We start from the raw sequence: 45,617 nt of genomic DNA on the forward strand, positions 1-45,617 counted from the left end.
TGGCCATTGGTGGCCTCGGCCAGGCGTATGACGAGTACAACCAGCCGCTGGTGGATGACCAGGGCAATGCGATCCTGATCGGTGCCACCGCGGCGCCGGACAGCGTGGCGGTCGGTGCCGGTGCACAGGCCACCGGCACCACCAGCAACGCGTTCGGCAGTGGCGCACAGGCCACCGGCAGCAACAGCCTGGCCAGTGGCTACAAGGCACGTGCCACCGGCGATTACAGTGTGGCGCAGGGCGACAACGCCTTTGCCAGCGGTGAAGAAACCACGGCAACCGGCGCATATTCGTGGGCCACTGCGGATGGCGCCACCGCCTTCGGTTCCAGTGCGTGGGCCACCGAAGCCAACGCCACGGCGGTGGGTCAGTCGGCGTGGGCCAGCGGTACCGGGTCCACCTCGATCGGCTACAACAGCTGGGCGCGCGGCAGTAGTTCCACCGCGCTTGGCCGCGGTGCCTTCGGCTACGGCGACAACAGCGTCGCCGTCGGCTTCCAGGCGCTCGGCAACAGCATCAACAGCATCGCCATCGGCACCAACGTGGTGGCCGGCGGTGAAAGCGCGATCGGTATCGGTGCGGGCAGCAATGCCAGCGCGTCCAATACCGTGGCGCTCGGCGCCGGTTCCGTCGCCGACCGTGCCTACACGGTCTCGGTTGGCAACGATGGCCGGCAGCGCCAGATCACCCAGGTTGCCGCCGGTACCGAGGGCAGCGATGCCGTCAATCTGGATCAGCTGACCGCCGCGACGGACCAGTTCCAGGCCAGCGGTGACGGTGTTGCCGTCGCAGGTGGCGAGGAGAGCGTGGCCGCCGGTGCGAACGCGGCGACCGATGGCGACTACGCGACGGCCATCGGCTCGAGCAGCTTCGCGGCCGGCAGCGGCGCATCGGCGATCGGTAGCGGTGCCTTCGCTCTGGCCGACAACGCCAGTGCAGTGGGCTTCAATGCCGTCGCCAGCGGTGCCAATGCAACCGCAACCGGTGCCAACGCGCAGTCGACCGCCGAGTACGCGACGGCGACGGGTGCAGAGAGTCTGGCCTCCGGCGAGCAGAGCACCGCGACGGGTGCAGCCAGCGTCGCCTCCGGCGCCGGCAGCCTGGCCGGTGGTGCGCTGTCCGATGCAGCCGGTGAGGAATCGGTGGCGTTGGGTTACTTCAGCAGCGCCAGCGGTGATGGTGCGACCGCCGTCGGTGCGGAAAGCGTGGTCAGCGGGACGCTCTCGGCCGGTTACGGGTTCGCCTCCGAAGCGACCGCCAGCTACACCACCGCGATCGGCGGCTATGCCGTGGCCTCGGCCTTCAACGCGACCGCGCTGGGCAGCTTCGCCCAGGCGACCGGCTCCAACAGCGTGGCCCTCGGCGGCGATGCCGAAGCCTCCGGTGCCTACAGCACCGCGACCGGCCAAGGCAGCCTGGCCAGCGGTACCAACAGCGTGGCCGTCGGTGGTGCGCTGTTCGGGCTGCTGCCTACTGAAGCCTCGGGCAATTACTCCACGGCTGTCGGCGGCGGTGCATGGTCACCGGGCGTGAACAGCACCGCGCTCGGCAATGCGGCCACGTCCAGCGGTGCGAACAGCGTGGCGCTCGGTGCGGACTCGATCGCCGATCGCGATGACAGCGTCTCGGTCGGCAGTGCCGACGCGCAGCGCCAGATCACCAACGTCGCGGCCGGTACCGATGGCACCGATGCGGTGAACGTGAATCAGTTGAATGCAGTAGCCGATGCGGCTGCGACGACCAGCAAGTACTTCCAGGCCAGCGGCAGCGATGACAGCGACGCCGGTGCCTACGTGGAAGGCGAGAATGCGCTGGCTGCCGGTGAGGCTTCCAATGCCATCGGCAACGGCGCCAGCGCGCTGGGCAGTGGGGCCACCGCCATCGCCGACAACGCCACCGCAATTGGCTTCAACGCGTTGGCAAGCGCCGCAGGTGCCGCAGCAGTGGGCAGTGACGCGCAGGCCACCGGCGAAGACAGCGTCGCCATCGGCAACGGTGCCGGCGCCAGCGAGATCGGCGCCACTGCCACCGGTGCAGGCGCGCAGGCCGCAGGGGCCTACGCCACGGCCACCGGCAGCCAGTCCACGGCGAGCGGCCAGCAGGCGACCGCCAATGGCTTCCGCGCCAGTGCGTCCGAAGCCGGCGCCTCGGCCTTCGGCAGCTACAGCGAAGCGACCGGCCAGCTCTCTTCCGCACTGGGCTATGGCGCGGTGGCCTCCAACGCTTACGCCGTCGCGGTCGGTGCGGCCTCGACCGCGTCCGGCTCGGGTGCGGTGGCGGTCGGTGAATACTCCGAAGCCACCGGCGATGAGAGCGTGGCGATCGGTGGCACGACCTTCTTCGGTCTGCTGCCGTCGCGTGCCTCGGGAACCGGTGCCTCGGCGTTCGGTGCAGGTGCCTGGGCGACCGATGACTACGCCACCGCAATCGGCTGGAACGCGTGGGCCGATGCAGGCAATGCCACCGCGCTGGGCGCCAGTGCCAGCGCAGAGGGCGTGAACAGCGTCGCGCTGGGTGCCGGGTCCGTCGCTGACCGCGACAATGCCGTCTCCGTCGGCACGGCCACCGCACAACGCCAGATCACCAACGTCGCCGCCGGTACCGAAGGCACTGACGCAGTGAATGTCGATCAGCTCAATGCGGTCGCCGATGTGGCCGAAACCACCAGCCGCTTCTTCCAGGCGTCGGGCAGCGGCAATGGCGACGACGTCGGCAGCTATGTCGACGGGGCGTATGCCACCGCCGCGGGTGAGGCCGCCAACGCGTTCGGCACCGGGGCCTCGGCCTATGGCAGCGGTTCGCTGGCCTCCGGCCGCAATGCCTCGGCATCGGGCTTCAACGCCTCGGCCACGGCCGACTCGGCGACCGCCATCGGTGGTGCGCTGTATTACGAAGATGAGAACGGCAACGTGCTGCTCGACAAGGCCACCAGCGCCAGCGCCGTCGGTGCCACCGCACTCGGTGCGGGGGCGCAGGCCGAAGGAAGCTTCAGCACCGCCACCGGTGCCGGTGCCACGGCGGCCGGGCTGCAGTCCGCGGCCTTCGGCTACAGCGCCGAAGCAGGCAGTGACTACAGCACGGCGGTCGGTACCTTCAGCGCGGCCAGTGGGGTACGCACCACGGCGCTGGGCTATGGGGCCGAGGCCAGTGGTGATTACGCCTCCGCACTGGGCTGGGGCAGTGTCGCGTCGGGCAGCTACGCCAATGCGATCGGCTACGCATCGCAGGCCAGTGGCGACAACAGCGTCGCGGCCGGTTCCAACGCCTGGGCCACCGCCGCACGCACCACCGCGGTGGGGCAGTTGGCATGGGCAACCTCGCAGGGCGCGACGGCCATCGGCCAGGACAGCTATGCCTACAGCGGCCTGAACGCCACGGCGGTCGGTACCAGTTCGTCGGCCAGTGGCGCAGGCAGCGTCGCGCTCGGCGCCGGTGCCCGCACCAGCGAGGCCAATGTGGTCTCGGTCGGCGGCGGCAATGGCACTACCGGCCCGGCCACGCGCCGCATCACCAATGTCGGTGACGCGGTCAATGCGAGTGACGCGGTGACCAAGTCGCAACTCGATTCGGTCGCAGCCACCGCCGATGCGGTCGGCAAGCACTTCCAGGCCAGCGGCAGCGGGGTGGCCACGGCCAGCGGCAGTGATGCACTCGCCGCCGGTTCCGGTGCCACCGCCAGCGCGACACGCAGCAGTGCGCTGGGTACCGCGGCCGTCGCCTCGGCGACCGGGGCCACCGCGGTCGGTGCCGATGCCTCGGCACGCGGTGCCAACAGCACCGTGCTGGGCCGGCAGGCCTCGACCAATGCGACCAATGGCGTGGCGATCGGCAACGGTGCATTCGCCAGCAACGGGGCCAACAGCATCGCGATCGGTTCAGCGGCAGGTGTCTCCGGTGCCAACGCGGTGGCGCTGGGGTCCGGTTCGCGCGCGGTCGAAGCCAATGTGGTGTCGGTCGGTGGCGGCAACGGCACGGATGGCCCGGCCACGCGCCGCATCGTCAACGTCGGAGCTGGCCGCATTGCCGCGGGCAGCACCGATGCCGTGACCGGCGGCCAGCTCAACACCACCAACCAGCGCGTCGGCGCGGTGGAAACCCAGGTGGGTGATATCGACACCCGCATCGGCTCGGTCGAGAACGTCACCGCCAATGCGCTGACCTACGATGACAGCAGCCGCGACACGCTGACCCTGTCGGGTCTGCAGGGCACCACGCTGGACAACGTCGGCAGCGGTTCGATCGCGTCCGGCAGCCGCCAGGCGATCAACGGTGGGCAGTTGTTCCAATCGCTCACCGATGTCGCCACCTTCCTCGGTGGCGGTGCCAGCGTGGGCATGCAGGGCGTGTTCGTTGCGCCGAACTATGTGATCCAGGGCGCGACGTACAGCAACGTGGGCGATGCACTGGGCGCGCTCGACCGCAAGGTCAGCGATCTCGATCAGCGCGTGGCCGGTGGCAGCAGCAGCGGTGCACGGGCACGTACCGCCGCGCTCGCTACGGCCAGCGTCGCACCGGAGGCCAGTGTGATGAGCGCCACCAGCGACGACGCCATCGCGTCGGTGCAGGGCACGCCCACCGCCGCCAGCGTGGGCGGCAGCCAGCCGCTCAGCGCACCGGCCGCGGCACCGGCGGCAGTCAATGCGGTGGTGATGGGCGACGGTGCCGTGGCCAGCGGGGCCTCGGCCACGGCCATCGGCCAGGGTGCGACCGCCTCGGCCGCCAACTCGGTGGCACTGGGCCAGGGCTCGGTGGCCGATCGTGCCGATACGGTCTCGGTCGGCAGCGTCGGCAACGAGCGACAGGTCGCCAACGTCGCGGCCGGTACGCAGGCCACCGATGCGGTCAACAAGGGCCAGCTGGATGGCGGCATCGCGACCGCCAACAGCTACACCGACCAGCGCTTCACCTCGATGGCCGACAGCTTCGACATCTACAAGGGCGAGATCGACCAGCGCCTGCGTCACCAGGACCGCCGCATCGATCGCCAGGGCGCGATGAGCGCGGCGATGCTCAACATGGCCACCAGCGCCGCCGGCGTGCGCACCCAGAACCGCGTCGGTGTCGGCGTCGGTTTCCAGGGCGGCGAATCGGCGCTGTCGCTGGGCTACCAGCGTGCGCTCAGCGAGCGCGCCACGGTGACCCTGGGCGGTGCCTTCAGCAGTGATGACAGCTCGGTCGGCGTGGGTGCCGGCTTTGGCTGGTAAGCCGTTGGTTTCAATGCGGGGCCGTGCGCGGCCCCGTTGCAACGCAATGCAAGGCCTGAGGGGGCGGGTCACGGGAACCCTGGCCAGGGCCGGCCAGGGAGCTCGCATGGAGTGTTGGCCTGAACAGTCGTTTGATCCATGACCTTGAAGAGGACGTCAACGTGACCAGTAAGCAGAACCTTCGCATCAATGTGCTGGCAGCCGCCGTGCTGTCGTTGTCCGCAGGCGCCAGCGCCTATGCAGCGGGCCTGCCGGCCAAGGAGCCGGTGCGCCAGCCGGCTGCCGCCCAGGGCGCAGAGCGCATCATCGTCAAGTACCGCGCCGGCACCGCTGCGGCCACGGATCGTTCGGCCAAGCTGACGGCCGTGCAGTCGGCGGTCGCCCGCGCCAGTGTCGGTGGCTCCGCCGCCGGCCGTGCCAGTGCCGTGAACCCGCAGATCGTGCGCAAGCTCGGTGTCGGTGCCGATCTGATCCGCCTGCAGGGCCGCTTGAGCCCGGCCGAACTGCAGAAGGTGCTGGCCGAGATCAAGGCCGATCCCTCCGTGCAGTACGCCGAAGTGGACGTGAAGCTGCAGCGCACCGATGTGCGCCCGCGCGACGCGACCCCGCAGCTGGTGCCGAACGATCCGTACTACGCGCAGTACCAGTGGCATCTGAACAGCGCTACCGGCGGCATCAATGCGCCGGCAGCGTGGGACATCGCCCAGGGCGAAGGCGTGGTGGTGGCGGTGCTCGATACCGGCATCCTGCCGCAGCACCCGGATTTCTCCGGCAATCTGCTGGCCGGTTACGACTTCATCAGCGATGCGGAAACCTCGCGCCGACCGACCGACGAGCGCGTGCCGGGTGCGCTGGATTACGGTGATTGGGTAGAAAACGACAACGAGTGCTATGCCGGCTCGCTGGCCGATGACAGCTCCTGGCACGGTACCCACGTCGCGGGCACCATCGCCGAGTCCACCAACAACGGTGTGGGCATGGCGGGCGTTGCGTACAAGGCGCGCGTCCTGCCGGTCCGCGTCCTCGGCAAGTGCGGTGGCTACCTGTCCGACATCGCCGATGCGATCACCTGGGCCTCCGGTGGCACGGTGGCCGGGATCCCGGCCAACGCCAATCCGGCCGAGGTCATCAACATGAGCCTGGGCGGCGGCGGCGCGTGTGATGCGCTGTACCAGGATGCGATCAATGGCGCCGTGTCGCGCGGCACCACCGTGGTGGTCGCCGCCGGCAACTCGGCCTCCAACGCCTCCAATTTCCGTCCGGCCAGCTGCGCCAACGTGGTGGCGGTCGGCGCCACCCGCATCACCGGTGGGATCGCCTACTACTCCAACTTCGGCACCGTGGTGGACCTGTCCGGCCCGGGCGGCGGTGGCAGCGTGGACGGCAATCCGGGCGGCTACGTGTGGCAGTCCGGCTACAACGGCCTGACCACGCCGACCTCCGGTGCCTACAGCTACGTGGGCATGGCCGGCACCTCGATGGCCTCCCCGCATGTCGCGGCGGTGGCAGCGCTGGTGCAGGGCGCGGTCGCGGCGGCCGGCAAGGATCCACTCACTCCGGCTGCGCTGGAAGCCCTGCTCAAGCAGACCGCACGGGCCTTCCCGGTCACCATCCCGACCGCCACCCCGATCGGCACCGGCATCGTCGATGCCAAGGCCGCCCTGGACAAGGCGCTGGAAGAAGAGTGCACCGAGAACTGCGGCCCGGTGGCCACGCCGCTGACCAACAAGGTCGCCGTCGGTGGCCTGAGCGGCGCCGGTGGCAGCGAAGTGCTGTACAGCTTCGAGGCGCAGGCCGGCAAGGTGCTGAGCCTGCTCACCTACGGTGGCAGCGGCAATGTGTCGGTGTACGTGAGCCAGGGCAAGGAGCCGACCGCGACCGCGTTCGATGCCAAGTCCACGCGTCCGGGCAACAGTGAAACCGTGCGCTTCACCGCGCCGGTGGCCGGCACGTATTACATCAAGGTGGTCGGTGAGTCCGCGTTCAGCGGTGTGAGCATCCTCGCCAACCAGTAAGACCGGTAAAACCCCAACGGGAGTCCGTCATGTGACGGGCTCCCGTTTTTACATCTGGACCGTGTGCAATCCCGCGTACGATCGCGGTGAACTGCTAAAGTCGCAGCGGTTGCCAGGAGAAAGTGCTTGAACGCGGTTGCCCAGGATCCCACTGCAGAAGCCACCGCCGAATCCCGCATCGTCGGGGTATTGCTGGAGAAAGGTCGGCTCAAGGACAGCGACCTGGCCCGCGCGCGTCCGCTGCACCGTGAGTCCGGCGGCAGCCTGCTCGGTCTGCTGGTGCGGCTGGGGCTGGTCTCCGAGCGGGACCATGCACAGACCTGTGCCGAGGTGCTCGGCCTGCCGTTGCTCGATGCCAAGGCCGTGCCGGAAGCGCCACCCGAAGCGCTGCTCGATGGCTTGCCGTTGACGCTGCGTTTCCTCAAACAATTCCATGTCTGTCCGCTGGTCCTCCAGGACGGCGTGCTCGACCTGTGGCTGTCCGATCCGCAGGACCCGTATGCGGCCGATGCGGTGCAGTTGGCGATGGGCCTGCCGGTGCGCCTGCACGTGGGCCTGCGCTCGGAGATCGACGATCTGATCGAGCGCTGGTTTGGCCAGGGCCGCAGCGCGATGGGCGCGATCATCGAGACCGCCGACGGGGAGGGCGCTGCGGTCGACGACATCGAACACCTGCGCGATCTGGCTTCCGAAGCGCCGGTGATCCGGCTGGTCAACCTGGTCATCCAGCGAGCGGTGGAACTGCGCGCCTCGGATATCCATATCGAACCGTTCGAGAATCGCCTGAAAGTGCGTTACCGCGTGGATGGCGTGCTGATCGAAGGGGAAAGCCCGCCGGTCAATCTCACGGCCGCGGTGATCAGCCGTATCAAGATCATGGCGCGGCTCAACATCGCCGAACGTCGCCTGCCGCAGGACGGCCGCATCATGTTGCGCGTGCAGGGCAAGGAGCTCGATCTGCGTGTCAGCAGCGTGCCCACCGCGCATGGCGAAAGCGTGGTGATGCGCCTGCTCGACCGCGATACGGTGGTGTTCGATTTCCATCGGCTGGGTTTCACCGAGGCATTCCTGCCGCAGTTCCGCAAGGTGCTCGAGCAGCCGCATGGCATCCTGCTGGTGACCGGCCCCACCGGCTCGGGCAAGACCACCACGCTGTACACCGCGCTGAGCCAGCTCAATACCGCCGACGTCAAGATCATCACTGTCGAAGATCCGGTCGAATACCAGATCGAAGGCATCAACCAGATCCAGGCCAAACCGCAGATCGGGTTGGATTTCGCCAATGCGCTGCGCAGCATCGTGCGCCAGGATCCGGACATCATCATGATTGGCGAAATGCGCGATCTGGAAACCGCCCGCATCGCGATCCAGTCCGCGCTCACCGGCCACCTGGTGCTCTCCACCCTGCACACCAACAATGCCGCCGGCGGCATCACCCGCCTGCTGGACATGGGCGTGGAAGATTATCTGCTGACCTCCACGATCAACGGCATCCTCGCCCAGCGCCTGGTGCGCCGGCTGGAGCCGCAGCATGCGCAGCGCTACCGTGCCTCACCGGAAGAGATCGACAAATTCGGCCTGCGCCGCCTGCAGCCGGAGGGGGAGATTTTCCTCTACCGTGCACAGCCCTCGGCGATCGCGCCCACCGGGTATCTCGGCCGCACCACCATCGTCGAGTTCCTGGTGATGAACGATGCGCTGCGCAGCGCGGTGATGCGTCGCGCCGGCATGGGCGAGATCGAACAGATCGCGCGCGCGGCCGGCATGCGCACCATGTATGAGGATGGCCTGTCCAAGGCCCTGCAGGGCCACACCACGCTGGAAGAAGTACTGCGCGTGACGGAGGAATCCTGATGCGTGCATGCGGTCGGCACCCGGTGGGCGGCTGAGCATGGCCCAGTACCGCTACAAGGCGCTCAACGCGCATGGCGAACTGTTCGAGGGCCAGATGGACGCGGCCAGCGAAGTCGAGGTGGCCGCGCGCCTGCAGGACCAGGGTCACATGCCGATGGAGGCGCGCCTGGCCAGCGAAGGTGTCGCAGGGGCGTCATCCTGGGCGGCGCTGCTGCGTCGCAAACCGTTCGACGGCGGTGGGCTGGTGCAGTTCACCCAGCAACTGGCGACGCTGCTCGGTGCCGGGCAGCCACTGGACCGTGCGCTCAGCATCCTGCTGGAACTGCCTGAAGACGAGCGCACGCGCCGGGTGGTAACCGACATCCGCGACATCGTGCGCGGCGGTGCGCCGCTCTCCACCGCGCTGGAGCGCCAGCACGGGCTGTTCTCGCGGCTGTACATCAACATGGTGCGCGCCGGTGAAGCCGGTGGCAGCCTGCACGACACCCTGCAGCGGCTGTCGGATTATCTGGAGCGCAGCGCTGAGCTGAAAGGCCGCGTCATCAACGCGCTGATCTACCCGGCGATCCTGCTGGCGGTGGTCGGCGGTGCGCTGCTGTTCCTGCTGGGCTACGTGGTGCCGCAGTTCGCGCTGATGTACGAAAGCCTGGATGTCGCGCTGCCGTGGTTCACCCAGTGGGTGCTCACCGCCGGCCTGGTCGTGCGCGAAGGCTGGATCATCATGATCGTGGTACCGGCCGTGATCGCGCTGGTGGTGGAGCGGCGGCTGCGGCAACCGGCCACGCGCCTGGCCATGGATGGCTGGCTGCTGCAACGCAACGGCATCGGCCCGCTGCTGGCCAAGCTGGAAACCGCGCGCCTGGCCCGCACCCTGGGCACGTTGCTGCGCAACGGCGTGCCGCTGCTGTCCGGCCTGGGCATCGCGCGCAACGTGCTGAGCAACCGCGCGCTGGCCGCCGATGTCGATGCAGCCAGTGACGAGGTCAAGAACGGCAACGGCCTGTCGGCATCGTTGGCGCGCGGCAAACGCTTTCCGCGGCTGGCGCTGCAGATGATCCAGGTCGGCGAGGAATCCGGCGCGCTGGATACGATGCTGCTCAAGACCGCCGATACGTTCGAACAGGAAAGCGCGCGCGCGATCGACCGGTTGCTGTCGGCGCTGGTGCCGGTGATCACCCTGGTGCTGGCTTCGGTGGTCGGCCTGGTGATCGTGGCCGTGCTGGTGCCGTTGTACGACCTGACCAATGCCATCGGCTGACCGGCCGCTGGTGAATACCCCAACGATTCGATGCAAGGAGCCTGCCATATGCAACGCCGTCGCCTGACCCGCTTTTCTTCCGCGCGCCACCAGTCCGGCATGAGCCTGCTGGAGATCATCATCGTGATCGTGCTGATCGGTGCGGTGCTGACCCTGGTCGGCAGCCGCGTGCTCGGCGGCGCCGATCGTGGCAAGGCCAACATCGCCAAGGCACAGGTGCAGACCATGGCCGGCAAGATCGACAACTATCAGCTCGATACCGGCAAGCTGCCGGCCAAACTGGATGATCTGGTCACCCAGCCCAGCGGCAGCGCGGGTTGGCTCGGGCCGTACGCCAAGCCGGCCGACCTCAATGACCCGTGGGGTCATGCGTTGGAGTACCGCGTGCCGGGCGAAAGCCAGCCGTACGACCTGATCAGCCTGGGCAAGGACGGCAAGGTCGGTGGCAGCAGTTACGACGCGGACATCCGGTACGAGTAATCGGCAGTGGGAGCGCTGTGGCCCATGCCGAGCAGACCGCCGCATCGCGTGCCCACGGGCACCCGTGTGCGCGGTCTGTCGTTGCTGGAGATGCTGCTGGTCGTGGCGCTGATCGCCATCATCGGTGTGGTGACCGCCACCGCGATGAACGGTGGCATCGACGGCATGCGCCTGCGCAACGCCGGCAAGGAAATCGCCACCCAGCTGCGCTACACGCGCACGCAGGCCATCGCCACCGGCCAGACCCAGCGCTTCGTGATCGACCCGCGTGCCAGGACGTGGCAGGCCGCCAATGGGCGCCACGGGCAGATTCCCGCCGCGCTGGACGTCCAGTTCCGCGGGGCGAGCCAGCTCAGCATCGCGCCGGGGCAGGGCAGCATCGCCTTCTTCGCCGACGGCGCGGCCAGTGGCGGCAGCATCGACCTGAGCACGCGCGGCGCGGTGTGGGAGATCCACGTCGGCTGGATCACCGGCGAAGTCCGTGCCGGTCCGCGCCGGGAGGGCGGATGAAGCGTCAGCGCGGCTATTCATTGCTGGAGGTGATCATCGCCTTCGCGCTGCTGGCGTTGGCGTTGACCCTGCTGCTGGGCAGCCTGTCCGGTGCGGCGCGTCAGGTCGGTCAGGCCGACGTGCGCAGCCGGGCCACGCTGTATGCGCAGTCGCTGCTGGCCAGTACCGGCGTGGAGGCTCCGCTTCAGGAGGGCAGCACACAGGGCGAGTGGGAGCAGGGCAAGTACCGTTGGCGATTGCAGGTGGAACCGTACGCGGAGCCACGCACGACCACCGCGCCGGTGGCCACCGATGTTGGCGGCCCGACCCTGGCGCAGATCACCCTGCAGGTGCGCTGGGGCGAAGGCAACGGCGAGCAGTTGCAATGGCGCAGCCTGCGCGTGTTGCCGCCGGTACCGGGCACCCCGCGATGACGCGGCGCGCGCGCCGTGCCCGCGGCTTCACCCTGATCGAAATCCTGCTGGCGACCGCGCTGCTGGTCGGCGGCCTGGCGCTGGCCTTCGCCACCGTGCGCTCGGCCATGGCGATCAGCCAGCGCGGCGAGCGCATGGCCGCCCAGAACGAGCGCATGCGCGCGGTCGAAGGCTTTCTGCGGCGTCGCCTGTCGACCGCGCTGGTCATCGCGACCTCGCCGCCGGATCCCACCCGCGACCCGGTGTACTTCGTTGGCGAGCCGCAGCGGATGCTGTTTGTCTCCGATCTGCCTGGCTACCTCGGCCGCGGCGGGCCGTATGCGCATGAGCTGCAGGTCCGTCGTGCGGGTGGGCAGGAGCAGCTGGAGGTCGGGCTGACCCTGCTGCAGAACGGCGAGGCGATCGAAGAAGATCCACCGCGGCCGCCGGAAATGCTGGCCGATCAGCTGCGCGACGTGCGCTTCCGCTATCGCGGTACCGATCCGCGCACCGGCCAGCTGACCGAATGGCTGGACCGCTGGGAGGACACCCGCCGCCTGCCGCTGCTGGTCTCGATCGAGATCGTCCCGCTGCAGGGACCGGCGTGGCCACCGATGATCGCGGCGCTCCCGCCACCGCGCGGAGATCGCCGATGAGGCCGGCGCGCGGTGCCGCGCTGGTGCTGGTGCTGTGGTTGATCGCGCTGCTCACGGCGGTGATCGGCGCATTCGCGCTTAGCGCACGCGTGGAGCACATGCAGCAGCGCGTGATTGGCGATGATGCCATCGGCCAGGAATACGCGCGCGCGGGGCTCGAATATGCCCTGCATCGTCTGCAGCCCCGCGCCAGTCAGCCGGCATGGGTGGCCGATGGCCGCCGCTACCGGTGGAGCTTCGATGACCGCCGGATCGATCTGGCGATCCTGGATGAGAACGGCAAAGTGAATCTGAATCTGGCCGATGCCAGCTTCCTCACCGCCTTCCTTCGTGCAATGGGAGAGGAACCTGGCCGCGCCCAGCAGCTGGCCGGTGCCATCGTCGATTGGCGCGACGCCGACAGCCTCAAACAGCCTGGTGGTGGCGCGGAGACGCCGGATTACGTCGCGGCCGGCCTGCCGTATGGCGCACGCAACGCGCGCTTCGAGACCGTGGGCGAGCTGCAGCGCGTGCTGGGCATGGAGGCGGACCTGTATGCGCGGATCGAGCCGATGCTGACCCTGTACAGCCGCCAGGCGCGGCCCGATCCACGCTTCGCGGCTGGCCCGGTGTTGACCGCGCTGGGGCTGGACGCCGAACGCCTGCTGGCCGAGCGCGAGCGTGCGGCGGCGGCAGATGACGCGGGATTACCGACCGCACCGCTTGCAGGTGGCAGCGGCACCTATAGTATCGAGAGTCGCGCCACGGACGAACGCGGCCGGATATCGGTACTGCGCGCCGTGGTGAGGATGGGGTCGGCAGGCACGCCGGGAACGGCATACACAGTACTTCGCTGGGAACAGGGAATGGCAGCAAGATGACGGCATGGCGTGACAGTCTGGTGCGGGCCCGCGGGCGCTTGTCGCCTGGCGTGGGCAGCAGCCTGCGCTGGTGGCGGCAATCGTTGCTGGCCTGGCTGCCGGTGCGGTGGCAATGGGCGATGGGCTGGTCGCGCTCGCGGCTGCTGTTGCAGCGCGATGGTGAGGTGTTGCGCCTGCAGCGCCAGACGGGCGAGCAGATCGAGGCGATCGCCGAACTGCCCTGGCCGGTATCGCCGGCCACCCTGGATACCGTGCTGGACGCGCGCCTGCGCAGCTTGCCGCGGCATTGGTTGCTGCCCGCCGGCAGCGTGTTGCGGCGCCCGCTGCGGCTGCCCGCGGCGGCCGCGGAGCGGCTGCGCGATGTGGTCGGTTTTGAAATTGATCGGCAGACCCCCTTCGATGCCAGCCAGGTCAGCTACGACGTGCGCGAGCTGGGCGCGCTGCCGGATGGCCAGTTGCAGGTCGAGCTGGTGGTGATCCCGCGCGTGCAGCTGGAGCAGTGGGCGCAGCAGGCCGGGCCGTGGGCGCAGGCCGTGGCCGGCGTCGATGCGGTGGATGCCACTGGCCAGCCGCTGGACGTCAATCTGCTGCCGGTCGCGCAGCGGCAGCCGTATCGCGACCCGATGGCGCGCTGGAACTGGCTGCTGGCCGTGGGCGCGGTCGTGCTGCTTGCGCTGGCCGGCCATCAGTTGATCGACAATCGCCAGGCCGCGGCGGACCAGTTGCGTGAGCAGGTCGATGCCGCCGCGCGTGATGCGCGGCGGGTTGCCGCCGAACGTCAGCAACTGCAGAGTCTGGTGGAAGGCGCCGCGTTCCTGGAGGGCAAGCGTGCCGAGCATGCGAGCACCGTGGAGATATGGAATGAACTTACCCGCCTGCTGCCCGATGGCACCTATCTGGAAAAAATGTCGATCGAGGGCACCACGCTGCAGTTGATCGGGCTCAGCCGCGAAGCCTCGCAACTGGTGCCGCTGCTGCAGGACTCGCCGCTGTGGCGCAAGGTCAACCTGACCGGCGTGCTGCAGGCCGATGGGGCGACCAGCGGCCGCGACCGTTTCACGCTGACTGCCGAGCTGCAGCCGTTGCCCGGCGCGATGCCGCCTGCCAAGGAGGTTGCCGATGGCAGCACAACCGACGCGCCGTGATCGCTGGCTGGCGCTGGGCCTGCTGCTGGCGGTGATCGCGGTGGCCTACCTGCTGCTGGTGCATCCGTGGTTGACCCGCCCGCTGCTGGCGATCCATGCCGACATCGCAACGGTGCAGGAGCGTCAGCAGCGTGTACAGGCGCAGCTGGCGCAGCGCGGCCAGATCGCTACCCAACTGAGCGAGGTGCAGACGGCGCTCGAGGGCCGCCCCGGCTTCCTGCGCGAAGCCACGGCCGAATCGGCGGCTGCCGCGCTCTCCAGCCGCCTGCAGGATGCGGTGGCCTCCGCCAGCCCGGGCAATCGCAGCTGCACGATCAGCAATCGCACGCCACTGCCGGATGCCAGTCGCGAACCGGCCTTCCCGCGCGTGGCCCTGCAGGTGCGCCTGCGGTGCGGCGTGCCGGAGATGGCCGCGGTGCTGCACACGCTGGAGACCGGCACGCCGCGCCTGTTCGTGGACAACCTCAATCTGCTGGCGCAGCGCTTCCAGCAATCGCCAAGTGAAACCGGCACCGGCCTGGACGTGTCGTTCGAACTGGTCGGCTATCTGCGCCCGGGCGCCGCGCTGGAGCCTGGTGCGCCGGTGCCGCCCCCCCTTCCGCTGCCGGCGGGACAGGACGCTGGGCAGAACGCTGACCCAGGTGCAGCCCTGCCCAGCGATGCGGCCGAGCCCGCGCCGGCACCGGACGCTGCCGAGGAGGTCGAGCATGAAGCTTGAAGCAGCCGGCCTGCGCACCTGGTGGCTGGGGGGCATCGCGCTGTGGGCACTGGCGATCTGGATCGCCACGCTGTTCGGGCTGGGCAGCCGTATCGCGCCGGCCACGGATGGCGATATCGGCCCCGGGCCGTTGCCGCAGCTGGCACCGGCCGCACCGGAGCGCATGGCCTCGGCCAGCACGTACGCACAGATCGGTGCGCGGCCGCTGTTCGCCGAAGACCGGCAGCCGCGCCCGTATCTGCTCGGCGGCACCGAGCAGGGCACCGCCAGCAGCGTTTCGCTGACCGGCGTACTGCTCACGCCTGACTTCGCCATGGCCATCCTGACCACCGATCAGCGCCAGTCGCTGCGGTTGCGCTTGAACGGTGAGGCGGTGAACGGTTGGCAGCTGCTGGCGCTGGAACCACGCCGGGCCACGGTCAGCGGGCCGGGTGGCACCCAGACGCTGGAACTGCCGGTGTTCAACGGGCAGGGCGGCGAGCCCCCCACCGTGCTGGGCGCCACGCCGCTCACGAGCGTTCCTCCGGCCGGTACCGGCGCCCGACCGATCAACGGCGCGGCGGCGCCGATGCCCGCGCCCCCACCGGCCGCAGCCCCTGCGGCGCAGGCAGGGACGCCCTCGAATGCGGCGGCCCCCGCGCAGAACGCGCAGGGCCCCAGCGAAGACCAGATGAAGTCGATCCGCGAACGCATCCAGGCGCGCCGCCAGCAATTGCAGCAACAACAGCAACAGCAGTCGCAGCAACCGCCCGCGGGCGGCTCCGGCCACAACCCTTAGAGTGACAGCATGACCCTGCGCCTTTTCCCCGTGTCTTTCCTTGTCGCCCTGCTGGTGGGCTGCACCACCGTGCCCGCGCCGGAGGTGCGCCGCGATGCGGTCCTCGACAGCCACCAGGTGGTCGCCGGTGATGGATCCCACGCAGGCGTCGATGCCGAGCCACTGGGAACCAGCAGTGCACCGCAGGCGGTGATCCGCCGCGGCACCGGCACGATGATCAACCGCAGCGCCGCCGCGGCGCCGCAGCCGTCGCTGGGCAATGCCTCCACCGGCAATGCGACCTTCAACTTCGAAGGCGAATCGGTGCACGCCGTGGTCAAGGCGATCCTCGGCGACTTCCTCGGCCAGAACTATGTGATCGCGCCGGGCGTGCAGGGTACCGTGACCCTGGCCACGCCGAAGCCGGTCTCCTCGGCGCAGGCCTTGAACCTGCTGGAAATGGTGCTGGGCTGGAACAACGCACGCATGGTCTACAGCGCAGGCCGCTACAACATCGTGGCCGCCGACCAGGCGCTGGCGGGCACCGTATCCCCCAGCACCGCCTCGCCGGCCAATGCGCGTGGCTTCGAAGTGCGCGTGGTGCCGCTGCAGTACATCTCCGCCACCGAGATGAAGAAAGTGCTGGAGCCCTACGCGCGCCCGAACGCGATCGTCAACGTCGACAACGGCCGCAACGTGATCACCCTCGGCGGTACCCGCAGCGAACTGGAGAACTACCTGCGCACGGTCGAGATTTTTGACGTGGACTGGCTCTCGGGCATGTCCGTGGGCGTGTTCCCGATCCAGTCCGGCAAGGCCGAGCAGGTCGCCGCCGATCTGGAGAAGGTGTTCGGCGAGGAAAGTAAAACTCCCAGCGCCGGCATGTTCCGCTTCCTGCCGCTGGAGAATGCCAACGCGGTGCTGGTGATCACCCCGCAGGCGCGCTATCTCGACCAGATCCAGCAGTGGCTGGACCGCATCGATACCGCCGGTGGCAGCGCGCGGCTGTTCTCCTATGAGCTGCGCTACGTCAAGGCCAAGGACCTGGCCGAGCGTCTGGCCGAGGCCTTCGCCAATGAGAACGGCCGCGGCGGCCGCGGCAGCAGTTCGCTGGCGCCGGGCGCGTCGCCGATGGACATCGGCAGCCGCGATGGCAACAGCAACAGCAATTTCTCCAACACCGGCAGCAGCAACGGCGGCAGCCGCGGTGGGCTGGGCGAGGGCACGATGAGCCTGCCGCAGCGCCAGTCCGGCAACGCCAGCTTCAGCCTGGAGGTGCAGGGCGATACGGTCGGTGTCTCGGCAGTGGAGGAAACCAACACGTTGCTGGTGCGCTCCACCCCGCAGGCGTGGCGCTCGATCCGCGAGGTGATCGAAAAGCTCGACGTGATGCCGATGCAGGTCCACATCGAAGCGCAGGTGGCCGAGGTCGCGCTGACCGGCGATCTCAGCTACGGCGTGAACTGGTTCTTCGAGCAGGCCGTGGCCACCGGCAAGACCGAGAGCGGCATCGACCTGCCCAGCGCGCTTGGCCGTTCGATCTGGGGCAGCATTTCCGGCTCGGTCGGCAGTGACGGAGTCGGCTGGACCTTCCTCGGCAAGAACGCCGCCGCGGTGGTCAGCGCGCTGGACAAGGTCAGCAACCTGCGTCTGCTGCAGACCCCGTCGCTGTTCGTGCGCAACAACGCCGAAGCCACCCTCAACGTGGGCACCCAGATCCCGATCAACTCGGTGTCGGTCAATACCGGCGTGGGCGGCGACAACACCTACAGCCAGGTCCAGTACCTGGATACCGGCGTGATCCTCAAAGTGCGCCCGCGCATCACCCGCGATGGCGTGGTGTTCCTGGACATCGTGCAGGAGGTCAGTTCGGCCGGCGCGATCCCGAGCGGCTGCGACCCGACCCGCACCACCTGCAACCCGCCGATCAATACCCGCAAGATTTCCACCGAAGCGGCGGTGCAGAGCGGTGACACCATCATGCTCGCCGGCCTGATCACCGATTCCGGCGAAGACGGCTCCAGTGGCGTTCCGGGCCTGAGCAAGCTGCCGGTGATCGGTGCGCTGTTTGGCCGGAAGACGTTGAAGTCCGAACGCTCCGAAGTGATCGTGCTGCTGACCCCGACCATCGTGCGCAACGCACAGGAGTCGCGGAACCTGACCGACGAGTACAGCAGCCGCTTCCGTGCGATGGAGCCGTTCCCCGAGCGCAAGGGCAAGCGCTGAGCGATGCCAGGCCCCTGCTGTCACCGCAGGGGCCGATCTTGTTACGCTGGCCGCGCCCAAGGGAGCCTGCGATGACACAGCGACACGGCGAAGACGGCAGCACGCAGAGGTCGGCATGAGCACGGTCATCCTGTTGCCGATCGGGGTCGACGATGCCGCGCTGGACCGCTGCCTGGCCGCGCTCGATGCCGGCACCGCGCCCGGTACCGCGATCTGGTTGGCCGACGATGGCCAGGCCGGCCCGCGCGCCCAGGCCGTGATCGAACACTGGTTGGCACAGACGCCGCTGCAGGCCGAGTACACCCGCCGTGCCCGGGCGATCGGCGAAGTCGCCCATCTGGATGAAATGCTCGCCGCGTGTACCGGCGCCGACGTGGTGGTGCTCGCCCCGGATGCGATCCCGGCACCGGGCTGGCTGCAGCAGCTGGAGGCCTGCCTGGCCCGCGATGCCTCGATCGGCTCGGCCACGCCGTGGTGCAATGCCGGTGAGACGGCCGCCTGGCCGCGCCTGGGCGAGATCAATCCGCTGCCGGACGATCTGGACCTGGTGCCGTTGGCCCAGGCCTGCGCGGCGATGCCGCCGCTGCATCCCGAGTTGCCTTCGGCGGTGACCCACGCTGTGTTGTTGCGCGGCAATGCCCGGCGCAAGGCCGGCGGGCTGGACATGCACAGCTACGCGTCGTGGAACGCGGCGCTGATCGACCTCAGCCTGCGCATGGCCGGGCTCGGCTGGCGCAACGCGCTGTGCGAGACTGCCTTCGTCGCCCGCGTGGCCGAAGGCGTGACCGGCGAGGGCGACATGGAGGCGTTGGCGACGCGCTGGCCGGCCTGGCCGCCGCGGCTGGCCGGCTTTCTGATGGCTGATCCGTTGCAGCAGGCACGCCACGACCTGCAGCAACACCACCGGCAGGCGATAATGCCCAAGGCGCAGGGCGATCTGTTCGCGCCGCCTGTCATTGCCGCCCCGGAGCCGCCCGTTTGAGCCCTGCCATCGCCGCCATCATCGTCAGCTACCAGAGCGCCAGCACGCTGGACGCCTGCCTGCTGCGCCTGCGCGAGGCGCGCGACATCGCTGAAATCCGCGTGGTCGACAACGATTCCACCGACGGCACCCTGGAGATCGTGCAGCGCCATGCCAGCGCCGATCCGCGGGTGCGCTTCATCGCCAATCCGGACAACCCCGGATTTGCGGCGGCCAACAACCAGGGCGTGGCCGACAGCCAGGCACCCTGGCTGGCCTTCATCAACCCGGACCTGATGGTCGGTCCCGATACCCTGGCCCTGCTGCGCGAACGCGCGCTGCCGCTGGGTGACTGCCTGCTGGGCGTGGAACAGGTCGACGAAGACGGCCGCCCGGACGATGCGGTGCGACGCCGAGACCCGGATTTCGCCGCGATGCTGCGCAACCCCGGGCAGGGCGGAAAGCTGGCGATCCCGGTTGACCGCAGCCAGCCGCTGCAGGTCGTGCCGGCCCTGTCCGGCGCCCTGCTGTTGATGCCGCGCGCGCTGTTCGACCGGATCGGCGGCTGGGATGCGGGCTATCGCCTGCACGCCGAGGATCTGGACCTGTGCCGGCGCGCACGCGAGGCCGGCGCGGTGATCGCGATCGCCAACGACCTGCAGGTCACCCATGTACGCGGTGTCTCCAGCCGCTCACGGCCGTTCTTCGTGGAATGGCACAAGCACCGGGGGCTGTGGCGCTACTTCCGGAAATTCGAGGCGCCGCAACGCGCCTGGCCGGTGCGCTGTGCCGTGTGGGGCGCGATCTGGGCGCATGCGCTGGCGCAGGTGCCGCGTCTGCTCCGCCGCCGGTAGAGGCCCGCGCACTCGCTTCGGCACCGGGGCGATACCTGCCGTGAACGCATTCCACGCTGCGGGCACCGGCCGTTGGTCGTACCCGGTGGCGGGCGCATAATCCCCAGCATGATCATCCAGTCCCTGCTCGACACCGACCTGTACAAATTCACCATGATGCAGGCGGTGCTGCATCAGTACCCCGGCGCGCAGGTGCAGTACCGGTTCAAGTGCCGGACCCCGGGCATCGACCTGGCGCAGTTCATCGACCAGATCAACGCCGAGATCGACCACCTGTGCAGCCTGCGATTCAGTGCCGAAGAGCTGGACTACGTGCGCGGCCTGCGCTTCGTCAAACCGGATTTCGCCGATTTCCTCGGCCTGTTCCACCTGGACCGCAAGTACATCGCGCTGCGCCCCTCGACCACCGTACCCGGTGAGATCGATCTGGACATCACCGGGCCGTGGCTGCACACCATCCTGTTCGAAGTTCCGCTGCTGGCGATCATCAACGAGGTCTGGTTCCGCAACACCACCGACTCGGATTTCAGCGAGGGCGAGCGCCGCCTGCAGGCCAAGACCGCGCTGCTGCGCGATACCCCCGGCTTCGAGCTGTGCCGGATCGCCGACTACGGCAGCCGCCGCCGTTACTCGCGCGAGTGGCACGGGCGGATGCTGCCCATGCTGCGCGACGCGCTCGGTGCGCAGTTCGTGGGCACCAGCAACGTGCATTTCGCCCGGCTGTACGGCATGACCCCGCACGGCACGATGGCCCATGAGTACCTGCAGGCGTTCCAGGCGCTCGGCCCGCGCCTGCGCGATTCGCAGGTGGCGGCGCTGGAATCCTGGGCGCGCGAGTACCGCGGCGACCTGGGCATCGCGCTGTCGGACGTCGTCGGGCTGGACGCCTTCCTGCGCGACTTCGACATGTACTTCTGCAAGCTGTTCGACGGCGTCCGCCATGATTCCGGCGACCCGTTCACCTGGGGCGACCGCATGCTGGCCCACTTTGAGAGCCGCCGGGTGGATCCACGCAGCAAGGTGCTGGTTTTCAGCGACGGGTTGAACATCGAAAAGGTGATGCAGCTGTTCGATTACTTCCGCGGCCGCTGCCAGGTGGCCTTCGGGGTCGGCACACACCTGACCAATGACCTGGGCCCGACCCCGCTCAACATCGTCATCAAGATGGTCCGCTGCAACGGCCAGCCGGTCGCCAAGCTGAGCGATTCACCCGGCAAGAGCATGTGTGATGACCCGGGTTATCTGGCGTATCTGCGCCAGGTGTTCGAGTTGCCGGCCGAGGGTTGAGCGTTGCGGCCGGGCGGTGGATACGCCGCGGCGTCACACTTTTTCGCCCGCCCTGCCGGGGAGGGGCGACGCCACGGGGTGCCGTCACGGCCGCCCGGTACCTCGGGCATTCCACGTTTCCGTTCAGCCCACTGGCCGCGGGTGACGCGGCGCGTCAGGAAGCGACGCAGCGCGCTCGCTATGCAGGAAAGCCAGATGTGCCACAATATTGTGAGGCGTAGTTCACACTTTTGACCGACATCGATGCCGGTAATTGCCTGTATACCGCCTCTGCATCGTGGTTCGTCTAGGCTTTCCAGATGAATTCATCAGCATTGCTTGATTACTACCGTGCCCATTCGTGCTCTCCTCAGTGGCGCGGCTTCCTGCTTGCGCTCTGCGAAGAGTTCGACAGTGCGTTGCCCGATGCCGAGCTGTCCCGGCTGATGGCGCGTATCGGTGAGCGCTTCGGCCGTGACCATGCGCTGCCGGCGGTGGCGACGCTGGAGGAACTGCAGCATGCGGCCAACGCCGTGTGGTCGTCGACGGAGTGGGGGCTGGTCGTATTCGAGGAAGCGCCCGAACAGGTGCGCATCCATCACGCCGCCTCGCCGTTGTCGGCGGTGCTCGGCGCCCGCGCCGGGTGGGACACCGGGTTTCTCGAAGGTGTGTACCGGCAGTGGTTCCGCGCCGCCGGGATGATGTCGGTGCTGGATGTGCGCTATCTGCAGAGCGATCATCCTGATGTAGCCACGTACACGCTGTCGCGTGTGTTCTGAATCCTTCCCCCTTTCGATGGTGCCATGAGCAAGCTTCAGCAACCTGCCGATTCAGAGAGCCACGACGACGTGGCCGGTCTCTTCAACCGTCTGGGGGACCGCGATGACACGCGTGCTTACCGGGATTTCTCTCATAGCCAGTCCCGCGTCAGCGCGGTGGCCAAGCCGCGCGACGAGGCGCCGCCGCCGATTCCGGCCGTGATCCTGCCGCCGGTGGCCAGTGCCGCAGCGGTGATCGCGCCGGCCCAGGCTGCACCGGTGGAGACACCGACCAGTGCCGCACCGGCACAGAAAACACCGTTGGAACAGGTGTTCCAGCGCTTGGCGGGCGCGCGCAGCGCGACGCCGGGGCACAGCCCGTTGAGCCGGTTGCGCCAGGGTTGAAACGTAGCCGGTGATCGTCCGTCACGCCCTTTCGGGGCGGGGCGACGGGCCGGCTGATGCAAGGGGATGCCGCTGCCTGCGGCCGTGTTGGGGAACATCATGAGCAAGTCTTCCACCCCGAGAGGGGATGCCGTTCTGGCCCGTCTGGCGCTGCTTGCGCTGGCGGTCGGCGGCGCCATGCTGCTGGCCTTCGTGGTCACCGTTCCGATGGAGATCGGCCAGCAGTTCCTGTTCTCGGCGGTGGTGTTCCTGATCGCCCTGTGCCTGCGCAACCGCGAGAACCGGTTGATCCCGCTGATACTGATGGGCCTGTCGCTGGTGATGTCCACGCGCTACATGTACTGGCGTCTGACCGACACCATGGGCATGAGCAGCTTCGTCGATCTGACCCTGGGCCTGGGCCTGGTCGCCGCCGAGGTCTACTCGTTCATCGTGCTGGTGCTGGGCTACTTCCAGGTGGCGTGGCCGCTGCACCGCAAGCCGATGCCGCTGCCCGAAGATCAGTCGCTGTGGCCCAGCGTGGATGTGTTCATCCCCACCTACAACGAACCGCTCTCGGTGGTGCGCACCACGGTGCTGGCGGCGACGGTACTGGACTGGCCGGCCGACAAGCTCAACATCTACCTGCTCGATGACGGCCGCCGTGAGGAATTCCGTGAATTCTGCGACGAGGTCGGGGTGCAGTACATCACCCGGACCAACAACAGCCACGCCAAGGCCGGCAACATCAATGCGGCGCTGAAGAAGACCACGGGCGAATACGTGGCCATCTTCGACTGCGACCACATGCCGACCCGCTCGTTCCTGCAGATGTCGATGGGCTGGTTCCTGCACGACGAAAAGATGGCGGTGGTGCAGACCCCGCACTATTTCTTCTCTGCCGATCCGTTCGAACGCAACCTGGGCAACTTCGGCCGCGTGCCCAACGAAGGCGAGCTGTTCTACGGCCTGCTGCAGGATGGCAACGACCAGTGGAACGCGACCTTCTTCTGCGGCTCCTGCGCGGTGATCAAGCGCGGCCCGCTGGAGGAAGTCGGCGGGGTGGCGATCGAGACCGTCACCGAGGATGCGCACACCGCCATCCGCCTGCACCGCGCCGGTTACCGCAGCGCCTACATCCCGGTGCCGCAGGCCGCTGGCCTGGCCACCGAAAGCCTCTCGGCGCACGTCGGCCAGCGCATCCGCTGGGCCCGTGGCATGGCGCAGATCCTGCGGGTGGACAACCCGATGTTCGGCAAGGGCCTGAGCTTCGTGCAGCGGCTCTGCTACACCAACGCGATGCTGCACTTCTTCTATGGCCTGCCACGGATCATCTTCCTGACCGCGCCGCTGGCCTTCCTGTTCTTCGGCGCCCATGTCATCCACGCCTCGGCGCTGATGATCCTGGCCTACGCGCTGCCGCACATCGTGATGGCCAACCTGACCAACCTGCGTGTGCAGGGCAAGCATCGCCATCTGCTGTGGAACGAGGTGTACGAGACCACGCTGGCCTGGTACATCCTGCGCCCGACCCTGATGGCGGTGATCAACCCCAAGCTGGGCAAGTTCAACGTCACCGCCAAGGGCGGCCTGGTCCAGCGCAGCTACTTCGATGCGCAGATCGCCCGCCCGTACCTGTTGCTGCTGCTGTTGAACCTGGCCGGCGTGATCGCCGGCATCGTGCGGATGGTGATGGCCGAGACCAGCGGCGAGGTCAATACGATCTGGTTGAACCTGGGCTGGACCGTCTACAACATGATCATGCTTGGCGCGGTCATCGCCACCTCCAGCGAACAGCGCCAGATCCGCCGCGCGCACCGCGTGCCGCTGAACATGCGCGCCGTGCTGCATCTGCCTGATGGCCAGGCGCTGCCGTGCCGCACGCTGAACTTCTCCACCGGTGGCATGGCGATCCGCCTGGACCAGGTGCAGCCGGTACAGCCGGGCACCCGCGTCGAGGTCGAGCTGGCCCATCGCCAGCGCAGCCAGCGGTTGCCGGCCGAAGTGCGGCATGACCGCGACGACCAGGGCATCAGCATCCAGTTCGGTGAGCTCACCCTGGAACAGGAGCGCTGGCTGGTCACCTCCACCTTCGCCCGCGCCGATATCTGGGTAAAGCTGTGGGGTCGCCATGACCGCGATACCTTCCTGCGTTCCACCACCGACGTCCTCAAGGCCAGCATGCGCGGCTTCCACCGCCTGGGCAGTTTCGTTCTTGCGGGAGGCCGCAAGGATGGCCCCACCCCGCCGCGCACCGGAGATTCCGCATGACCCGTCGTGACCGTTCCCTGTTCCGCCCGGTGCGCGTGCCGCGTCCGTCCGCCGCAGCGGTGGCGTTCACCCTGACCCTGCTGTGTGGCGCGGTCTACGCGCAGGATCCTGCGGTACCCGCAACGGCCACGCCCGTCGCCGCACCCGCCGATGCCGCCCCGGCAGTGCCCGTGCCGCCTGCCGCGCCAGCGGCTGGTTCGCGGCAGAGCCGCGCCACGCTCAAGCAGCTCGGCATCGATTACGAGATCACCCTGCGCGGCATCCAGGGCACCGCTGGCGTGCCGTTCTCGATCCGCAACGATCAGGTCGTCGATCGCGCCTCGCTGCACCTCAAGTACAGCTATTCCCCGGCGCTGCTGCCCGACCTGTCGCACCTGAAGGTGACCGTCAATGACGTCACCGTGGCGACCCTGCCGACGCCGGTCGACCAGGCCGGGCGGATGATCGAGCGCGATATCGATATCGATCCGCGCATGATCATCGACTACAACCGGATCAACCTGCAGTTGATCGGCCACTACACGCGCGAGTGCGAGGATCCCGACCACACCAGCCTGTGGGCCAATATCGACCGCGCCAGCTACCTGGAGCTGGGCTGGGCGCCGCTGCAGCTGACCAATGACCTGTCGCTGCTGCCGGTGCCGTTCTTCGATGCGCGCGATACCAACCGGCTGGAGCTGCCGTTCGTGTTCACCGGGCAGCCGGGGCAGGGCCTGCTGCAGTCGGCCGGTATCGTCTCCTCCTGGTTTGGCGCGCTGGCCGGCTACCGCGGCGCGTTGTTCCCCGCTTCGATCGATACCGTCCCGCTGGAGGGCAACGCGGTGGTCGTGGCGACCCCGCGCAACCCGCCCGCCGGCCTGGTCCTGCCCGACATCAGTGGGCCGACCCTGGCTGTGATCGCCAACCCCAACGATGCCAACGGCAAGCTGCTGCTGGTGCTCGGCCGCGACGATGGCGAACTGCGCATCGCCGCCACCGCATTGACCCTGGGCGCGCCGCTGTCCGGCCCGACCGCGAGCATTGGCGACTTCAAGGAGATCGCGCCGCGCAAGCCGTACGATGCACCGAACTGGATCCCGAGTGACCGCCCGGTACGCGTTTCCGAGCTGGTCCAGCAGACCAGCGAGTTGAACGTCGTCGGCTACCATCCGGACCTGATCCGGATCGGCCTGCAGTTGCCGCCGGATCTGTTCGTGTGGCGTCGCGACGGCATTCCGTTGGACCTGCGCTACCGCTACACGCTGCCCGAAGGCGCGGACAAGTCCGCGCTGAACATCAGCATCAACGATGCCTTCGTCACCACGCTGCCGTTGAACGGTCGCCCGGCACCGCGCTCGGTGTCGGACATGCTGTGGAACAAGCTCAAGGCGCCGGGCGCGATGCCGATCCAGCAGAAGGTGATGCTGCCGACCGGACCGTTCTCGTCCAACAGCCAGCTGCGCTTCCACTTCTTCTTCGATCGCCCGCAGGCGGCCGAGTGCAAGAACACCTTCCCGGATGTTTCCGCGGCGATCGATGGGGATACCAGCATCGATCTGAGCGGCTTCGACCACTACATGGCGATGCCCAACCTGGCCGCCTTCGGCAATGCCGGCTATCCGTTCACGCGGCTGGCCGACCTCTCCGAGACCGTGCTGGTGCTGCCGGACAACCCCAATGCCGATGACGTCGGCAACGTGTTGACCCTGCTTGGCCGCATGGGTGCCTCGACCGGTTACCCGGCGCTGCGCAACCGCATCATCGCCGCGCGCCAGGTCGGCGAGCATGCCGACCAGGATCTGGTGGTGCTCGGTTCGCGCCGCAGCCAGCCGCTGTTCGGCGAATGGGCCGCGCACCTGCCGATCGGCGAGGCGGGGCAGTCGCGCCGCGTGCAGCTCTCGGACTGGGTGTTCGAACGCATGCCCTCGTTCCTGTCGCCGGATGCACGCCGCACCGATCTGCCGACCACCGCCGAAGTCTCGGTGCGTCCGGATGCGGGCGACGTCGTGCTGATGGGCTTCGAATCGCCGTTGCGCAAGGGCCGCAGCGTGGTGACGGTGATGGCCGACGACCCCGCCCAGGTCAACCGCCTGTTCGAAGCGTGGTTCGATCCGGACCGCCTGCGTGATTTCCAGGGCAGCGTGGTGCTGCTGCAGAAAGACAAGGTGCGCAGCCTGGCCGGTAACCAGAGTTACTACGTCGGCCACCTGCCGCCGCTGACCTGGCTGCGTTGGTACTTCTCGCAGAGCCCGCTGCTGCTGGCCGCCTTCGTGGGCCTGGGCTGCCTGTTGCTGGCGCTGATCGCGCGCTGGCTGCTCAAGCGCAACGCCAAGGCACGTATCGGGATGTCCGGCTGAGCATGCGCGACACGTCCGACCCCGCGCCGGCGCCACCGCGCCGTCGCTTCCTGCAGGCGCTGGCGGCCGCCGGTGTTGCCGCCGCGCTGCCGCTCGATGCCCTGGCGCAGGCCTGTGGCACGCCGTGGCGTGAGTGGCGGGCGTTCGTCGATCGGCATATCGAGGCCGATGGCCGCGTGGTCGACCATCTCAATACCGATCTGCGCAGCACGTCCGAATCGCAGTCCTACGGACTGTTCTTCGCACTGGTGGACAACGATCCGATCCTGTTCGATCGGATCCTGGCCTGGACCCGCCGCCACCTCTGCCGAGGCCGCGCGGATCTCAATCTGCCGGCATGGCTGTGGGGCCGGGCCGCTGATGGCCAGTTCCGCGTGCTCGACAACAACACCGCCTCCGATGGTGAGGTGTGGATCGCCTACGCGTTGCTTGAAGCCGGCCGCTTGTGGAAGCGCCCCGGCCTGGTCGAGGCCGGCCGGCAGACGCTGGCGCTGATGCGCACGGCCGAAGTCGTCGAGCTGCCCGGCTTCGGACCGATGCTGCTGCCGGGCAACCGCGGCTTCGTGCAGGCCGACCGCTGGACGCTCAACCCCAGTTACCTGCCGCTGTTCGTCCTGCGCCGCTTCGCCGCCGTCGATGCACGCGGTCCGTGGGCGCGGCTGGCCGAGCGCAGCGTGGCGATGGTGCGCGCCAGTGCACCGGTCGGCTTCGCGCCGGACTGGATCGCCTGGAACGGCAAGGCCTTCGTGGTCGACCCGGCCAAGGGCGCGACCGGCAGCTACGATGCCATCCGCTGCTATCTCTGGGCGGGCATGACCGACCCGGCCGATCCGCTGCGACGCACCCTGCTCGATGGCCTGTCCGGCCCGGCATCGCTGCTGCGCGCGCAGGCCGGCTTCGCCGAGAAAATCGAGACGCGTCGTGGCGTTGGCACCGGCGCACCGTCGCCGGGCTTTGCCGCAGCGCTGCTGCCGTATCTCAGTGCCCTCGGCCAGCCCGCGCTGGCCAAGGTGCAGCTGGCGCGGATTCCCGCGGCCGGCACCCTCAACTATTACGATCGTGCCCTGGTGCTGTTCGGCAAGGGCTGGATGGATCGCCGCTACCGTTTTTCTGCCGATGGGCGACTGCTGCCCGCGTGGAGTTCGCCATGTTCCGCAAGACCCTGACACCCCTTTGCCTGGTCGGCCTGTGCGTGTTGACCGTGCCGGCCTTTGCGCAGAACGCGTCATCGACGCAGCAACTGGTCAGCCAGGGCAACTACTGGCAGGACCAGGGCCGCGAGGACCTGGCGGCCGATGCGTGGCGCAAGCTGCTGGCGACCGATCCCAACCAGGCCGATGCGCTGCTCGGCCTGGGCCTGATCGACCTCAACCAGGGCCGCCGTGCCGAAGCGCAGAAGCGTCTGCAGCAGCTGCAGGCACGTCATCCCTCCTCGGCGCAGACCACGCGCCTGCGCATGGCGCTCGGCGGCGGTGGAGGTGGAGGTGGCAACCAGCTGCAGACCGCCCGTCGCGCGGCGGCAGCCGGTCGCTATGTCGAAGCGGTGCGCGCCTATGACGAAGCGTTCGGTGCCGGCGGCCCGCCCAATGATCTGGCGCTGGAGTACTACCAGGTGCTCGCCGGTACGCCCGAAGGCTGGACGCGTGCCCGCGACGGCCTGCGCCGTATCGCCACCGGCAACAACAACCCGGCCAAGCTCGCGCTGGCCCAGGTGCTGACCTATCGCGAGCCGACCCGGCGCGAAGGTATCGCCCAGCTGCGCGCACTGAGCCAGGCCAACGATACCGCCGGCCCTGCGCGCGCGGCCTGGCGCCAGGCGTTGCTGTGGCTCAACGCCACCAACGCCGATGCGCCGCTGTACCAGGCCTTCCTGGAGGTGGTGCCGAACGATCGCGAGGTGGCCGCCAAGCAGGCGCAGCTGCGTGAGCAGGCCATCGCCAACCGTCCCGCGCCGCAGGACCCGAACCAGCGCCTGCTCGGCGAGGGCTTCCGCGCGTTGGACAGCAACAATCTGCCCCAGGCCGAAGCCCGCTTCGCGCAGGTGCTGCGCGCGCGGCCGCGTGATGCCGAGGCGCTCGGCGGGCTGGGCTCGGTGCGCCTGCGCCAGGAGCGCTTTGGTGAAGCCAATGAACTGCTGCGGCCGGCCGCCGCGATCAACGGCAAGTGGCGCAGTGCCGCCGATGCCGCGCGCTACTGGCTGACCCTGCAGGAGGTGCGTCGCCAGCCCAGCGGCGATGCCATCACCCGCGTGCAGCAGGTCATCGCGCTGCAGCCCAAGGAGCCCGCCGGCTACGTCGCGCTGGCCGACCTGCAGAGCGGCAGTGATCCGGTCGCGGCCGAACGCAGCTACCGCAAGGCACTGGAACTGGAGGCCGGCAACGCCGGTGCGCTGCAGGGCCTGGTCGGTCTGCTGGGTCGCCTGGGCCGCGCCGATGAAGCGGCCGCGTTGTTCGACCGGCTGACCCCGGCCCAGCAGGAAAGCGCCGGTGGCCAGTCCGTCCTGCGTGCCAACCTGGCCCGCGCCCGCGCACAGCAGGCGCTGGCCGAGGGCAGCATCGAGATGGCGCAGATCGAATTGGAAGATGCGCTGCTGGTACAGCCGCGCGATCCGTGGCTGCGGCTGGAACTGGCGCGCCTGTACAAGCGTGCCGGCCGCCCCGACCAGGCCAACGGCGTGATCGAGGGGCTGCGCGCGCTGGATGACAGCTCGGCGACCTCGCTGTATGCCCAGGCGCTGTTCGCCCAGGAAAACAGTGACTGGCCGCGCGCGTATGCGTTGCTCGAACGCATTCCCACCGCCTCGCGTGATTCGGAAATGACCGCGCTGCACGACACCGCGTGGGTGCAGGTGCAGGCCGCCCAGGCGCGCTCACTCATGCAGCGCCAGCGCAGCGGCGAAGCGCAGTTGCTGCTGGCCCGCGCCGAAGCTGCACTCGGCGACCGGGTCAAGAATCCGTCCATCGTGGCCGCGTTGGCCGGTGCCTACGCCGACATCGGCAGCCAGCAGCGCGCCCTCGTGCTCGCGCAGCGCCTGATTGAAGGCGGTTCGCCCAGCGTCGACAACCGTCTGGAATATGCCTCGGTGCTGCTGCGCGCCGGTCGCGACGGCGAAGTCGCCGCGATCCTGCGCCAGCTCGCCGACGTGCCGCTCTCGGCGAGCCAGCAGACCCGTTTGAACGATCTGCGCAGCGGCTACGTGTTGCGCCAGGTCGATGCGCTGCGCGAACTCGGCAATCTTGAAGGCGCGTACGCGGTGTTGGCCCCGGCGCTGGCCGAGCGCCCGCAGGATCCGCGCAACATCGCTGCGCTGGCACGCCTGTATGCCGCTGCGGGCGACAACGGCCAGGCCCTGGCGCTGTATCAGCAGCAGTTGCAGCTGGCCCCGGGCGATCTGGATGCGATGGTCGCCGCCGCCGGCAGTGCTGCGGCGATGCGCGACATGGATCTGGCCGAACAGTATCTGGAGCGCGCGCTGAAGCAGGCGCCGGAATCGCCGGATGTGTTGGCGGCCGCAGGCCGTGTGTACCGCGCGGCCGGCAAGAACCGCCGCGCTGAAAGCTACTTCCGCGCGTCGCTGGCGGCTGCCGCAAAGGGCAGTGGCCAGCTCGACAACGGCTACCCGCAGGCGAGCACGGCGATGCTGGCAAGCGGTGGCAGCTTCAATCCGTTCGCCGGCCTCAACCGTGGCGGTGGCACCCGTACCGCAGCGCTGCGCGATGGGGGGCTGCCATTGCCGGCGGCGACCGCCCGTCTGGCCGCCGAACCGCTGCCGATGGACGCCGGTCCGTCGATGGGCCTGAGCCTGGGCCCGGCGAGCGTCACCCCGGTGATCGATGCCGATGGTCTGCCGGAACCGGTCATGGCCACGGCCGCGGCCAGTGGCGGTGTCGGCCTGCCGTTGCCGGTGCCCGGCTCGCGCCAGGTGCCCAGCCAGGCAAGTGTGCCGCGCGCCTCGCGCAACACCGCGCTTGGCCCGCTGCCGGCGGCCACCACCGGCAACGGCGTGCTCGATGAACTGCGCGCACTCAAGGCCGAGAACAGCAGCAGCCTGGCGGTCGGTGCGGCATACCGCACCCGCGCCGGCGAAGCCGGCATGGGCCAGCTCGATGACCTGCAGGTGCCGCTGGAAGGGCAGTTTGCGGTCGGCGATGGCAAGCTCAAGGTGGCCATCACCCCGACCGTGCTCGATGCCGGCCGCCCCGATCCGGAATACACCAGTGCCAGCCGCTTCGGCGGTGGCCCGCAGGCCGCCCTCGCGGGCGCCCTGGCCGCTGACCGCACGCCGGTGGATGATCTGGTCGGTTCGTCGCTGTACCAGACCCTGTTGACCCGTGGCGAGAGCATCGTCACCCGCAATCTCATCTACGAACGCGCACTGGACAATGGCCGCTACCAGGAGCTGTTCAACCAGACCGACAGCGCGCTGACCCAGGCCGAGCGCGTCGCCGCGACCCGCGAACTGCTGTTCGCCGATCCACTGCCCAGCTACATCCTCAGCCGCGATCTGGCCAACACACCGATCAGCGATATCGCCACGCAGGTACTGGGCAACGCCAGTCTCGTGCGCGGGTTGAGCGCGGCCGAGCAGGCCCAGCTCAAGACGCTGGCACAGGGCGGCGGTGGCTCGCAGACCCCGCAGGCATTCCAGGACACCTTGTATGCGATGGTGGCCAACGCGGCAGGCTCGCGCCGGATGAGCTCGCAGGACGCCAGCGGTGCCGGCGTCTCGGTGGGGTACGAGCGCGGTGGTTTCCGCGCCGACGTCGGCAGCACGCCGCTGGGCTTCGATGACACCCAGATCGTCGGCGGCATTGGCTACCGCGGTCAGATCGGCGATGCGCTGACCTGGTCCGGCGAAGCCTCGCGCCGCGCGGTGACCGACAGCCTGCTGTCCTTCGCCGGTGTGGAAGACGGGCGCAACGGGCTGCGCTGGGGCGGGGTGACCGCCAGCGGCGCCAAGCTCGCCGCGACCGTCGACAACGGACAGTTGGGCGGCTACGCCAGCGCGTCCTGGCACCGCCTGGAAGGCGAGAACGTGGCCGACAACGACCGCCAGGAAGTCGGCGTGGGCGTGTATGTGCACGCGCTGGAAACCGACAACCAATCGCTGACCGCTGGCCTGAACCTCACGGCGATGCAGTACGACCGCAACCTGAGCGGCTTCACCTACGGCCACGGCGGCTACTTCAGCCCGCAGCGCTATGTGGATGTCGGCTTCCCGGTGCACTGGAACGGCCGTACCGCCAGCGGCCGCGTGGCGTGGCAGCTGGATACCAGCGTCGGCGTACAGCACTTCAAGGAAGACGCTGCGCCCTACTTCCCGACCGACCCGGCGATGCAGCAGGCTGCCTACGAGGCCGCCTCGATGGCCGCGCTGCTGGGCCTGACCACGGAGTATGTCGATCCGGTCTACACCGGCCAGACCAAGACCGGTGTGTCCTACAACCTCAGCGCCGCGGCCGAATGGCAGCTGTCTTCGCAGTTGTTCCTGGGCGGGCGCATGGAGTTCAACAACGCGCGTGACTACCGGCAGTTCGGCACCAGCCTGTACCTGCGCTTCCTGCTCGACCGCCTCGGCGCCGGGCTGGGCAAGCAGCCGCAGCCGCTGCGCTCGCCGTACGCCTCGGGTGAATGATCGCCGTCATGCGCTGACGACCGGCCCGCTGCCAGGCTTTACCTGGCCGCGGGCGTCCCGCAGGCTTGGCTGGTTCCTGCTGCGAAGAGGCTGATGTCCCGTGACTGATTCCCCATCGTTCCACCCGATGCGCCGCCGCCTGCTGCAGGCGCTGGCCGTGACCCCGCTGCTGGCCTGCTCGGCCAACGGCCCGGCGCGTGGCCCCGGCCCGTGGACGGCATGGCAGGTGATGCGTGCGTCCAGCGTGACCCCGGACGGCCGCATGGTCGACCACAACAACGCCGACCAGCGCTCGACCTCCGAGGGCCAGTCCTACGCGCTGTTCTTCGCGCTGGTGGACAACGATCAGCCGCTGTTCGACCGCCTGCTGCGCTGGACCGAGGACAACCTCGCCGGCGGCAGCATGACGCAACGCCTGCCGGCCTGGTTGTGGGGGCGCGATGCCGCCGCCAATGCGTGGAAGGTGCTCGACGACAATCCCGCCAGCGACTCGGACGTGTGGCTGGCCTACACCCTGCACGAAGCCGCGCGGCTGTGGAAACGCCCGGCGCTGCGGCAGACCGCCGAGGCGATGCTGGCCGCGATCCAGGTGCAGGAACTGGTGGATGTGCCGGGCCTGGGCACGATGCTGCTGCCGGGGCCGATTGGGTTTGCGACCGAAGATACCTGGCGCTTCAATCCCAGCTACGTACCGTTGCCGCTGCTGCGCCGGTTCGCCGCACTGGACCCGACCGGGCCGTGGACGACCGTGATCGGCAACAGCGTTCGATTGCTGCGCGATACCGCGCCGCACGGCTTTGCGCCGGACTGGACCGCGTGGCGCGACGGCGGTTTCATCGCCGATCCGGACAAGGGCCCGCTGGGCAGTTACGACGCGATCCGCTGTTATCTGTGGGCGGGCATGACCGCGGTCAACGATCCCAGCTTCCGTCCGGTGCTGGAGGCCCTGCATGGCCCGCTGACGGTACTGCGCGATGGCCAACCCATACCCGAGAAGGTCAACACGCTCACCGGCGTGCGCGAGGGCACCGGCAACTACGGCTTCCATGCCGCCTTGGTGCCCTACCTGCAGGCGCAGGGCGAAGCAGACCGCGCAAAGGCGATGGTTGCCGGCCTGCCAACGCCGGAGCAGCAACGCGCCGCGCCGCCGCGCTATTACGAGCAGGTGCTCAGCCTGTTTGCCCTGGGCTGGTACGAAGGCCGTTATCGCTTCGCCGCCGATGGCCAATTGCGGCCGTCCTGGGCGTGATCCGCCGCCTACCGACCGCAGCTCGGTAGGCGCACCCTCATTCCAGCGCGTAACGCAGCACGAACAACCCGGCCACCAGCCATACCGCCGGGTGCACCTCGCGCCAGCGCCCGGTGCCGGCCTTGAGCACCGCATACGCGATGAAGCCGAAGGCCAGGCCATTGGCGATGGAGTAGGTGAACGGCATCGCCAACGCGCACAGCGCGGCCGGCACCGATTCGGTCAGGTCGCCCCAGTCCACATCGACCAGCTCACGCAGCATCAGCCCGGCCACGAACAGCAGGGCAGGGGCGGTGGCGTAGCCGGGCACCATCGCCGCCAGCGGCGAAAACAGCAGCGCGGCCAGGAACAGGGCGGCTACCACCAACGCGGTCAACCCGGTGCGGCCACCGGCCTGCACGCCCGAAGCGCTCTCAGCGAAGGCGGTGGTGCTGCTGGTCCCGAGCAGCGAGCCGGCCACGATCGCGGTGCTGTCGGCCAGCAACGCGCGGCCGAAGCGCTTCTGTGCGCCCGGTAGTTTCAGCAGCCCCGCGCGACCGACCACGCCGTACAGCGTGCCGGTGGCATCGAACACTTCCACCAGCACGAACACCAGCACCACCTGCAGCAACACCGCGATCGGCGCGCCGCCGTTGTGGTGCAGCAACCCGGGCAGGTCCAGCTGCAGGAAGGTGGGGGCCAGGCTGGGCGGCAGCGACACCAGCCCATGGAACTGCACGTCACCGAGCAGCCACGCCGCGCCGGTGACGGCCAGAATGCCGATCAGGATCGCGCCACGCACCTTGCGCGCTTCCAGGATCGCAATCAGCAGGAAGCCAGCCAGTGCCAGCAGCGGCGGCGCGGTGTTGAGCGGACCGAGTGCGACCAGCGTGTCGGTGTTGGCGATGATCACCCCGGATTTCTGCAGCGCGATGATCGCCAGGAACAGCCCGATGCCGGCCACGATCGCCGCACGCAGCGAGGGCGGGATGCCCGCCACCAGCCAGGCCCGCACGCCGGTGAGCGACAGCGCCAGGAACACCAGTCCGGATATGAAGACGGCGGCCAACGCCTGCTGCCAGGGCAGGCCGGCCGCGCCGACCACGGTGAAGGCGAAGAAGGCGTTCAGGCCCATGCCCGGGGCCATGCCCACCGGGAAGTTGGCGGCGAACGCCATCACCAGCGAACCCAGTGCCGCGGCCAGGCAGGTGGCCACGAACACCGCGCCCGGGTCCATCCCGGTGGTGGCCAGGATGTCCGGATTGACGAAGACGATGTAGGACATCGTCAGGAAGGTGGTCAGCCCGGCCAGCACCTCGGTACGCACGGAGGTGCCGTGCTGCTGGAGCTGGAAGACGCGTTCGAACAGGGACATCGCAGATCTCTCGTGCCGGGGGCGCACTGCCTCGCCCAGGCGGACCTGCGGGTGCGTCGTGTGGCGGGTTAGAAGTGGTAATTCATCTTCAGCGTAACGCTGCTGTAGTCGGTATGGAAGCTGCGGCGGGCCGCATCGGGGTAGTTCGGATCGTGCAGCTGCACCGGGCTGGAGCCCAGGTTGGTGTAGCGGTACTCCACGCCGGCGGACAGGCGCTCGTTGAACCGCACCAGCACGCCTGCACCGACATTGACGCCGGTGGAAACATGGCGGGCGCCGGTCTCGAATTCCGCCACGCGGCAGCCGTTGGTTTTCTCGACCAGCGATGTGTCGCAGCCCAGCGTGTATTCCTGGCGGGCCACGGTCACGCCGGTGGTCAGGTAGGGCAGCACCGGGCCGACCGCATAGCCGAGCATCAGGTTGACCGACCCCGACCGGGTCACCGCGTCCTTGCCGTAGTACGGGCTGTGCGGGTGGTGTTCGCGGTCCTTCCAGTCGCGGTCGATGCTGCCGATAGCGAGGCTGCCTTCGATGCCCGTCACCACGTTGCTGTCGAACTGCCAGGTGCGGCCGGCCTGCACGCCGCCGGTGAACCCGCGCGGGCTTTTTTCAGAGGCGTTGGCGTTGCTGCGGTCCTGGCTCTTGCCTTCTGCATGGCTCGCCTGGACGCCCATGTAGCGGCCTTCCCAGTTCGCCGGCGCCGCCGCGGCGGTGCCCGACAGCAGCAGGGCTGCCGTACTCATGACCAGTGCTTTCATTGGTGGTTTCCTACGTTGACCGCGATTGCAGGGTGCAATTGCGTGGGGTGCGTAGGAGACCTGAAGTCGTTATCTATGGATATGCAATTAATTGCATTCTGGTGCCTATGGCCAGCGGTGGGTACCGACCGGAATGTAAAACGGCCGCGCAGTGCGCGGCCGTCGGTGAAGCGTCACGACCAACGGTCGTGATCTGCCAGGTTACTTCAGCGCCTTGAAGCGCAGGCGCTTCGGTGCGGCGTCGTCGCCCATGCGGCGGCGCTTGTCTTCTTCGTACTCGCGGTAGTTGCCCTGGAAGAACTCCACGTGCGAGTCGCCTTCGAACGCCAGGATGTGGGTCGCGATGCGATCCAGGAACCAGCGGTCATGCGAAATCACGAAGGTGTTGCCCGGGAACTCCAGCAGCGCATCTTCCAGCGCACGCAGGGTTTCGATGTCCAGATCGTTGGACGGTTCATCGAGCAGCAGCACGTTGCCACCCTGCAGCAGGGTCTTGGCCATGTGCAGGCGGCCACGCTCACCACCGGACAGCGAGCCGACCAGCTTCTGCTGGTCCTGGCCCTTGAAGTTGAAGCGGCCGATGTAGGCGCGCGACTGGATCTCCACGCCATTGATGTTGAGGATGTCCAGGCCGCCCGCGATTTCCTGGAAGACGTTGTGGTTGCCTTCCAGCGCGTCGCGGCTCTGATCCACGTAGGACAGCTTGACGGTCGGGCCGACCACGATCTCGCCGGTGTCCGGTTTTTCCTGGCCGGTGATCATCTTGAACAGGGTCGACTTACCGGCACCGTTGGGGCCGATGATGCCGACGATCGCGCCACCCGGCACCAGGAAGTTGAGGTTGTCGAACAGCAGGCGATCACCGAACTTCTTGGAGACGTTCTTGAACTCCATCACCGCATTGCCCAGGCGCTCGCCCGGCGGAATGAAGATTTCGTTGGTCTCGTTGCGCTTCTGGTAATCCACCGACTGCAGCTCTTCCAGGCGGGCCAGACGGGCCTTGCCCTTGGTGCGGCCACCCTTGGCGTTCTGGCGCGACCACTCCAGTTCCTTCTGGATCGCCTTCTGGCGGGACTTTTCCTGGTTGTCTTCCTGACGCAGGCGGTCGTCCTTCTGGGTCAGCCAGTCGGTGTAGTTGCCCTTCCACGGAATGCCGCGGCCGCGATCCAGTTCCAGGATCCACTCGGCGGCGTTGTCCAGGAAGTAGCGATCATGGGTGACGGCCACGACGGTGCCGGTGTAGCGCGCCAGGAACTGTTCCAGCCATTCCACGGACTCGGCGTCCAGATGGTTGGTCGGTTCATCGAGCAGCAGCATGTCCGGCTTCTGCAGCAGCAGGCGGCACAGGGCCACGCGGCGCTTTTCACCACCGGACAGGGTGCCCACGATGGCTTCCCACGGCGGCAGGCGCAGCGCATCGGCGGCCACGTCCAGCTGGTTTTCCAGGGTGTGTGCATCGCCGGCGGCCAGGATCGCCTCCAGGCGCTCCTGTTCCTTGGCCAGCTTGTCGAAGTCCGCGCCTTCCTCGGCATAGGCCAGGTAGACGGCGTCCAGCTGGGCCTGGGCCTGCAGCACTTCGCCCACGCCTTCCTCGACCGATTCACGCACGGTCTTGGTCGGGTCCAGCTCCGGTTCCTGGGCCAGGTAGCCGACCTTGATGCCGGCCTGCGGGCGGGCTTCGCCCTCGAAATCGGTGTCCACGCCGGCCATGATCTTGAGCACCGTCGACTTGCCGGAGCCGTTCAGGCCCAGCAGGCCGATCTTGGCACCCGGGAAGAACGACAGCGAGATGTCCTTGATGATCTGCCGCTTGGGCGGGACCACCTTGCTGACGCGGTTCATGGTGTAGATGTATTGCGAGGACATGAGGTCTCCGAAGGCGCAACCCTGCGCCCGTTCCGGACGGAACAGGAACAGATGGAAGAAAAGGATGCCCCGATTATAGCCGGAAGCGATCAGTGCCGCCGGGAGCCACGAGCCCCGGGGCTTGCCGCCGCCTGAATGCGGGGTCAAAGCGCTTGAATTGGAAACCGTTTCCAGCCGGAGACCGTTCAGACGGCGTGCGCATGATGGAGCCATCAACCCACCAAGCGAGGCCAATCATGCGCATGAATCGATTTGTGGTCGGGGCCGTCGCCTCGCTGCTGGCCTTGGGCACCGTGGCCCCGGCCTTCGCCGATGACCATCGTGGCCGCGGTCACGACCGCCGGGAGTGGCGTGATGACCGCCGCGACAACCGCCACGATCGCCATGACCGGCACGATCGTCATGACCGTCGCGAGGTCCGCCACGACCGCCGTTACGACCCTCGCTACGACAACCGGGGTTACTACCGTCCGGGCCCGCCGCCGCCGCGCGTGGTCTATCGCCCGGCCCCGGGCTACGGCTCCTACGGCTGGGCGCGCGGCCACCGTTACCGCGAGTACTACGGCGGCCCGGTGTACGTGGTGAACGATTACAGCCGCTACTCGGTGCGCCGCCCGCCGCGTGACCACCACTGGATCCGCGATGATCGCGGCAACCTGCTGCTGGTCGCCATAGCCACCGGGATCATTGCCGACTACGTGATCAACCGGTAAGCCCGCCGGCAGGCGCGCTTGACGGCCTGGACGGCGCCCTTCGGGGCGCCGTTCCGCGTTCCGGGGCCGCGCGCCGGGATTGGTCACCCCGCGCCGCGGGGACTACAATCCAGAGCTCGCGCTGTACCCCCTCTGCCTGCCTGGAGTAACCGATGTTCCCGCGTGACGTCCGCATCGAAACCTACGATCCCGAACTGGCCAAGGCCATCGCCGCCGAAACCCAGCGCCAGGAAGACCACGTCGAGCTGATCGCCAGCGAGAACTACACCAGCCCGGCGGTGATGGAAGCCCAGGGCAGCCAGCTGACCAACAAGTACGCCGAGGGCTACCCGGGCAAGCGTTACTACGGTGGCTGCGAGTACGTGGACATCGCCGAACAGCTGGCCATCGACCGCCTCAAGCAGCTGTTCGATGCCGACTACGCCAACGTGCAGCCGCACAGCGGCTCGCAGGCCAACCAGGCCGTGTACTTCGCGCTGCTGCAGCCGGGCGACACCATCCTGGGCATGAGCCTGGCCCATGGTGGCCACCTGACCCACGGTGCCAAGGTCAATGCCTCGGGCAAGCTGTTCAACGCCGTCCAGTACGGTGTCGACGAAGCCGGCCTGATCGACTATGACGAGGTCGAGCGTCTGGCCCTGGAGCACAAGCCGAAGATGGTCGTCGCCGGTTTCTCGGCGTACTCGCAGGTGGTGGACTGGGCGCGCTTCCGCGCCATCGCCGACAAGGTCGGTGCCTACCTGTTCGTGGACATGGCGCACGTGGCGGGTCTGGTTGCCGCTGGCGTCTACCCGAGCCCGCTGCCGCACGCCCACGTGGTCACCTCCACCACCCACAAGACCCTGCGCGGCCCGCGCGGCGGCATCATCATCGCCAAGGGAGCCAGCGAAGAACTGCAGAAGAAGCTGCAGTCCATCGTGTTCCCGGGCATCCAGGGCGGTCCGCTGATGCATGTCATCGCCGGCAAGGCCGTGGCCTTCAAGGAAGCGCTGGAGCCGGGCTTCAAGGCCTACCAGCAGCAGGTGGTCAAGAACGCCCAGGCGATGGCCAACACGCTGATCGCGCGCGGCTACAAGATCGTTTCCGGCGGCACCCAGAACCACCTGATGCTGGTCGACATGATCGGCAAGGATGTCTCGGGCAAGGATGCGGAAGCCGCGCTCGGCCTGGCCCACATCACCGTCAACAAGAACTCGGTACCGAACGACCCGCGTTCGCCGTTCGTGACCTCGGGCCTGCGCCTGGGTACTCCGGCGGTCACCACGCGCGGTTACGTGGAGCAGGACTGCGTGGATCTGGCCAACTGGATCGCCGACGTGCTCGACGCCCCGGCCGATGAGGCCGTGATCGCCCGCGTCCGCGACGCGGTCAGCGCGCAGTGCCGCAAGTACCCGGTTTACGGCTGATATGGGCGAGGGCCGGCAACGGCGTACCTACGCAGTGCTGGCCCTTGTCTGCGGCATCGTGGGGATGGCCGGCGGCGGCACGTTCGCCGCCATCGGGGTCTGGGTCGCGTTCCTCGAACCGACCTATCTCGATCGCGCCTCGCGCCTGTTGATCGGGGGCTGGGGAAGTGCGGGCCTGATCGGAGTATTCGGCTGGCTATGGTTGAGCAGCCGCTATCTTCGAGCGGGACGCACCGGCCTGCGTGACAGCGGGGCCTGGCCATGGGCTGCATTGGGCCTTGGGGGGATGGCCGCCGTGGCAGTCGTCGGCATGGCGTTCTGGCAGGCCGCCGCCAGTCCAACGGCGCTGGTCCTGCTGCTGGCGGGGCCGCCGCTGCTGCTGCCGGCGGTCATGCTGGTGCGGCTGCGGCGAACGCAGGGCACCTGACCGGATGCAGGCCCATCGCACACAGCGGCGCATAGTGCTTTCGACGGCGCCTTGCCCGCGGCCGTCGCGCGCCTGATGGCAGGCCTGCCGCTGTTCTCCTGTACGGCGCACCTGCTGTGGTTGCGTCGGCGCGCCACCTAGACAGGGCTGGACTCTCCCCCCGTCCATTTGCTGTAGCCGGTCCCTCTCAGGTACCGTTGCGACGCTGCCGTGACCGCGGCATGACGTTTTCCCGATGTAAGGCGTTCCATGTACTGTCCGTTCTGCCAGCATGCCGACACCCGTGTGATCGATTCGCGCGTCTCTGAAGACGGCGCGACGATCCGGCGTCGCCGTGAGTGCGAGGCCTGCAACGAGCGCTTCAGTACCCTGGAAACCATCGAACTGAAACTGCCGGCGATCGTGAAAAGCGATGGCAGCCGCGAGGCCTTCGATGCCCGCAAGGTCCGCAGTGGTTTCGACCGCGCGCTGCAGAAGCGCCCGGTTCCCGAAGACAAGATCGAGCTGGCGGTGCGCGCGGTGATGCAGCAGGCGCGTATCTGTGGCGAACGCGAAATCCCCTCGATCAAGGTCGGCGAGTTCGTGATGAACGAGCTGCGCAAGCTCGATCATGTCGGCTACGTGCGGTTTGCCTCGGTGTACCGCAGCTTCGAAGACGTGGCCGATTTCCGCGAAGAAATCGAGAAGCTCGAACGCGAGCTGCCCTCCAGCACCGAACAGCTGCAGCTGCTCGGCGATGTGATCGCGCTGACCAAGAAAAAGAAAGGCTGAGCCTGCGCCGCATCGCGGCCACCACGGCTGAGCTACCATCGCGGCTGCCTGCCGCCGGACGCTCACCGCCATGACTGAATTTACCGCTCTCGACCACCAGCACATGGCGCATGCGCTGCGCCTGGCCGAGCGCGCCGCGTATACCGCGCGGCCCAACCCGATGGTCGGCTGCGTGATCGCACGCGATGAGGGGGTGGTCGGCGAGGGCTGGCACCAGCGCACCGGCGGTCCGCACGCGGAAGTCTTCGCACTGCGCCAGGCCGGTGAACAGGCCCGCGGTGCCACCGCCTACGTGACCCTGGAGCCATGCGCGCACCACGGTCGCACGCCCCCGTGTGCACTGGCCTTGATCGAGGCAGGGGTGACACGCGTGGTGGCGGCGATGCGCGATCCTTTCCCGAAGGTCGATGGGGGGGGCTTCGTGCTGCTGCGCGACGCCGGCATCGAGGTCGCCGAAGGGTTGATGGCTGCGCAGGCGCGCGAGCTCAACCACGGGTTCCTGTCACGCATCGAGCGCGGCCGCCCGTGGGTGCGGGTGAAGCTCGCGGCCAGTCTGGACGGGCGTACGGCGATGGCCGATGGCCGCTCCAAATGGATCACCGGTGCGGCCGCCCGCGACGATGTGCAGTACTGGCGTGCGCGTGCCGGTGCGATTCTCACCGGCGCGGCCACCGTGTTGGCCGATGACCCGATGTTGACCGTGCGGCTGGCCGATACCGAGGTATTGCCGCCCTTGCGGGTGGTACTCGATGCACGCCTGCGCTCGCTGGAGTGCGCGCGGGTGCGCGAGGGCGGGGCGCCGACCTTGTACGTGCATGACGCCGCGGTCAGCCCGCCGGACGCCGCCGATGCGGAGTTCGCCAGCGTGCCCAGCCATGACGGTCGTCTGGATCTGGGCGCGGTGTTGGCGCTGCTCGCCGAGCGCGGCATCAATGACGTGCATACCGAGGCCGGCGCCACCTTGGCCGGCGCGTTGCTGGCCGGCGGCTGGGTCGACGAACTGTTGCTGTACCAGGCGCCCACGTTGCTCGGTGAGCATGGGCTGCCGCTGCTGTCCGGCCTGGGTATCCACGCGATGGAACAGCAGCGCCGGCTGCGCGTGGTGGACAGGCGCCAGGTGGGTGAGGACCTCCGCCTGTTGCTGCGCCCATAAAAAACGGGCCCCTTGCGGGACCCGTTCGATCATGGCGCGGCGCGGACGCCGCAGCCCGATCAGTAACCGACGTGTGTGCGCTCCTATCCACGGGGCGCAGCACTCAGCGGAATAGCTTAACACTTATTTAACTTAAAGCCCCCAGTCAGGGTGCCCTGTTACACTAGCCGCGCCGGTTCGCCGGTACACAAACGTCTTCAGGGCGGGGTGCGATTCCCCACCGGCGGTAGGTGCGCAAGCACGAGCCCGCGAGCGCTTCCCGGTCCTCGGGAAGGTCAGCAGATCCGGTCCGATGCCGGAGCCGACGGTATAGTCCGGATGAAAGAAGACGGTGCGGCCGGGCCTTGGTGCTCGGCGTGCACCTATATGCCTTGCGGCGTTTTTCGCTCACTTTCCGCGGAGAACGTTCCTTGTTTACTGGAATCATCGAAGGCGTCGGCCGTCTGGCCGCACGCGACACCCTTGGCGGCGATGTCCGCTTTACCTTTGACGTGGGCACCCTGCCGTTCGAGAACGTGCAGATGGGCGAGAGCATCGCCATCAACGGGGTCTGCCTCACCGTCATCGCTTATGACGCCACCCGCTTCCAGGCCGACGCCTCGACCGAGACGTTGGGCCTGACCACGCTGGGGCAGCTGGCCGACGGCGCCGTCATCAATCTCGAACGCGCGATGCGCCCGACCGATCGCCTGGGGGGTCATCTGGTCAGCGGCCATGTCGATGGCCTGGGCCAGGTGTTGTCGGTGCATGACGATGCGCGTGCCCAGCGCTGGCGCTTCGCCGCGCCGGCCGCGCTGCTGCGCTACATCGCCAAGAAAGGCTCGATCTGCGTGGACGGAGTCAGCCTGACCGTCAACGAGGTGGACGAGCAGGGCTTCGAGGTCGCCCTCATCCCGCACACCGTGGCCAACACCGCCTTCGCCGCAACGGCCGTGGGCAGTGCGGTCAATCTTGAAATCGATCTGGTCGCCCGTTACGTCGAACGTTTGTTGGGTGCAGGAGCACGCGCATGAATTTCGCCCCCATTCCGGAGATCCTGGAAGACATCCGCCTCGGCCGCATGGTGGTCATCGTCGATGACGAAGACCGCGAGAACGAAGGCGACCTGATCATGGCCGCCGAGCTGGTCAAGCCGTCGGACATCAACTTCATGGTCACCCATGGCCGTGGCCTGGTGTGCCTGCCGCTGACCCGTGAGCGCGCTGCCGATCTCGGCCTGGCGCCGATGGTCCAGGCCAACACCGCGCAGTTCCAGACCAACTTCACGGTCAGCATCGAGGCCGCCGAGGGTGTCACCACCGGTATCTCGGCCTACGACCGTGCGCACACCATCCGCACCGCGGTAAAACCGGACGCCAAGCCGGCCGACCTGCACCAGCCGGGCCACATCTTCCCGCTGATCGCCCAGCCGGGCGGCGTGCTGACCCGCGCCGGGCATACCGAGGCCGGCGTCGATCTGGCCATGCTGGCAGGCCTGGAGCCGGCTGGCGTGCTGGTGGAGATCCTCAACCCCGACGGCAGCATGGCGCGCCGCCCGGAGCTGGAGGTGTTCGCCCGCGAGCACGGCCTGAAGATGGGCTCGATCGCCGACCTGATCGCCTACCGCCTGGCCACGGAGAAGACGGTCGAGCGTGTGGACGAGCGCGAGATCGAGACCGAGTTCGGCCCGTTCACGCTGGTCACCTACCGCGACCGGATCGCGCACGACCTGCACTTCGCACTGGTCCGCGGCACCCCGGATGCCGAGCCGACCCTGGTCCGGGTGCAGGTGGAAAACCCGCTGGCCGACCTGCTGCACTGGCGCCGCGATGATTTCGGGGTGGCCTCCACCGATGCCCTGCGTGCCATTGCCGCCGCCGAGCGTGGCGTGATGGTGGTGCTGTCGGCGCCGCGCGACACCAACAGCCTGCTGGCCCGCCTGCGCCAACAGCCGGTGCCGGTGGTGCCGGGCAAGGACAAGGACGTGAGCCAGTGGCGCCGCAACGGGGCCGGGGCGCAGATCCTGTCCGACCTGGGCCTGGGCAAGCTGCGCGTGCTGGGCACCCCCCGCCGCCAGATCGGCCTGGCCGGGTATGGCCTGGAAGTGGTCGAGACGGTGGAGAGCACTTCATCGCCTGCGCGCTGACGCCCCACGATCTGCTTCGCAGATCACGGGCGCCTCTTAACCATCATCCAGACCCCCGCCGCTTCGCGGCAGCCCCCTGACTCTCAGGGGGCTTTGGCCCCCGACCCGACCCATAACGCATGGCGACCCGGCTACACGCGGCCATGCGCTAGAATATTCACCTATTAAATGGACCCCACGCCGAACATGAGCCATTACGAAGGCGACCTCCGTACTCCGGAAACGGCCCGTTTCGCCATCCTCGCCAGCCGCTGGAATGCCCGCATCACCGACGTGCTGGTGGCCGGTGCGCGGCAGAGCCTGGCCGGCAACGGGATCGACGAGTCCGCCATCGACGTGATCCGCGTGCCCGGCGCATGGGAACTGCCGCTGGTCGCTGCGCGTCTGGCGGCGGCCCATCAGCATGCCGCGATCATCACCCTGGGCTGCGTGATCCGCGGCGATACCCGCCATTACGAACACGTGGCCGACCGCTGCGCCGAAGGCCTGATGCGCGTGCAGCTGGATTTCGGCGTGCCGGTGCTCAATGGCGTGCTGGCGGTGGAACGGGCCGAGGATGCCGAAGCCCGCGCGGGGGGCAGCCACGGCAACAAGGGGGAGGAAGCCGCACTGACGGCGTTGGAAATGGTCAATCTTCTGGAGCAGCTGCCATGAACAAGTCAAACCCGGGCAAGCCCTCCGGTAAGCCCGTTCGCCGTGATGGCGTCGACCCCGTGCTGCGTTCGCGCGCCCGGCGTCGTGCGCTGCAGGCGATCTACGCGTGGCAGATCTCCGGTGGCAATGCGCAGAGCGTGATCGCCCAGTTCGCCCACGAACAGGCCCGCGAAATCGCGGATCTGGCTTACTTCGAAGCGCTGGTGCACGGCGTGCTCGACAACCGCAAGGATCTGGACGCGGCGATCGATCCGTACCTGGATCGCGGCATCGAAGAAGTGGATGCGATTGAACGCGCCGCGCTGCGTGTGGCTGCGTATGAAATGCGTTACCGCCTGGACGTGCCGTACCGCGTCGTGATCAACGAAGCGATCGAATCGGCCAAGCGTTTCGGTTCCGAACACGGCCACACCTACGTCAACGGTGTGCTGGATCGTGCCGCCGTGGAATGGCGCAAGGTCGAATCGGGTCACTGACCCGCCGGTGGCAATGAGCCGCCGGTGGTAATGACCCGCCTGGTAGTGGCGGGGGGGGGGGGGGGGGGCCCCCACCAGACGGAGAGAAGGTGAAGCGGCCGCCGGGACAACCAACCCCCCCACGC

The 45,617-nt window shown here is 68.3% G+C and carries 35 protein-coding genes and 1 riboswitch (1 of these 36 only partly in view); of the genes, 32 read left to right on the plus strand and 3 right to left on the minus strand.

Annotated elements, in window-relative coordinates:
- The 23 genes from ABE483_RS07120 to bcsZ (ABE483_RS07230) form a co-directional block, all read left to right on the plus strand.
- Positions 1-5,204 carry the 3' portion of an ESPR-type extended signal peptide-containing protein gene (locus tag ABE483_RS07120; protein WP_346481410.1) on the plus strand. 2,368 nt of this gene lie to the left of the window's left edge, so 5,204 of the gene's 7,572 nt are visible here — the last part of the coding sequence; its start codon lies off the left edge, out of view; it ends in the stop codon at positions 5,202-5,204.
- Positions 5,205-5,365: 161 nt separating this feature from the next.
- Positions 5,366-7,219 carry a S8 family peptidase gene (locus ABE483_RS07125; RefSeq protein ID WP_313209240.1) on the plus strand — a complete coding sequence of 618 codons (1,854 nt, stop codon included), beginning with the start codon at positions 5,366-5,368 and terminating at the stop codon, positions 7,217-7,219.
- Positions 7,220-7,345: 126 nt separating this feature from the next.
- Positions 7,346-9,073 (plus strand): type II secretion system ATPase GspE, encoded by a 1,728-nt coding sequence (gene gspE / locus ABE483_RS07130; RefSeq protein ID WP_313209242.1) that lies wholly within the window; start codon positions 7,346-7,348, stop codon positions 9,071-9,073.
- A gap of 37 nt (positions 9,074-9,110) precedes the next feature.
- The gene (locus ABE483_RS07135; RefSeq protein WP_346481426.1) at positions 9,111-10,331 is read left to right on the plus strand and encodes a type II secretion system F family protein; all 1,221 of its coding nucleotides are present in this window, start codon (positions 9,111-9,113) and stop codon (positions 10,329-10,331) included.
- A gap of 48 nt (positions 10,332-10,379) precedes the next feature.
- Positions 10,380-10,811 (plus strand): type II secretion system major pseudopilin GspG, encoded by a 432-nt coding sequence (gene gspG, locus ABE483_RS07140; protein WP_313209244.1) that lies wholly within the window; start codon positions 10,380-10,382, stop codon positions 10,809-10,811.
- A 90-nt stretch (positions 10,812-10,901) separates the two neighbouring features.
- On the plus strand, positions 10,902-11,321 hold the full coding sequence (locus tag ABE483_RS07145) for a GspH/FimT family pseudopilin (protein ID WP_346481427.1): 420 nt from the start codon (positions 10,902-10,904) through the stop codon (positions 11,319-11,321).
- Positions 11,318-11,734, plus strand: coding sequence for a prepilin-type N-terminal cleavage/methylation domain-containing protein (locus ABE483_RS07150; protein WP_313209247.1), 417 nt, complete (start codon positions 11,318-11,320; stop codon positions 11,732-11,734). The genes ABE483_RS07145 and ABE483_RS07150 overlap by 4 nt, the downstream gene beginning before the upstream one ends.
- A complete protein-coding gene (locus ABE483_RS07155) occupies positions 11,731-12,369 on the plus strand; it encodes a type II secretion system protein J (RefSeq protein WP_313209249.1) in 639 nt (212 codons plus the stop codon). Before ABE483_RS07150 ends, ABE483_RS07155 begins: the two co-directional genes overlap by 4 nt.
- Positions 12,366-13,229 (plus strand): type II secretion system protein GspK, encoded by an 864-nt coding sequence (locus tag ABE483_RS07160; RefSeq protein ID WP_313209251.1) that lies wholly within the window; start codon positions 12,366-12,368, stop codon positions 13,227-13,229. Before ABE483_RS07155 ends, ABE483_RS07160 begins: the two co-directional genes overlap by 4 nt.
- Positions 13,226-14,374 (plus strand): PilN domain-containing protein, encoded by a 1,149-nt coding sequence (locus ABE483_RS07165; RefSeq protein ID WP_313209253.1) that lies wholly within the window; start codon positions 13,226-13,228, stop codon positions 14,372-14,374. Before ABE483_RS07160 ends, ABE483_RS07165 begins: the two co-directional genes overlap by 4 nt.
- Entirely contained in the window at positions 14,343-15,092 is a 750-nt protein-coding gene (gene gspM, locus ABE483_RS07170) for a type II secretion system protein GspM (protein ID WP_346462884.1), read from the plus strand. The genes ABE483_RS07165 and gspM overlap by 32 nt, the downstream gene beginning before the upstream one ends.
- Positions 15,082-15,870, plus strand: coding sequence for a hypothetical protein (locus ABE483_RS07175; protein ID WP_346481411.1), 789 nt, complete (start codon positions 15,082-15,084; stop codon positions 15,868-15,870). Before gspM ends, ABE483_RS07175 begins: the two co-directional genes overlap by 11 nt.
- A gap of 9 nt (positions 15,871-15,879) precedes the next feature.
- The gene (gene gspD / locus ABE483_RS07180) at positions 15,880-18,075 is read left to right on the plus strand and encodes a type II secretion system secretin GspD (protein ID WP_346481412.1); all 2,196 of its coding nucleotides are present in this window, start codon (positions 15,880-15,882) and stop codon (positions 18,073-18,075) included.
- Positions 18,076-18,190: 115 nt separating this feature from the next.
- Complete coding sequence (locus ABE483_RS07185; RefSeq protein WP_346466155.1) at positions 18,191-19,057, plus strand: glycosyltransferase; 867 nt, start codon at positions 18,191-18,193, stop codon at positions 19,055-19,057.
- On the plus strand, positions 19,054-19,890 hold the full coding sequence (locus ABE483_RS07190; RefSeq protein ID WP_313209263.1) for a glycosyltransferase family 2 protein: 837 nt from the start codon (positions 19,054-19,056) through the stop codon (positions 19,888-19,890). Before ABE483_RS07185 ends, ABE483_RS07190 begins: the two co-directional genes overlap by 4 nt.
- 108 nt (positions 19,891-19,998) lie before the next feature.
- A complete protein-coding gene (pncB, locus tag ABE483_RS07195; protein WP_346462881.1) occupies positions 19,999-21,177 on the plus strand; it encodes a nicotinate phosphoribosyltransferase in 1,179 nt (392 codons plus the stop codon).
- 299 nt (positions 21,178-21,476) lie between these two features.
- On the plus strand, positions 21,477-21,935 hold the full coding sequence (gene bcsD, locus ABE483_RS07200) for a cellulose biosynthesis protein BcsD (RefSeq protein ID WP_313209267.1): 459 nt from the start codon (positions 21,477-21,479) through the stop codon (positions 21,933-21,935).
- A 24-nt stretch (positions 21,936-21,959) separates the two neighbouring features.
- Complete coding sequence (locus ABE483_RS07205) at positions 21,960-22,319, plus strand: hypothetical protein (protein ID WP_346481413.1); 360 nt, start codon at positions 21,960-21,962, stop codon at positions 22,317-22,319.
- Positions 22,320-22,418: 99 nt separating this feature from the next.
- Positions 22,419-24,569 (plus strand): UDP-forming cellulose synthase catalytic subunit, encoded by a 2,151-nt coding sequence (bcsA, locus tag ABE483_RS07210; protein WP_313209271.1) that lies wholly within the window; start codon positions 22,419-22,421, stop codon positions 24,567-24,569.
- Positions 24,566-26,905 carry a cellulose biosynthesis cyclic di-GMP-binding regulatory protein BcsB gene (gene bcsB / locus ABE483_RS07215; protein ID WP_346481414.1) on the plus strand — a complete coding sequence of 780 codons (2,340 nt, stop codon included), beginning with the start codon at positions 24,566-24,568 and terminating at the stop codon, positions 26,903-26,905. The genes bcsA and bcsB overlap by 4 nt, the downstream gene beginning before the upstream one ends.
- Before the next feature lie 2 nt (positions 26,906-26,907).
- The gene (bcsZ, locus tag ABE483_RS07220; RefSeq protein WP_313220000.1) at positions 26,908-28,071 is read left to right on the plus strand and encodes a cellulose synthase complex periplasmic endoglucanase BcsZ; all 1,164 of its coding nucleotides are present in this window, start codon (positions 26,908-26,910) and stop codon (positions 28,069-28,071) included.
- A complete protein-coding gene (locus tag ABE483_RS07225; RefSeq protein ID WP_346481415.1) occupies positions 28,053-32,540 on the plus strand; it encodes a cellulose synthase subunit BcsC-related outer membrane protein in 4,488 nt (1,495 codons plus the stop codon). Before bcsZ (ABE483_RS07220) ends, ABE483_RS07225 begins: the two co-directional genes overlap by 19 nt.
- A 100-nt stretch (positions 32,541-32,640) precedes the next feature.
- Positions 32,641-33,789, plus strand: coding sequence for a cellulose synthase complex periplasmic endoglucanase BcsZ (gene bcsZ, locus ABE483_RS07230; protein ID WP_346481416.1), 1,149 nt, complete (start codon positions 32,641-32,643; stop codon positions 33,787-33,789).
- Between the two features lie 37 nt (positions 33,790-33,826).
- Here the strand turns inward: bcsZ (ABE483_RS07230) and ABE483_RS07235 are convergent, their stop codons facing one another.
- The 3 genes from ABE483_RS07235 to ettA all read right to left on the minus strand — a co-directional run bounded on the left by ABE483_RS07235 (position 33,827) and on the right by ettA (position 37,767).
- Complete coding sequence (locus ABE483_RS07235) at positions 33,827-35,143, minus strand: NCS2 family permease (RefSeq protein WP_313219998.1); 1,317 nt, start codon at positions 35,141-35,143, stop codon at positions 33,827-33,829.
- Between the two features lie 68 nt (positions 35,144-35,211).
- Positions 35,212-35,886: an outer membrane beta-barrel protein gene (locus ABE483_RS07240; protein WP_346466160.1), complete on the minus strand. Its 675-nt coding sequence runs from the start codon at positions 35,884-35,886 to the stop codon at positions 35,212-35,214.
- A gap of 216 nt (positions 35,887-36,102) precedes the next feature.
- Positions 36,103-37,767 (minus strand): energy-dependent translational throttle protein EttA, encoded by a 1,665-nt coding sequence (gene ettA, locus ABE483_RS07245; protein WP_121042662.1) that lies wholly within the window; start codon positions 37,765-37,767, stop codon positions 36,103-36,105.
- 236 nt (positions 37,768-38,003) lie between these two features.
- On the opposite strand from ettA, the gene ABE483_RS07250 reads away from it, so the two are divergent.
- From ABE483_RS07250 to nusB, 9 genes are all read left to right on the plus strand, one after another.
- A complete protein-coding gene (locus tag ABE483_RS07250) occupies positions 38,004-38,480 on the plus strand; it encodes an RcnB family protein (RefSeq protein WP_265309649.1) in 477 nt (158 codons plus the stop codon).
- Positions 38,481-38,632: 152 nt separating this feature from the next.
- A complete protein-coding gene (gene glyA / locus ABE483_RS07255; RefSeq protein WP_070471705.1) occupies positions 38,633-39,886 on the plus strand; it encodes a serine hydroxymethyltransferase in 1,254 nt (417 codons plus the stop codon).
- 34 nt (positions 39,887-39,920) lie between these two features.
- Positions 39,921-40,313, plus strand: a complete 393-nt coding sequence (locus ABE483_RS07260; RefSeq protein WP_313209289.1) for a hypothetical protein — start codon at positions 39,921-39,923, stop codon at positions 40,311-40,313.
- Positions 40,314-40,562: 249 nt separating this feature from the next.
- Positions 40,563-41,084 carry a transcriptional regulator NrdR gene (nrdR, locus tag ABE483_RS07265; RefSeq protein ID WP_019182518.1) on the plus strand — a complete coding sequence of 174 codons (522 nt, stop codon included), beginning with the start codon at positions 40,563-40,565 and terminating at the stop codon, positions 41,082-41,084.
- 70 nt (positions 41,085-41,154) lie between these two features.
- Complete coding sequence (gene ribD, locus ABE483_RS07270) at positions 41,155-42,237, plus strand: bifunctional diaminohydroxyphosphoribosylaminopyrimidine deaminase/5-amino-6-(5-phosphoribosylamino)uracil reductase RibD (RefSeq protein ID WP_346481417.1); 1,083 nt, start codon at positions 41,155-41,157, stop codon at positions 42,235-42,237.
- Positions 42,238-42,426: 189 nt separating this feature from the next.
- Positions 42,427-42,571: riboswitch (FMN riboswitch) on the plus strand.
- 76 nt (positions 42,572-42,647) lie between these two features.
- On the plus strand, positions 42,648-43,250 hold the full coding sequence (locus ABE483_RS07275; protein ID WP_070426607.1) for a riboflavin synthase: 603 nt from the start codon (positions 42,648-42,650) through the stop codon (positions 43,248-43,250).
- Positions 43,247-44,362 carry a 3,4-dihydroxy-2-butanone-4-phosphate synthase gene (ribB, locus tag ABE483_RS07280; protein ID WP_346481418.1) on the plus strand — a complete coding sequence of 372 codons (1,116 nt, stop codon included), beginning with the start codon at positions 43,247-43,249 and terminating at the stop codon, positions 44,360-44,362. The genes ABE483_RS07275 and ribB overlap by 4 nt, the downstream gene beginning before the upstream one ends.
- 186 nt (positions 44,363-44,548) lie before the next feature.
- On the plus strand, positions 44,549-45,016 hold the full coding sequence (gene ribH, locus ABE483_RS07285) for a 6,7-dimethyl-8-ribityllumazine synthase (protein ID WP_313209297.1): 468 nt from the start codon (positions 44,549-44,551) through the stop codon (positions 45,014-45,016).
- Positions 45,013-45,492: a transcription antitermination factor NusB gene (nusB, locus tag ABE483_RS07290; RefSeq protein WP_313209299.1), complete on the plus strand. Its 480-nt coding sequence runs from the start codon at positions 45,013-45,015 to the stop codon at positions 45,490-45,492. The genes ribH and nusB overlap by 4 nt, the downstream gene beginning before the upstream one ends.
- Positions 45,493-45,617 lie beyond the last annotated feature (125 nt).

Origin of the sequence: Stenotrophomonas sp. TWI602, from assembly GCF_039674045.1 — a bacterium.
Classification (GTDB): Bacteria; Pseudomonadota; Gammaproteobacteria; order Xanthomonadales; family Xanthomonadaceae; genus Stenotrophomonas.

Bases quoted from the DNA above. Each gene is read 5' to 3' on its own strand.
- bcsB (WP_346481414.1), top strand. From the start codon at position 24,566: ATGACCCGTCGTGACCGTTCCCTGTTCCGCCCGGTGCGCGTGCCGCGT.
- ABE483_RS07250 (WP_265309649.1), top strand. From the start codon at position 38,004: ATGCGCATGAATCGATTTGTGGTCGGGGCCGTCGCCTCGCTGCTGGCC.
- nrdR (WP_019182518.1), top strand. From the start codon at position 40,563: ATGTACTGTCCGTTCTGCCAGCATGCCGACACCCGTGTGATCGATTCG.
- ABE483_RS07185 (WP_346466155.1), top strand. From the start codon at position 18,191: ATGAGCACGGTCATCCTGTTGCCGATCGGGGTCGACGATGCCGCGCTG.
- ABE483_RS07160 (WP_313209251.1), top strand. From the start codon at position 12,366: ATGAGGCCGGCGCGCGGTGCCGCGCTGGTGCTGGTGCTGTGGTTGATC.
- pncB (WP_346462881.1), top strand. From the start codon at position 19,999: ATGATCATCCAGTCCCTGCTCGACACCGACCTGTACAAATTCACCATG.
- glyA (WP_070471705.1), top strand. From the start codon at position 38,633: ATGTTCCCGCGTGACGTCCGCATCGAAACCTACGATCCCGAACTGGCC.
- ribD (WP_346481417.1), top strand. From the start codon at position 41,155: ATGACTGAATTTACCGCTCTCGACCACCAGCACATGGCGCATGCGCTG.
- ABE483_RS07155 (WP_313209249.1), top strand. From the start codon at position 11,731: ATGACGCGGCGCGCGCGCCGTGCCCGCGGCTTCACCCTGATCGAAATC.
- ABE483_RS07150 (WP_313209247.1), top strand. From the start codon at position 11,318: ATGAAGCGTCAGCGCGGCTATTCATTGCTGGAGGTGATCATCGCCTTC.
- bcsA (WP_313209271.1), top strand. From the start codon at position 22,419: ATGAGCAAGTCTTCCACCCCGAGAGGGGATGCCGTTCTGGCCCGTCTG.
- ABE483_RS07135 (WP_346481426.1), top strand. From the start codon at position 9,111: ATGGCCCAGTACCGCTACAAGGCGCTCAACGCGCATGGCGAACTGTTC.
- bcsD (WP_313209267.1), top strand. From the start codon at position 21,477: ATGAATTCATCAGCATTGCTTGATTACTACCGTGCCCATTCGTGCTCT.
- ABE483_RS07235 (WP_313219998.1), bottom strand. From the start codon at position 35,143: ATGTCCCTGTTCGAACGCGTCTTCCAGCTCCAGCAGCACGGCACCTCC.
- ABE483_RS07175 (WP_346481411.1), top strand. From the start codon at position 15,082: ATGAAGCTTGAAGCAGCCGGCCTGCGCACCTGGTGGCTGGGGGGCATC.
- ribH (WP_313209297.1), top strand. From the start codon at position 44,549: ATGAGCCATTACGAAGGCGACCTCCGTACTCCGGAAACGGCCCGTTTC.
- ABE483_RS07165 (WP_313209253.1), top strand. From the start codon at position 13,226: ATGACGGCATGGCGTGACAGTCTGGTGCGGGCCCGCGGGCGCTTGTCG.
- nusB (WP_313209299.1), top strand. From the start codon at position 45,013: ATGAACAAGTCAAACCCGGGCAAGCCCTCCGGTAAGCCCGTTCGCCGT.
- ABE483_RS07240 (WP_346466160.1), bottom strand. From the start codon at position 35,886: ATGAGTACGGCAGCCCTGCTGCTGTCGGGCACCGCCGCGGCGGCGCCG.
- ABE483_RS07225 (WP_346481415.1), top strand. From the start codon at position 28,053: ATGTTCCGCAAGACCCTGACACCCCTTTGCCTGGTCGGCCTGTGCGTG.
- gspD (WP_346481412.1), top strand. From the start codon at position 15,880: ATGACCCTGCGCCTTTTCCCCGTGTCTTTCCTTGTCGCCCTGCTGGTG.
- ABE483_RS07205 (WP_346481413.1), top strand. From the start codon at position 21,960: ATGAGCAAGCTTCAGCAACCTGCCGATTCAGAGAGCCACGACGACGTG.
- ribB (WP_346481418.1), top strand. From the start codon at position 43,247: ATGAATTTCGCCCCCATTCCGGAGATCCTGGAAGACATCCGCCTCGGC.
- ettA (WP_121042662.1), bottom strand. From the start codon at position 37,767: ATGTCCTCGCAATACATCTACACCATGAACCGCGTCAGCAAGGTGGTC.
- gspG (WP_313209244.1), top strand. From the start codon at position 10,380: ATGCAACGCCGTCGCCTGACCCGCTTTTCTTCCGCGCGCCACCAGTCC.
- bcsZ (WP_313220000.1), top strand. From the start codon at position 26,908: ATGCGCGACACGTCCGACCCCGCGCCGGCGCCACCGCGCCGTCGCTTC.
- ABE483_RS07145 (WP_346481427.1), top strand. From the start codon at position 10,902: ATGCTGCTGGTCGTGGCGCTGATCGCCATCATCGGTGTGGTGACCGCC.